This is a genomic window from Flavobacterium sp. GT3R68, assembly GCF_007109225.1.
Lineage (GTDB): Bacteria > Bacteroidota > Bacteroidia > Flavobacteriales > Flavobacteriaceae > Flavobacterium.
Genome location: NZ_VJZK01000003.1, coordinates 403700 through 461370 on the forward strand (window position 1 = coordinate 403700; position 57671 = coordinate 461370).

At 37.2% G+C, this 57671-nt stretch carries 58 protein-coding genes (2 of these 58 running past the window's edge); 22 read left to right on the forward strand and 36 right to left on the reverse strand.

What is annotated here, in order from left to right:
• Together FNW07_RS08275 and FNW07_RS08280 are read right to left on the reverse strand one after the other, a co-directional pair.
• On the reverse strand, nt 1-199 hold the start of the coding sequence (locus FNW07_RS08275; RefSeq protein WP_126743020.1) for a M1 family metallopeptidase. Its footprint begins 2072 nt before the window's first position; 199 of the gene's 2271 nt are visible here — the first part of the coding sequence; its start codon is at nt 197-199; its stop codon lies beyond the left edge, outside the window.
• Nucleotides 200-404: 205 nt separating this feature from the next.
• Nucleotides 405-686 (reverse strand): hypothetical protein, encoded by a 282-nt coding sequence (locus FNW07_RS08280; protein ID WP_126743021.1) that lies wholly within the window; start codon nt 684-686, stop codon nt 405-407.
• A gap of 348 nt (nt 687-1034) precedes the next feature.
• On the opposite strand from FNW07_RS08280, the gene FNW07_RS08285 reads away from it, so the two are divergent.
• The 4 genes from FNW07_RS08285 (at nt 1035) to FNW07_RS08300 (ending at nt 5358) form a co-directional block, all read left to right on the forward strand.
• The gene (locus FNW07_RS08285; protein WP_126743022.1) at nt 1035-1970 is read left to right on the forward strand and encodes an alpha/beta fold hydrolase; all 936 of its coding nucleotides are present in this window, start codon (nt 1035-1037) and stop codon (nt 1968-1970) included.
• A 2-nt stretch (nt 1971-1972) separates the two neighbouring features.
• Nucleotides 1973-2524, forward strand: coding sequence for a GNAT family N-acetyltransferase (locus FNW07_RS08290; RefSeq protein ID WP_126743023.1), 552 nt, complete (start codon nt 1973-1975; stop codon nt 2522-2524).
• A gap of 92 nt (nt 2525-2616) precedes the next feature.
• Complete coding sequence (locus FNW07_RS08295; RefSeq protein ID WP_126743024.1) at nt 2617-3126, forward strand: hypothetical protein; 510 nt, start codon at nt 2617-2619, stop codon at nt 3124-3126.
• A gap of 48 nt (nt 3127-3174) precedes the next feature.
• Complete coding sequence (locus tag FNW07_RS08300) at nt 3175-5358, forward strand: TonB-dependent siderophore receptor (protein ID WP_126743025.1); 2184 nt, start codon at nt 3175-3177, stop codon at nt 5356-5358.
• Nucleotides 5359-5410: 52 nt separating this feature from the next.
• On the opposite strand, the gene FNW07_RS08305 is transcribed toward FNW07_RS08300, so the two are convergent.
• On the reverse strand, nt 5411-5638 hold the full coding sequence (locus FNW07_RS08305) for a VF530 family DNA-binding protein (protein WP_126743026.1): 228 nt from the start codon (nt 5636-5638) through the stop codon (nt 5411-5413).
• Nucleotides 5639-5708: 70 nt separating this feature from the next.
• Here FNW07_RS08305 and smpB point away from each other — a divergent pair, with 70 nt between their 5' ends.
• Nucleotides 5709-6164: an SsrA-binding protein SmpB gene (smpB, locus tag FNW07_RS08310; protein WP_126743027.1), complete on the forward strand. Its 456-nt coding sequence runs from the start codon at nt 5709-5711 to the stop codon at nt 6162-6164.
• 25 nt (nt 6165-6189) lie between these two features.
• On the opposite strand, the gene FNW07_RS08315 is transcribed toward smpB, so the two are convergent.
• Nucleotides 6190-6831 carry a protein-L-isoaspartate(D-aspartate) O-methyltransferase gene (locus FNW07_RS08315; protein WP_126743028.1) on the reverse strand — a complete coding sequence of 214 codons (642 nt, stop codon included), beginning with the start codon at nt 6829-6831 and terminating at the stop codon, nt 6190-6192.
• Between the two features lie 187 nt (nt 6832-7018).
• Here FNW07_RS08315 and FNW07_RS08320 point away from each other — a divergent pair, with 187 nt between their 5' ends.
• From FNW07_RS08320 to FNW07_RS08355, 8 genes are all read left to right on the forward strand, one after another.
• Nucleotides 7019-7984 carry a Gfo/Idh/MocA family protein gene (locus FNW07_RS08320; protein ID WP_126743029.1) on the forward strand — a complete coding sequence of 322 codons (966 nt, stop codon included), beginning with the start codon at nt 7019-7021 and terminating at the stop codon, nt 7982-7984.
• A gap of 26 nt (nt 7985-8010) precedes the next feature.
• On the forward strand, nt 8011-8898 hold the full coding sequence (locus FNW07_RS08325) for a 3-hydroxyacyl-CoA dehydrogenase family protein (RefSeq protein WP_126743030.1): 888 nt from the start codon (nt 8011-8013) through the stop codon (nt 8896-8898).
• 15 nt (nt 8899-8913) lie between these two features.
• Nucleotides 8914-10134 (forward strand): DUF1015 domain-containing protein, encoded by a 1221-nt coding sequence (locus FNW07_RS08330; protein WP_126743031.1) that lies wholly within the window; start codon nt 8914-8916, stop codon nt 10132-10134.
• 26 nt (nt 10135-10160) lie between these two features.
• Nucleotides 10161-10811 (forward strand): YggS family pyridoxal phosphate-dependent enzyme, encoded by a 651-nt coding sequence (locus FNW07_RS08335; protein WP_126743032.1) that lies wholly within the window; start codon nt 10161-10163, stop codon nt 10809-10811.
• Nucleotides 10812-10854: 43 nt separating this feature from the next.
• Nucleotides 10855-12216, forward strand: coding sequence for an exonuclease domain-containing protein (locus FNW07_RS08340; RefSeq protein WP_126743033.1), 1362 nt, complete (start codon nt 10855-10857; stop codon nt 12214-12216).
• Between the two features lie 167 nt (nt 12217-12383).
• Nucleotides 12384-13286, forward strand: a complete 903-nt coding sequence (gene miaA / locus FNW07_RS08345) for a tRNA (adenosine(37)-N6)-dimethylallyltransferase MiaA (protein ID WP_126743034.1) — start codon at nt 12384-12386, stop codon at nt 13284-13286.
• Nucleotides 13287-13340: 54 nt separating this feature from the next.
• Nucleotides 13341-13889, forward strand: coding sequence for a hypothetical protein (locus FNW07_RS08350; RefSeq protein WP_126743035.1), 549 nt, complete (start codon nt 13341-13343; stop codon nt 13887-13889).
• A gap of 34 nt (nt 13890-13923) precedes the next feature.
• Entirely contained in the window at nt 13924-14664 is a 741-nt protein-coding gene (locus FNW07_RS08355) for an acyl-[acyl-carrier-protein] thioesterase (RefSeq protein ID WP_126743036.1), read from the forward strand.
• A gap of 124 nt (nt 14665-14788) precedes the next feature.
• Here FNW07_RS08355 and FNW07_RS08360 read toward each other — a convergent pair whose 3' ends face one another.
• From FNW07_RS08360 to FNW07_RS08440, 17 genes are all read right to left on the reverse strand, one after another.
• Complete coding sequence (locus tag FNW07_RS08360) at nt 14789-15505, reverse strand: response regulator transcription factor (RefSeq protein ID WP_126743037.1); 717 nt, start codon at nt 15503-15505, stop codon at nt 14789-14791.
• Between the two features lie 4 nt (nt 15506-15509).
• Complete coding sequence (locus tag FNW07_RS08365; protein WP_126743038.1) at nt 15510-17093, reverse strand: sensor histidine kinase KdpD; 1584 nt, start codon at nt 17091-17093, stop codon at nt 15510-15512.
• Nucleotides 17094-17152: 59 nt separating this feature from the next.
• The gene (gene coaE, locus FNW07_RS08370; RefSeq protein WP_126743039.1) at nt 17153-17749 is read right to left on the reverse strand and encodes a dephospho-CoA kinase; all 597 of its coding nucleotides are present in this window, start codon (nt 17747-17749) and stop codon (nt 17153-17155) included.
• On the reverse strand, nt 17746-18744 hold the full coding sequence (locus FNW07_RS08375) for a glycosyltransferase family 2 protein (RefSeq protein ID WP_126743040.1): 999 nt from the start codon (nt 18742-18744) through the stop codon (nt 17746-17748). Before FNW07_RS08375 ends, coaE begins: the two co-directional genes overlap by 4 nt.
• A gap of 313 nt (nt 18745-19057) precedes the next feature.
• Entirely contained in the window at nt 19058-21439 is a 2382-nt protein-coding gene (locus tag FNW07_RS08380; RefSeq protein ID WP_126743041.1) for a T9SS type A sorting domain-containing protein, read from the reverse strand.
• Between the two features lie 200 nt (nt 21440-21639).
• Nucleotides 21640-23790, reverse strand: a complete 2151-nt coding sequence (locus FNW07_RS08385; protein WP_126743042.1) for a T9SS type A sorting domain-containing protein — start codon at nt 23788-23790, stop codon at nt 21640-21642.
• Between the two features lie 188 nt (nt 23791-23978).
• Complete coding sequence (locus tag FNW07_RS08390) at nt 23979-25541, reverse strand: T9SS type A sorting domain-containing protein (RefSeq protein WP_126743043.1); 1563 nt, start codon at nt 25539-25541, stop codon at nt 23979-23981.
• A 129-nt stretch (nt 25542-25670) separates the two neighbouring features.
• On the reverse strand, nt 25671-27080 hold the full coding sequence (locus tag FNW07_RS08395; RefSeq protein ID WP_126743044.1) for a T9SS type A sorting domain-containing protein: 1410 nt from the start codon (nt 27078-27080) through the stop codon (nt 25671-25673).
• 60 nt (nt 27081-27140) lie between these two features.
• On the reverse strand, nt 27141-27950 hold the full coding sequence (locus FNW07_RS08400) for an enoyl-ACP reductase (RefSeq protein ID WP_126743045.1): 810 nt from the start codon (nt 27948-27950) through the stop codon (nt 27141-27143).
• 129 nt (nt 27951-28079) lie between these two features.
• The gene (fabV, locus tag FNW07_RS08405; protein ID WP_126743046.1) at nt 28080-29270 is read right to left on the reverse strand and encodes an enoyl-ACP reductase FabV; all 1191 of its coding nucleotides are present in this window, start codon (nt 29268-29270) and stop codon (nt 28080-28082) included.
• Nucleotides 29271-29344: 74 nt separating this feature from the next.
• Nucleotides 29345-30997, reverse strand: coding sequence for a DNA repair protein RecN (gene recN, locus FNW07_RS08410; RefSeq protein ID WP_126743047.1), 1653 nt, complete (start codon nt 30995-30997; stop codon nt 29345-29347).
• A 41-nt stretch (nt 30998-31038) separates the two neighbouring features.
• The gene (locus FNW07_RS08415) at nt 31039-31926 is read right to left on the reverse strand and encodes a DUF4835 family protein (RefSeq protein ID WP_126743048.1); all 888 of its coding nucleotides are present in this window, start codon (nt 31924-31926) and stop codon (nt 31039-31041) included.
• Nucleotides 31919-33127 (reverse strand): bifunctional phosphopantothenoylcysteine decarboxylase/phosphopantothenate--cysteine ligase CoaBC, encoded by a 1209-nt coding sequence (gene coaBC, locus FNW07_RS08420; protein ID WP_126743049.1) that lies wholly within the window; start codon nt 33125-33127, stop codon nt 31919-31921. The genes FNW07_RS08415 and coaBC overlap by 8 nt, the downstream gene beginning before the upstream one ends.
• 8 nt (nt 33128-33135) lie before the next feature.
• Nucleotides 33136-33453 (reverse strand): DNA-directed RNA polymerase subunit omega, encoded by a 318-nt coding sequence (locus FNW07_RS08425; protein ID WP_126743050.1) that lies wholly within the window; start codon nt 33451-33453, stop codon nt 33136-33138.
• Nucleotides 33454-33463: 10 nt separating this feature from the next.
• A complete protein-coding gene (locus tag FNW07_RS08430) occupies nt 33464-34258 on the reverse strand; it encodes an outer membrane protein assembly factor BamD (protein WP_126743051.1) in 795 nt (264 codons plus the stop codon).
• A gap of 127 nt (nt 34259-34385) precedes the next feature.
• Complete coding sequence (dapA, locus tag FNW07_RS08435; protein ID WP_126743052.1) at nt 34386-35267, reverse strand: 4-hydroxy-tetrahydrodipicolinate synthase; 882 nt, start codon at nt 35265-35267, stop codon at nt 34386-34388.
• A gap of 1 nt (nt 35268) precedes the next feature.
• Nucleotides 35269-35787 (reverse strand): hypothetical protein, encoded by a 519-nt coding sequence (locus FNW07_RS08440; RefSeq protein ID WP_126743053.1) that lies wholly within the window; start codon nt 35785-35787, stop codon nt 35269-35271.
• 49 nt (nt 35788-35836) lie between these two features.
• Here FNW07_RS08440 and FNW07_RS08445 point away from each other — a divergent pair, with 49 nt between their 5' ends.
• The gene (locus FNW07_RS08445; RefSeq protein ID WP_126743054.1) at nt 35837-36613 is read left to right on the forward strand and encodes a 5'-nucleotidase C-terminal domain-containing protein; all 777 of its coding nucleotides are present in this window, start codon (nt 35837-35839) and stop codon (nt 36611-36613) included.
• A 171-nt stretch (nt 36614-36784) separates the two neighbouring features.
• A complete protein-coding gene (locus FNW07_RS08450) occupies nt 36785-37696 on the forward strand; it encodes a bifunctional UDP-sugar hydrolase/5'-nucleotidase (RefSeq protein WP_126743055.1) in 912 nt (303 codons plus the stop codon).
• Here the strand turns inward: FNW07_RS08450 and FNW07_RS08455 are convergent.
• From FNW07_RS08455 to rpsF, 9 genes are all read right to left on the reverse strand, one after another.
• Entirely contained in the window at nt 37682-38098 is a 417-nt protein-coding gene (locus tag FNW07_RS08455; RefSeq protein ID WP_126743056.1) for a hypothetical protein, read from the reverse strand. The genes FNW07_RS08450 and FNW07_RS08455 overlap by 15 nt on opposite strands.
• A 300-nt stretch (nt 38099-38398) precedes the next feature.
• Nucleotides 38399-39109, reverse strand: a complete 711-nt coding sequence (locus FNW07_RS08460) for a hypothetical protein (RefSeq protein WP_126743057.1) — start codon at nt 39107-39109, stop codon at nt 38399-38401.
• 77 nt (nt 39110-39186) lie between these two features.
• Nucleotides 39187-39885, reverse strand: a complete 699-nt coding sequence (locus FNW07_RS08465) for a lysoplasmalogenase family protein (protein ID WP_126743058.1) — start codon at nt 39883-39885, stop codon at nt 39187-39189.
• Between the two features lie 10 nt (nt 39886-39895).
• Nucleotides 39896-40588, reverse strand: coding sequence for a hypothetical protein (locus FNW07_RS08470; protein WP_126743059.1), 693 nt, complete (start codon nt 40586-40588; stop codon nt 39896-39898).
• Nucleotides 40578-42581: an NAD-dependent DNA ligase LigA gene (ligA, locus tag FNW07_RS08475; protein ID WP_126743060.1), complete on the reverse strand. Its 2004-nt coding sequence runs from the start codon at nt 42579-42581 to the stop codon at nt 40578-40580. Before ligA ends, FNW07_RS08470 begins: the two co-directional genes overlap by 11 nt.
• Before the next feature lie 79 nt (nt 42582-42660).
• Nucleotides 42661-43134, reverse strand: coding sequence for a DUF6495 family protein (locus tag FNW07_RS08480; protein WP_126743061.1), 474 nt, complete (start codon nt 43132-43134; stop codon nt 42661-42663).
• A 146-nt stretch (nt 43135-43280) separates the two neighbouring features.
• Nucleotides 43281-43721 (reverse strand): 50S ribosomal protein L9, encoded by a 441-nt coding sequence (rplI, locus tag FNW07_RS08485; protein ID WP_126743062.1) that lies wholly within the window; start codon nt 43719-43721, stop codon nt 43281-43283.
• A gap of 62 nt (nt 43722-43783) precedes the next feature.
• Nucleotides 43784-44080 (reverse strand): 30S ribosomal protein S18, encoded by a 297-nt coding sequence (gene rpsR / locus FNW07_RS08490; RefSeq protein WP_126743063.1) that lies wholly within the window; start codon nt 44078-44080, stop codon nt 43784-43786.
• Between the two features lie 5 nt (nt 44081-44085).
• A complete protein-coding gene (gene rpsF, locus FNW07_RS08495; RefSeq protein WP_144265622.1) occupies nt 44086-44427 on the reverse strand; it encodes a 30S ribosomal protein S6 in 342 nt (113 codons plus the stop codon).
• Between the two features lie 169 nt (nt 44428-44596).
• Here rpsF and FNW07_RS08500 point away from each other — a divergent pair, with 169 nt between their 5' ends.
• Nucleotides 44597-45292 carry a LytTR family DNA-binding domain-containing protein gene (locus tag FNW07_RS08500; protein ID WP_126745264.1) on the forward strand — a complete coding sequence of 232 codons (696 nt, stop codon included), beginning with the start codon at nt 44597-44599 and terminating at the stop codon, nt 45290-45292.
• Here FNW07_RS08500 and priA read toward each other — a convergent pair.
• The 4 genes from priA to nadC all read right to left on the reverse strand — a co-directional run bounded on the left by priA (nt 45289) and on the right by nadC (nt 50060).
• The gene (gene priA / locus FNW07_RS08505; protein WP_126745265.1) at nt 45289-47739 is read right to left on the reverse strand and encodes a primosomal protein N'; all 2451 of its coding nucleotides are present in this window, start codon (nt 47737-47739) and stop codon (nt 45289-45291) included. The genes FNW07_RS08500 and priA overlap by 4 nt on opposite strands.
• Before the next feature lie 17 nt (nt 47740-47756).
• Nucleotides 47757-48188 carry a DUF2147 domain-containing protein gene (locus FNW07_RS08510; RefSeq protein ID WP_126745266.1) on the reverse strand — a complete coding sequence of 144 codons (432 nt, stop codon included), beginning with the start codon at nt 48186-48188 and terminating at the stop codon, nt 47757-47759.
• Between the two features lie 81 nt (nt 48189-48269).
• Entirely contained in the window at nt 48270-49199 is a 930-nt protein-coding gene (locus FNW07_RS08515) for a YihY/virulence factor BrkB family protein (RefSeq protein WP_126745267.1), read from the reverse strand.
• Between the two features lie 3 nt (nt 49200-49202).
• On the reverse strand, nt 49203-50060 hold the full coding sequence (gene nadC / locus FNW07_RS08520; RefSeq protein WP_126745268.1) for a carboxylating nicotinate-nucleotide diphosphorylase: 858 nt from the start codon (nt 50058-50060) through the stop codon (nt 49203-49205).
• 681 nt (nt 50061-50741) lie between these two features.
• Here nadC and FNW07_RS08525 point away from each other — a divergent pair.
• A complete protein-coding gene (locus FNW07_RS08525) occupies nt 50742-50954 on the forward strand; it encodes a hypothetical protein (protein WP_126745270.1) in 213 nt (70 codons plus the stop codon).
• A gap of 79 nt (nt 50955-51033) precedes the next feature.
• On the opposite strand, the gene FNW07_RS08530 is transcribed toward FNW07_RS08525, so the two are convergent.
• On the reverse strand, nt 51034-51456 hold the full coding sequence (locus FNW07_RS08530) for a VOC family protein (protein WP_126745271.1): 423 nt from the start codon (nt 51454-51456) through the stop codon (nt 51034-51036).
• 286 nt (nt 51457-51742) lie between these two features.
• Complete coding sequence (locus tag FNW07_RS08535) at nt 51743-52594, reverse strand: PAS domain-containing protein (RefSeq protein WP_126745272.1); 852 nt, start codon at nt 52592-52594, stop codon at nt 51743-51745.
• A gap of 187 nt (nt 52595-52781) precedes the next feature.
• Here FNW07_RS08535 and FNW07_RS08540 point away from each other — a divergent pair, with 187 nt between their 5' ends.
• The 5 genes from FNW07_RS08540 to FNW07_RS08560 all read left to right on the forward strand — a co-directional run.
• Nucleotides 52782-53159, forward strand: coding sequence for a hypothetical protein (locus FNW07_RS08540; RefSeq protein ID WP_126745273.1), 378 nt, complete (start codon nt 52782-52784; stop codon nt 53157-53159).
• A 223-nt stretch (nt 53160-53382) separates the two neighbouring features.
• Complete coding sequence (locus FNW07_RS08545; RefSeq protein ID WP_126745274.1) at nt 53383-53820, forward strand: VOC family protein; 438 nt, start codon at nt 53383-53385, stop codon at nt 53818-53820.
• Nucleotides 53821-54106: 286 nt separating this feature from the next.
• Complete coding sequence (locus FNW07_RS08550; protein WP_126745275.1) at nt 54107-55018, forward strand: DUF2268 domain-containing putative Zn-dependent protease; 912 nt, start codon at nt 54107-54109, stop codon at nt 55016-55018.
• Nucleotides 55019-55222: 204 nt separating this feature from the next.
• A complete protein-coding gene (locus FNW07_RS08555; protein WP_126745276.1) occupies nt 55223-56983 on the forward strand; it encodes a tyrosine-type recombinase/integrase in 1761 nt (586 codons plus the stop codon).
• 154 nt (nt 56984-57137) lie between these two features.
• Nucleotides 57138-57671 carry the 5' end (the start) of an N-6 DNA methylase gene (locus FNW07_RS08560; RefSeq protein WP_126745346.1) on the forward strand. The gene runs 930 nt beyond the window's last position, so 534 of the gene's 1464 nt are visible here — the first part of the coding sequence; its start codon is at nt 57138-57140; its stop codon lies off the right edge, out of view.

Here is a 57671-nt window from a genome sequence, read left to right on the forward strand (position 1 = left end):
TAGCGCCGGGCTGACCGCTTGCAGATCGGGTACTGGTCCCATTTTTTGAATAAAATAACGGTGCAAAAGCATCGTGATAATTATAATTTGAAACAGATGGATTTGCTGAAGCAGCAGTTGGCGTCTGTTGCGCCTGAAGCGATATCGCCCCAAAAAATAAAGCCAAAACCATATTTGCCTTAAAAAAATTCTTTCTCATAATTTTTGTTTCTGATTGATTATTTGATTGATTAACCAAAATTAGACGAACTTTTGATATTATTGTTACAAAAGAATCTTTTTTTATTGAAATAATTCACCTACAATTATTTCCTTTCCATTTTTAAATTTCATAATGTAAATGAAAAATTTTAACAAAAAAAAACACCAACCAAAAGTTGATGTTTTTTTAGAGTAGTTTTTTTTTATAATGATTTATATATTCGGTTAATTGGAATGCCTACACCTTGCTTCAGAATCACGCTATTATCGGTCACACCCCAAACCGTAGTTTCCACAACTTTTTTGGATTCATTATCTTCAAAAAAGATTTTGATTTTGGAATGTTCTAAATTACCTAAGGCAAGTGCGCGTTGTAGTTCTGAATTTCGCTGTTGGATTTCTACTGAATCTTCGAGAACATCAGTTTTGGGAAAGTGTAATTTTTCGATCACTTCTTTCTCAATGGTTTCGAAATTTGAATTCATAATGTTTTTCGTTAAATTGTTATAATAAATATGAGGTAATAATAAAATTAATAAAATATTATTATAAAACAAGAAAAAATGTTATAATTATCGTTTTCAATTTTAATCCAATCATACCACTGTGCGGAACAACCACAACATTTACTGTTAAACTGGGAACTCACGTATGTTTTTCAGCATTAAAGGATTAACTCCATTTTGGAAGGAAATTCCTCTTTATCGTATTGGATTTCTGCTAAAAAAATAAATATTTATGTAACAATAGTCACGCGTAGTTTTTTTATATTTGGAAAATCAACATGTTAAGTGGAATTCTTAAAAATTATTTTTCCATTAAAAAATGCCATTATGCGAAATTTAATTTATCTGTTACCTGGTATCCTTTTCCTAACGGGCTGCTCAAGTTTCAGACCCGGAAAAGATTATGTTTTTCCTTCCAAAAAAGAAAAAGAAAAATATATCTATTCCTATAATCAAACTCTAAGATTGTGGAGCGTCCCTTATAAAGAAACCGATGTTGCGACTAGTTTTGGCACCGCTCATGTTATTATCAGCGGGCCGGATGCAGGAGAACCATTAATTCTATTTCATGGAACAGACGCCAGCTCAACCATGTGGTTTCCAAACATCAAAGAACTAAGTAAAGAACATCGTGTATATGCCATCGATTTCCCATTGGAAGCTGGCAAATCAATGTCAAACCGCATTAAATTAAGCAATAAAGAAACGGCTGTTTTCTATAAGGAGGTTTTCGAACATTTCAAGATGAAAAACATCAACTTGCTGGGCGTTTCCCGAGGTGGCTGGATGGCCACTTATCTTGCCATACAATTGAAACCACATATAAAAAGAATTGTTTTACTCAGTCCTGCCAATACCTTTGGCGGCATCGATCAATTCTGGAAAGTCATGACAGCTATAAATCTTAAGATATTTCCAAATCCAAAAAGTCTTGGCAAATTTTTTAACTCTTTTTCATATCGTCCGGACAAGATTGATGCTATATTTAAAGAACAGCTTTACCTGGCCTATAAATATGGTAACAGTAAGCCGCGTTTATTAAATATGACCCAATTTTCAGACGCTAATTTGAAATCCCTGAATATCCCGGTCATGGTACTCATTGGAGATCATGATATTGTAAACAGCGAGAAGATTTTCAAAAAAGCCCATAAATTAATTCCAAATGTAGAGACCGAAGTCATAAAGGATGCTGGCCATTTTTTATCGATCGATCAATCTGATATAATTAATAAAAAGATACTGAATTTCTTAAAAAAATAAAAATGCTGGATATCAATTTTAATCCTTTTCCGAACCTTGAAACCGACCGCTTATTTTTGAGACGTGTTGACAAAAATGATGTAAACGAGGTATTCGCTTTACGGTCTGACGCAGAAACGATGAAATATGTGCCACGACCTTTAGTGACCAAAAATGAGGAAGCATTGGACCATATAGCGCTGATTGATTCCAAAATTGAAAGCAATGAAGGTATCAATTGGGCAATAACTATGAAAGGCTCCCCAAAATTACTCGGCATAATAGGTCATTACAGGATAAAACCTGAACATTATCGCTCAGAAATCGGCTATATGTTACTTCCGGAATTTCAAGGAAAAGGCATTATTAGCGAAGCCGTAAAAGCAGTCGTAGAATATGGTTTCAACACTATGCACCTGCACTCCATTGAAGCTATCATTGATCCGGATAATATTGCTTCGGCGGTGGTGTTAGAGAAAAATAATTTTATAAAGGAGGCACATTTTAAAGAAAACGAATATTATGAGGGTCGGTTTCTTGATAATATAATTTACTCCCTTTTGAATAAAAAATAAAGACCGGTTCTCTAAACTATGCTGTTCAATAGCATTTTAATAAGGAAGTAAGTAATGGTAAAAACGTTACATTTGCTTTTTTTAAAGAATAAATGTTGAACAAAACCAAGAACATAGCTATCATATCCATTACGGGATTTTACGTGATGCAATTGTGCTTTGTTTTTTTAGGCACGTTAATTGAAAACATCCAACAGGTCAGACACCAGAACCAGATTTCGAAAACATTCTTAGCACACCGAAGAGAGTTTACATTACTGGAATGGCAGAAATTTGACAATAAAAAAGAATTTGAACTTACCGATGTTTTTTATGATGTGGTTTCTTTTAAAATTGCTTCGGACAAAGTAATCGCCAACGTGATAGAAGATAATCTGGAAAGTCAAATACGGATTACCCTGCAAAGTCTTTTTAACAAAGAAAACAACCTGCAAAACGATAAAAAAAAATCTTTCAATTCCTATAATTACCTAAGCATTATCGAGAAGAATGAACCCGATTTTATCACTTTTGCGTGCGATAGTCTTTCAAAATCCACTTCATTATTTTTTACTGGAAAAGCCAATAAAATAATCCAGAATATTTACAGACCGCCATGTTAATTGATTGATTTACTATAAACTATTTTATACAAATTAATTGAAATAAACATGAAAAAAATATACTCATTTGTAGCATTTTTGGTTACTATGGCTGGATTTTCACAGATTGCTGTGGATACAACTAAATTAAAAGAGGTGGAACTGCGAACTCAGCGTTATTCTAAATCAAATAAAACAACTCAGAAAATTGAAAGTATTTCTCAAAAGGAAATTGAACTTCAGAATTTTCAAAATACTGCCGATATGTTGGCCAACAGCGGAACATTAGCAGTTCAAAAATCACAACAAGGTGGCGGAAGTCCGGTGATAAGAGGGATGGAAGCCAATCGTATCTTACTTTTGGTGGACGGAATCAGAATGAACAACCTGATTTTCAGAGCAGGGCATTTACAAAACGTCATCACTGTAGATGAAAATATGTTGGAAAGAGTGGATATCTTATTTGGATCCTCCTCGACACCTTTTGGTAGCGATGCTATGGGTGGCGCTATCAATTTGCTAACCAAAAAAGCAAAATTGTTATCAGATACCAATAGTAAGTTTCTTTCAGGAAATATCATTACACGATACAGCAGCTCGAATGAGGAAAAATCTGTTTTTGGAGATATTAATTTTGCCGGAAAAAAATGGGCCTCTTTAACAGCCTTTTCTTATAATGATTTTGGTGATTTACGAATGGGAAGCCATAAAAATGGAAAGAATGACTTTTTTGGAGAGCGTCCATATTATGTGGAAACAGTGGATAATGTTGACTATTTAGTCGCAAACCCTGACAAATTAATCCAGAAATTCAGTGGATACGAACAATACAATGCCATGCAAAAAGTGGTTTTTCAACAGAACAGCACTACACAGCACAACTTGAATTTACAATATTCTACTACTTCTGACGTACCAAGATATGACAGACTGACGGACCGTGCCGGAGCAGGCTTGAAATTTGCTAGATGGGATTATGGGCCTCAGAAAAGAATTCTGGCTGGCTATAATTTTTCTAAAGACAAAGCTTTTTTAAACAGTGATATGGACTTAGGTTTTAATTACCAAAATGTGAAAGAAAGCAGAATCTCGAGAAGATTCAATAACGACAAAACTAAAAGCCAGGTTGAAAAAGTCAATGTTTACTCTTTCAATGCTGATTTTAAAACAAAAATCGGTAAAGCGGATTTCCTTTACGGAGCAGAAGTTTTTTATGATGATTTGAATTCGAGCGCGACTAGTTCTAATAGAGCTACCGGTGTTGTAACTCCTACAGACACCAGATATCCCAATGGGGAAAATCATACGCTTAGAGGGGATGTTTTCGCCACATATAATACAAATATCTGTACCAACACCGCCTTTAATATTGGTGCAAGAGCAGGTTACGTTACTTTGAAAAGTACGATAGCTGATAATTCATTTTTCAACCTTCCATTCGATTCTATCGAACAAAGCAATTTTACCTATAGTGGTGCAATCGGAATTGTAAACCGTACAGAAACCACTAAAGTTGCTTTTAACGTCGCAACCGCTTTCCGTGTTCCGAACGTGGACGATTTAGGAAAATTATTCGAATCCGGTAATGGCGTTTTGATTGTTCCCAATCGGGACATTAAACCTGAAAAATCAGTTACTGCTGATGTAAGCGTAACTTTATGGGAGGGAAAAACAGTAGAATTCGAAAATACATTTTATTATACGCGTTTGTTTGATACAATGGTTACGGATCATTTCTTATTCAACGGACAAAGCACGGTAGATTATGATGGTGAGCCAAGTGAAGTTTTTGCCAACCAAAACATGGGTAAGGCACATATTGAAGGGATTTCATCAACATTGAAAATAAACATCACAAAACCTTTACAGTTTTATGGGACGTTTAATTTCACCCACGGTAGAGTTGATGATAAAACTGGTAATGCGCCATTGGATCATATCCCTCCTTTCTACGGCAAAACAGGTTTGAGATATGAAAACAAAATGCTGAATATGGATTTATACATGTTGTACAGCGGTAAAAAAGACATCAGCGATTATTCAACTAGTGGTGAAGACAACCCCCAATATGCTCCTGCTGACGGGATGCCTGGATGGCAAACCTACAACTTCAAAGGTTCCGTTCATGCATTTAAAATCATTACAATTTTTGCTGGTATCGAAAATATCCTGGATACGCAATACCGTACATTTGCTTCCGGAATCAATGCTTCGGGTAGAAATCTATACTTAGGTGGTAAATTTCACTTTTAGCGGGTAAAGACATTCACACAAACAGAAAGCCCGATAGTTCATCGGGCTTTTTTTATTCGAATTTTGGCAATGTCTTTATATATAGTTCCTCCACCTTTTTCCGGGCCCAATCCGTTTTTCTCAAAAAGGTCAAACTTGATTTAATAGTTGGTTTATCCGTGAAGCATTTGATTTTAATCAGTTCGCCCAATGTATCGAATCCATAATAACCAACCAATTGCTCCATAATTTTTTGAAGTGTAATTCCGTGTAGCGGATCTTTTGACTGTGATTTTTCCATATTGCAAATTTATGCCAATTTTATAAAAACTATTGTGCTTTCATCGATTTGTTCCTACATTTGCAATCCTATGCTAATAAAAACAGTCAACATCTTAAACAAACGAGCCAAGTTCGATTTCGAAATTATCGAAAAATATACGGCAGGCATTGTTTTGGCTGGGACCGAAATCAAATCCATCCGTTTAGGAAAAGCGAATATTACCGAAAGTTTCTGTGAATTCAGCAACAACGAGCTTTTCGCGGTCAATACTTATATTGAAGAATATATGTATGGAAACCAATTCAACCACAAAGCACGAAGCGAACGCAAACTGTTATTGAACAAGAAAGAACTGAAAGGATTGGCAAAAAGTGTTCAGGCAAAAGGACTGACCATTGTTCCGTTAAAATTGTTTACCAACGAAAAAGGGATGGCAAAACTCGAAATTGGACTCTGCAGAGGAAAAAAAACCTACGACAAACGGGAATCCTTGAAAGAACAGGACACTAAACGGGACTTGGACCGAATAAAAAAATCATTTTAAAACCCGTCATTTGATGGGTTTTGTTTTAATTTTTATCTTCCAATAAAGGTACAAAGCGAAACTCTCCTAATTCATGTTTCTCAAATTCCTTTTCACTTTTACGAATCACTAATGTCATAATCTGTATGGTTTCCCCAACCGGAATAACCAGCCTGCCTCCTATTTTCAATTGCGCCATAAGCGGTTTCGGAATAATCGGTGCACCGGCAGTTACGATGATACCATCAAAAGGAGCATAATTCGGCATCCCTTTATAACCATCTCCAAAAGTCAATAACTTAGGACGAATTCCCAATTTTGGTAGTAAAAGAGTAGTCTGCTTAAACAATTCATTTTGTCTTTCAATACTGTAAACCGAAGCTCCCATTGCACACAAAATGGCGGTCTGGTATCCGGATCCGGTACCAATTTCCAATACTTTATCGCCTTTTTTGACCTGCAATAATTCGGTTTGAAAGGCCACAGTATACGGTTGCGAAATTGTCTGACCCGCTGCAATCGGAAATGCCTTATCCTGATAGGCATAATCCGCAAGACCCGAATCAAAAAACAAGTGTCTCGGTACCTTTTTCAACGCATCCAATACAGCCTTATCAGTAATTCCTTTCTGTTCCACAATTTGAACTAACTGATTTCGAAGTCCCTGATGTTTGGCTGTATCTTTCAAAATTTAGGCTGATTTGTTTCCGTAAAATTAAGAAAAGAAATAGAATTTTTTGGAGCAATTTCCCGCTATTTGCTTAAATCTTTTTTTCGTTCCTCAAAAAAGGATATCGCTTTTATCGGGGCTAAAATATTATGGAATATCAATAGCAATTATCATTTTATTCCTATTTTTGTTGAAAATACTCAATATGTTAAAAGTAGGGGTTTTAGGTGCCGGGCATCTTGGAAAAATACATTTACGATTATTACAACAATCCGAAAAATACGAATTAGTAGGCTTTTACGATGAAAATCAGGAAAACGCCGAAAAAATTGCAAAGGAATTTGGTTATAAACATTTCGCCACCATCGCCACCCTGATTCACGCTGTGGATGTGATTGATATTGTTACTCCAACGCTTTCCCATTATAAATGTGCCCGAGTGGCCATCAAATCCGGGAAACACGTTTTTATAGAAAAACCCATTTCAAATACAGTCGAAGAAGCCGAAGAAATCATCGCTCTCGCCAAAGAATACAACGTCAAAGGTCAGGTAGGCCATGTCGAGCGGTTCAATCCTGCTTTTATAGCCACCAAAAACATGATTGAAAACCCGATGTTTATTGAAACCCATCGTCTTGCTGAATTCAATCCCCGCGGAACGGATGTCCCGGTAGTATTGGATTTGATGATTCACGACATAGACGCGATTTTAAGTGTCGTCAAATCGGATGTAAAATCCATCAATGCCAGCGGCGTCTCCGTAATCAGTGATACTCCGGATATTGCGAATGCCCGTATTGAATTTAAAAACGGTTGTGTTGCCAATTTAACCGCCAGCCGGATTTCGTTGAAAAATATGCGCAAATCACGTTTCTTCCAAAAAGATGCCTATATCTCCGTTGATTTCCTGGAGAAAAAATGTGAGGTCGTAAAAATGAAGGACGCGCCTGAAATTCCGGGTGATTTCGACATGATTCTGCAAAATGCGGAAGGTGTAAAAAAACAGATTTACTTTGCCAATCCGGAAGTGGAACACAACAATGCCATTTTGGACGAATTGGAATCTTTTGCAGATGCCATCAATAATGATACTACTCCCGTTGTCACTCTAGACCAGGGAACCAATGCCTTGCGTGTAGCTTATCAGATTATCGAGTGTTTCAAAAAATAAATAAATTTCAACCATAAAATATACAAATGAAGAATATTGCAGTAATCGGAGCAGGAACAATGGGTAACGGAATCGCGCATACTTTCGCGCAAAGCGGTTTTACCGTTAAACTGATTGATGTGTCCGAAAAATCACTGGATAAAGGAATGGCAACAATCGCAGCCAATTTGAACCGGATGGTCTCAAAAGGGACCATCACCGAAGACGATAAATTGAAAACTATCGGTAATATCATTACTTATACCGATATCAAAGATGGTGTGGTAGGTGTGGATTTAGTGGTTGAAGCGGCTACCGAAAATGTCGAATTGAAACTGAACATCTTTAAACAATTAAACGATGCGTGTTCTCACGATACTATTTTAGCAACGAATACTTCTTCGATATCAATCACGCAAATCGGTTCGGTTGTATCTCATCCGGAACGTGTTATCGGAATGCATTTCATGAATCCGGTCCCAATTATGAAATTGGTGGAAATTATCCGTGGGTACAACACTTCTGATGAAGTGACCAAAAGCATCATGGATTTATCTGAAAAGTTAGGTAAAACACCAGTAGAAGTAAATGATTATCCTGGTTTCGTAGCGAACAGAATTTTAATGCCGATGATCAACGAAGCCATCGAAACATTATACAACAAAGTGGCCGGAGTCTATGAAATTGACACCGTAATGAAATTGGGAATGGGCCATCCGATGGGACCATTGCAATTAGCGGATTTTATTGGTCTTGACGTTTGTCTGGCAATCCTGAACGTAATGCATGACGGTTTTAAAAATCCTAAATATGCACCATGCCCGTTATTGGTCAATATGGTTCGCGCCGGAAAACTGGGAGCAAAATCAGGAGAAGGTTTCTATGATTATTCTGCAAGCAAAAAAGCGGAAAAAACCGCAAAAATGTTCGCCTAAACTTTTCAATTCCTGATGGCAAAAATAACCCCATTCAAAGCCGTACGTCCAACGCGCGATAAAGTCAGCTTGGTCACTTCACGTTCCTATGAGGAATATTCCGCAGCGGAACTGGCTTCGCAATTGGATTTTAATCCATTGTCATTTTTGCACGTTTTGAATCCGGCTTATACCAACCAGCAAAAAAATACTTTTGAAAAGCGTTTTAAGCAGGTTAGCCAAAAATATCAGGAGTTTAAAGAAGAACATATTTTGGCTCAAGACCAAAAACCCTCGATTTATCTGCACAAGATAATTACCAAAACCCATAAATTCATTGGGATTATCGTAGGTACTTCGGTCGAAGATTATAAGAATAATATCATCAAAAAACACGAAGATACGATTGAATATAGGGTTGATCTGTTCAAAGACTACATCAAATATGCCGGATTCAATACGGAACCGGTTCTGATGACCTATCCTGACAATCTTGCCATAGAAAGGTGGATTCTTCAAAAGAAACAAGCGGTTCCTGATTTTGAATTTTCTGCTACCAATAAAGACATTCATTATTTGTGGAAAATTGATAATGAAACAGAAATACAGTGGTTACAGAAAACTTTTGAAGAAATTGGCGATTTGTATATTGCCGATGGCCATCATCGTTCGGCTTCAGCAGCATTGCTATACGAACAGGAAAAGCAATCCGGGAATGATAACCTGAAATTTTTCATGAGTTTCCTGATTGCTGAAAGCAATGTCAAAATCTACGAATATAACCGATTGATTAAAGACTTGAACGGTTTAATCAAAGTAGAATTTCTAAAAAAACTACAGGAGCATTTTTTTGTCGAAATAAAGCAGGAAAAATTGTTTCAACCCGCTGAAAAACATATATTTGGCATGTATCTCGATGGGGAGTTTTATTCTTTGTCGTTGAAAAGCGATAAAAAGCGTGCCACGACTGTATTAAATGATTTGGATGCACAAATTTTATACGATTACGTACTGCTTCCAATATTAGGAATCGAGGATTTACGAAATGATGAACGCATTGAATATATTCCGGGGAAACAGTCGGTTTTAGATGTAAAAGCGAAAGTGGACAGCGAAGAATTTGAAGTTGGTTTTATTCTTTTTCCATCTAATATCAACGAAATAAAGAAGGTAGCTGATGCAAATTTAATTATGCCGCCAAAAAGTACGTACATTGAGCCGAAATTCAGAAGTGGATTAGTAGTATATGAACTATAAAACCAAATAAGTTTAAAAATTGAACGATGGTGATAGCAGAAAACATACATTCGATTAAAAGTAGTTTGCCAGAGCACGTGACTTTGGTAGCCATTTCCAAAACAAAACCTCTTTTTGACTTAATGGAAGCTTACTATGCGGGACAGCGCACTTATGGTGAAAACAAAATTCTGGAAATGTTCGCGAAGTGGGAAAAAATGCCCAAAGACGTTCAATGGCATATGGTGGGTCACGTTCAGACCAACAAAGTAAAATTTATGGCACCGTTTGTAAAACTGATTCACGGTGTTGACAGCATAAAACTGCTTTTGGAAATTAATAAACAGGCAAAGAAATGCAATCGGATTATTGATTGTCTTCTTCAGGTTCATATTGCCGTAGAAGAAACTAAATTTGGTCTGGATGAAAAAGAAATCGGCTCACTCTTATCTTCAGAAGAGTTTAAGGAATTACAAAATATCCGGATCATTGGGCTCATGGGAATGGCCACCTTGACGGAAAATCAGGATCAGATTAAAAGTGAATTCATGCATCTGAAATCAATTTTTGATCACTTTGCAATACAAAACCCACAATTTACTACACTTTCAATGGGTATGTCAGGCGATTACCAGCTCGCTATTGATTGCGGAAGCACCATGGTTCGGATTGGAAGCAGTATCTTTGGCGGACGTTAATTAGAAATTTCACTATTTCAGGCTTTAAAACTTTAAAAATATTTTGTACGCGATACTCGACATAGAAACCACCGGTGGCCAATTCAATGAAGAAGGAATTACCGAAATTGCCATTTATAAATTTGATGGCCATGAAATCGTGGATCAATTTATAAGCCTGGTGAACCCTGAAATTCCGATACAGCCATTTGTTGTAAAACTTACCGGAATCAATAATGCGATGCTACGCAGTGCACCTAAATTTTTTGAAGTCGCCAAAAGGATTATTGAAATGACCAACGATTGCGTCCTTGTGGCACACAATGCTTCTTTTGATTACCGTATTTTGCGTACGGAATTCCGCCGTTTAGGATATGATTTTAACCAGCAGACACTTTGTACGGTAGAATTATCCAAAAAACTAATGCCTGAGCAAACTTCGCACAGCCTTGGGAAATTAGTCCGCGCTTTGGGAATCCCTATGGCAGACCGTCATCGGGCCAGTGGTGACGCCATGGCTACGGTGAAACTATTCAAAATGCTGTTGGACAAGGATCTTGAAAAAGTAATTGTAAAAGAACTCATCAAAACAGAAGTCGAAAAAGGAATGGCACCCAAATTAGTGGATATCGTTGCCGCCATTCCTTCGAAAACTGGAATATATTACATCCATCGCGAGGACGGAAGCCTACTTTTTATTGGCAAAAGCAAAAACATTAAAAAAAGGGTTAACCAGCACTTTACAGGGATCACTCGAAGCGCTAAAAAAATACAAAATGAAGTCTTTACCGTAACCTATGAGGAAACCGGAAGTGAACTGATTGCCCTATTGAAAGAAACGGAAGAAATTAAAGTTAACAGACCCATTTACAACAGAATGTCCCCTAAAAACAATTTTTCTTGGGCCATCTATTCCGAAAAAGATGAAAATGGCTATCTTAATTTGAAACTGCAGAAAGCCGATGGAAGAAAAAAAGAAATCACTTCTTTCACTACGGCTCAAGAGGCTACAAATGCATTAATCCGGGTTACTTCACATTATCAGCTATGCCAGAAACTAACCGGATTGTATGAAACCAAAACGCACTGCTTCCAGCATACCATCAATGAATGTGACGGAGCCTGTGTTGGAAAAATCACACCTGATGAATACAATGCCCGGGTTCAGACTTTTATCGACAAAAACCTGTTTGAAAATAAAACCATGGCCATCATCGACAAAGGCCGCACCATCAATGAACGCAGTGTCATTTTGGTTGAAAATGGCATCTTGAAAGGATATGCCTTTTATGATTTGAACTATCAGGTGCACAATATTGATATTTTGAAAAACATCATTATTCCGATGCAAAGCAACCGGGAAGTCAGAAACGGTATTCAAAATTACCTGCGAAAAAATAAAGTAATGAAGATTATCCATTTTTAATTTTAATCTTAATTGGAAGCTATTCCCGGCTGTACACTGCAACTCCTCGTTATTCCAGTTGTTTTCTGAAGCCATAAAAGGAGCTTCCGAAGTCGCTCTCTTATAGCTAAGAAAACTAACTTTCATACACTGCGGGGTTTCCGTTACCATCCGGGCTAAAAAACAATATGAAATACCTAATTACCATCGTCGGCCCAACAGCGATAGGAAAAACATCCTTAAGCATTGCTTTGGCACAATATTTTAACTGTGACATCATTTCTTGTGACAGCCGTCAGTTCTTTACCGAAATGAGCATCGGAACAGCGGCTCCATCCAAAGAAGAACTCGCTGCAGCCAATCATCATTTTATTCATAATAAATCTATTTTTGAAAACTATACGGTAGGCGATTTTGAAAAAGAAGCCATTGTTAAACTCGACGAATTGTATCGCACCAATGATTACGCGATATTAGTCGGCGGTTCCGGATTGTATGTCGATGCGATATTAAAAGGCTTTGATGATTTCCCTGAAATCGATAGTAATGTCCGCGAAGATATCACTGCAAACTATGAAAAGTTCGGAATTGAATACCTGCAAGAGGAACTCGAAAAACAAGATCCCGTATATTTTGATACAGTCGCTAAAGAGAATCCCCAAAGGCTAATGCGCGCCTTGGAGGTTTGTATCGGTTCCGGCAAACCGTATTCTTCTTTTTTGCACCAGGTAAAAAATGAGCGGAATTTCATCCCCATCAAAATTGGCCTGGAAACCGACCGCGAAATAATCTATGACCGAATCAACCGTCGGGTCGATATCATGATGAGCGAAGGCTTATTGGAAGAAGCAAAAAACCTTTATCCGCAAAAAGAACTCAATGCGTTACAAACCGTAGGTTACAGGGAACTATTCAGTTATTTTGACGGGGAATTCACTTTGGAATTTGCAATTTCCGAAATTAAAAAGAACAGCCGACGTTTTGCCAAAAGGCAACTGACCTGGTTCAAAAAAAATGAAGACACCAAATGGTTTGACTTTACAGCTACAAAGAATGAAATCATAGATTATATTAATTGCAGAAATAAATAAATTTTATCACGCAACCATTTTTAAAATTTATAATCTAATGAAAAAACAAGCTGTATGAAAAAATTAAAATTCCTTTTATTTATCCCGCTTTTATGTGCCATGCAATGCGAACCTGAAGGTCCCTGCGGAGACAACCCTACGAGCAATTATGTATTACATAACAATCTGATTTCGATAGAAACCAATGGCACCACTTACCATGTAGGAGATACGATCTGGATTAATGCTGTCGTAAATAAAAACCAGAGTGATGCCAATAGCTCCCAAAATATTAATTTGTTCAATTTTGACAACAAGCTTAATTTTAACGTCAATTTACTCAAAACTTCCAGCTATAATCAGAATTTCCCGATTTCACTAAACGAAAATCACGTTGTCAGTGATAAGGGCGAGGTCATGGCCAATTCTTTCATTATGGTAAAAGAAGGCGATAATTTTGTCAACAGAACGGGAATTAAATTATTGGAAACCGGTACATTTAAAATTAACTGTGCAGAAATTTCTTCGTATAGAGACTATTATGATTGCACTACAAGAACCTATATAGGGACAACTATTAGTAATGCCGATTCTGAAAATTATTATAACTTTATCGTCGAATAATTTTAAACTTTACACTTCTCTAATTCTAATTTACATGCCAATTTCATCCGACTTCAATTCGATTTTCAGCAAGGATTGGGAAATCAATTTTACCCAATGTACCCCTAACGGCTATTTAAAGTACAGTGATATGTGCAATATTCTGCAATTAACTGCGGCAGCACATTCGGAGGTCGGAGGCATTAGTTTTATGGACATGCAGGAATTTGACCAGGCATGGGTTTTGAGCCGAATGAGAATTGAAATTTCCGCATTACCCAAATGGAAAGACGTGGTGACGGTAAAGACCTGGATAAACAGTCTGGAAAATTCGCGTTCGGTGCGGGCCTTAGAGATTTATGTCAATGGTGTAAAAATAGCCGGATCTGAGACTTTTTGGGTTGTCTTTAATACCGAACAACGGCGTCCGCAGGCATTGGCCCTTCCCTACGATCATTTTGAAATCTATCCGGAGAAATTGGCCACTGGGAAAACGTTTTCGAAAATCAATCTTAATGATGAGAGAGAAATGGTTTTTGAGCGCAATATTGTTTTATCGGATCTGGACATTGTCAATCATGTGAATAATGTCAAATATTTGGAATGGTGTTTGGATCTTATTGATGCTGAGGCTATTTTAGAACAAAAAATTACCAGTTTTGAAATGAATTTCCTGAAGGAACTTTCGTTAAAGGACCACGTTATTATTCATGAAAGTGTGGGTGAAACGGCCACTATTTTCAACATTACTAAAGATGACAAAACCATTTTTGCATTACAGTTGAACTGGAAATAGAATTATTTTGCCTAGCCCTGGTTGGAACGGCATCCTTTTTATGGCTTCTTTAGCCAAAAAAGATAGAGTGTAAAACAGGAAATAGCTCCAAAAAAAAAGCTCCGGTTTCCCGAAGCTTTATATATTATTCCATTACTTTATTTTTTACTACCAAACGGAATCCTTCTCCGTGAATATTGAGGATCTCTACATCTTCGTCCGGTTTCAGGTATTTTCTTAACTTGGCGATATACACGTCCATACTTCTTGAGGTAAAGTAGTTGTCATCTCTCCAGATTTTGGTCAATGCTAATTCTCTTGGCATCAAATCATTTTCGTGAAGAATCAGCATTTTAAGCAATTCGTTTTCTTTTGGAGACAATTTGATTGGTTCCTCGTTTTCGTAGGTCAGGAAACGAAGTTTTGAATTTAGGTGGAATTTACCGATTTGGAATTCAAACTTAGTTACATCCGTTTTAACGTCCGTTGACTTTCTTTGGATGATCGCTTTGATTTTCATCAGTAAAACTTCTGAATCAAAAGGTTTGTTCAAATAATCATCTGCCCCTACTTTATATCCTTTAAGTACATCTTCTTTCATGGATTTGGCTGTCAGGAAGATAATCGGTACGTCTTTATTTTTCTCTCTGATTTCTTTGGCCAGCGTATAACCATCTTTATAAGGCATCATGACATCAAGAATACACAGATCGAAAGTGTCTTTTTTGAATTTTTCAAAACCTTCCATTCCGTTTTTTGCTAGTGTGACGTCAAAATCATTTAGCATTAAATAGTCTTTTAGGATAGCTCCGAAATTCTGATCGTCCTCAACTAAAAGTATTTTTTTATTTTCTGTTTCCATAACCTTAATTAATTAGTGGTATTTTTATTATGAAGGTGCTACCCTTGCCTTTTTCGCTTTCTACAAATATTTCTCCGTTGTGATCTTCAACGATTCTTTTGACATAGGCTAGACCTAAACCATGACCTTTTACATTATGTAAATCTCCGGTATGTTCCCGGTAAAATTTCTCGAAAATTCTTTTTTGGGCTACTTTACTCATTCCGCCTCCGTGATCTTTTATTTTGATGATGACAAAGTCTTTTACATTTTCTGTAAATACATCAATTTTAGGATTCTCCGGCGAGTATTTTATAGCATTATCCAATATATTCACAATCACATTGGTAAAATGAACATCATTTAATAAAACGGTCGTTCTGTTTGCCATGAAATGCGTCGTAATCGTTCCTTGCCTGTCTTCAATAATCAAATTAATATGCTCAATGGCTTCTTCTATTATTTCATGAACATTGTTGGACTCTTTAGTGATATCGAGCTCTCTCCTTTCTAATTTTGAAATTCGGAGGACGTTCTCCACCTGCGCGTGCATTCTTTTATTTTCATCCCTGATCATTTGGAGATACCTTCGTACCTTTTCCTGATCTTCAATGATTTTTGGATTTTTAATCGCATCCAAAGCTAAATTTATCGTCGCAATCGGTGTTTTAAATTCATGCGTCATATTGTTAATGAAATCGGTTTTGATTTCAGAAATCTGACGTTGCCTGATTAATTGATTCAAGGCACTGGAATATGCAATTACAATAATTAATGTAAAAACGATTGATAGTATGGTAATTCCCACCAGCTCCGAAAACAAAAATTTCTTTTTATATGGAAAACTGACCAACAACTGGTATTTGCTGCCTCCTTCATTATCAATAAAAATCGGGATGGAATAAGTTGCAAATTTGTCATATTTGAATTTATCCGATTTGATTTTAGTTGCTAATCCGTTGTTGTAAATGCCATATTCGAATGGTGTTTTCACCCCAAATTCATTCAACTCATTAGCCAATAACTTCTGTAACATTTCCTTCGAAACCCTTTCCTGTATTGCCATTGTCGAAGCAATGTCTTTGTAGAAGATTTCGAACTGGGCATTGTCCAACACATTTAACGAACCTGATTTCTGAATTTTGACATCGGGTATTAAATTATTCTGAATGCTGGAATTATCCACATTGTTATTGTTGTAAACCTCTGTAACCCTCTTGGAAGAGAAGTTCTTCATTTTTACACTGTCTTTTTTCTTATCAAAGAACGATGAGGAAATATCATAATCTTCGGAAATAATACTGTTGGAATAAATTATGGTTTCGTTAGTCCGGGGATTTTTCTGAACATAATAAAACTCCAGTAAATCATTCTTTTGGGGTACTTTTCCGGTACTGTCCTTATAATGATTGTATTTATCATAAAAATTATACGCTTCCTGTTTTTGTAATTTTTCTGCAACGTTACCGATAACCTGCTGAACATGAAACCTAAACTGTTCGTCATTATTCTGAAATGATGAATTAAACCAATACACTTGTACCAATATGATCCCAATAAGGGACAAGCTCATAAGTACAATCAGTAGCCGGAAAAATAGTTTGTTCATCACTACAAATTTAACATTTTAACACTTGTGCCATAAATATATTAACCAAACATTAACACCTATGTTAATTTTTGTTGATTATTCAATTTTTTAAGAATTTCATCAATTTGATGCTTGGCAACTTTAACATTCTTATTTTCAACAATATAGTCGCTTTTGTCAGTCCGCATTTCATCGGTCCATTGGTTTTTGATCCTGTCCATGACATTTTCGACAGCTGTATTGTCCCTATTGATTATTCTTTGGATTCGATCCTCCAGAGGTGCCGTAACAGTAATAATCACGTCACAATCCTTATCACTTCCACTTTCAAATAATATTGCCGCCTCTTTTACAACCCACGGAAAATGGCTGTGTTGCTCTAACCAGGCATCAAAATCACTTCGTACGGCTGGGTGAACGATATCGTTTAATCTTTTTAACTTATTTGAATCGCTAAAAACAATTTCGGCGAGTTTGTGTCTATTTAATTTCCCGTTTTCAAAAATTTCCTCTCCATAATGTGAAGCAATTTCGCTTTTTATTTGTGGGAGTTCCAAAATTTTTTTGGCAATATCATCAGCTATATAAACAGGTATTCCCTGCGATTCTATATATTTTGCAATCGTGGTTTTTCCGCTTCCGATTCCGCCCGTTAAACCAATAATCTTTGTCATATCTTAAAGAATAAATCCGGAAATGATTTCTGAGGATTTTGTTTTAACAGAATAACTTTAACAAATGATTCTATAAAACCCAAACCATAACCCACAAACTGTTTCCAAACTGCTTTAATCGATAAAAATCCTACCATAATACTTTTATTCTGATATGATGATGTCAGAAACAGCACCAAAAAATAACCAAAATACAGCTTCAAGAGCCAATCCTGAGCAAAAACTAATAACACCAGCGCTATCACAAATCCCATTAAAAATAGGGATGGAAAAAAATAGGTCACCTTATTATATTGTGGATACTTGCTGTTTAATATTGGCCTCGCCTTCCCAAACTTAGTAACCTGCGCTGAAAATTTATCCCAGTCAATTCTTCGTTTATGAAATACATATGCGTTTGGAAAAAGCCTGGTTTGAAAACCTAAATCCCACAATCGCATCGTTAACTCCGGATCTTCCCCCGGATGCATGTTTCCAAATCCACCGGTTGCCTCGAAAGCTTTGCGGGACAATCCCATATTAAAGCTTCGCGGTTGAAATTTGTCTATTTTCTCAGAACCGCCTCGAATACCACCAGTAGTTAATACCGAGGTCATCGCAAAATTTATTGCCTTCTGAATATCGGTAAATGAGTCCAATGCTCTGTCAGGGCCACCAAAACAATCTGAATAATTTTGTTCCAATGCATTTGAAACTTCAACTAAATACTGTTTCGGGATGATGCAATCTGAATCAAAAATCAAAAAGTAATCTCCCTTGGCAAGGTTCATCCCAAAATTTCGTGAATCACCCGGTCCGGAATTGTATTTCAGATAATACGAAATGTTTAATTTCGTATTATAGTCATCCACAATATTTTCACACGGCAAAGTCGAACCATCTTCGACAATAACAATCTCAAATTCTTGCTTATAATCAGTTTGAGATAAACTTTCCAGAAGTTCCTTCACTTCATCAGGCCTATTGAAAACTGGGATAATTATAGAGAAAAGCATTGGTGTATGGTATTTTAAAACTTGTTAATTTTATTTAATAATAATTTTAACAAAGATAAACTTAAAAATAAAAATAAACGATTACTCCTTTAGTTTTCTAACTTCTGTCCTAATTTTCAAACATGCCGTGGCGAAAGTAATTATTTTTTTACCTATTATCTTACAAAAGAAAAGTCTTTAACATTTTCCATTTTTTATGTTATATTTCTCTGTATTATGCAATTTTTGAGGCTATTTTTTTGTAGGAATTTTGATTAAAGCAAAATACCACCAACTTTCGTTGATGGTATTTTATGTTTTTCAGTAATGAAAGTTATTCCTTAATTACTTTAATCATTTTGACCTGATCATCGGCAGTAACCTGAACCACATAAGTCCCGGTAGATAAATGCGACATATCAATTTGTGACTGACTTGCATTGATTGCCTTGGTCATTACTTCCTGACCCAATAAATTAAATACACTAACTGTAGATATTTGTGTGGTATATGATAGATTCAGAACATCCTTTACAGGGTTTGGATAGTATGAGAAATTAGTATTATCAAAAGAAGTGGTTTCTAATGATGCATCATAAGCCGAAAGTCTGAAAGTATCATTTGTCACAGTCCCATATTTCCAAACACCAATATACAGAGTAGATCCCGGCGTCTGACTGGTTAAATTTACCAATGAAAAATTACCCGTTCCTAAATCATCATCACACCCTACTTCTGTTAAAGACCCACATGCTCCTGCAAAAACACTGACAACTGTATCAGTCAATAGTGAAGCACCATTCGCTTGTGTCTCGATCGTTAAAGTCCCTGAAGCAGGCACAACAACACTATACCATACATCAGCGAAACGGTTAGTCTGACAAGCATATGTCAATCCAGTTGCAGTGGTAGCACCTACTACTGTTCCCGTAACAGCATTCGTAGCAAAATCGCCTCCTGGAGTTACTATTATCGCACTAGCACAAGTATCATTTGATGGCGGTGTAGCAGGCGTTGTAAAGGACACAGTAGACCAAGCAGAGAATATTGCACCACAATTATTTCTTACATGGAAATAGTAAGTCGTTAAAGGTGATAGCAAAGTTGCATTGTAAGTGGTAGCCATTATAGATGTACCAGAACCTGCAGGATTTGCAGCTACAGTATCCAGAACATATTCATAATTTACAGAACCAGTGACCGGGCTCCAGGAAACATCAGCGGAAGCACTAGTTACGTTAGCTGTCACTAATCCGATTGGATTAGAGCAGGCCGGTGTTAATCTCAACTCAAAATTATCTATTGAAAAATCAATATCCGCGGCTCCATTTGTTGCACCTTCAATGGCTCTGAAAGCAAACCTAACATTTTGACCGGAATACGCATCTAAATCAATTATATTGGTACTTCCTGCATTTGATGGAACATTTGTATCATTATAAGTATACAGTACCGTCCAATTCGAGGTCCCGTTAGATACTAATACTTCTATACTGTCATCACTCTCCCAAGGTGTAGTTGGGGAATTAGCAGTTGCATATTGGGTTGCGGCAGCATCAAATTTTAATTCGTAACCAGTGGCGGGAATACTGATCACGGGCGACATAATCCAGTCATTTGCACCAGTAGTGTAGACATTATATCTGACAGCACCAGTAGTTCCCGCATTGGCAAAACCATCAACAATCCATGTGCTCGAACCGAAAGTAGCCGGACCAGCAAGAGCATCACCATTATCAGCCTCCTGCCAGCATGCCGGCACGTAAGTAGTAAAATCTTGTGCAAAAGGTACAGTATATACATCACAAAGACTGGTGAAATTGATGGTTTTCCAAACGGAATTATCACCAGGTCCACAATTTGCTCTAACATAAGCCGTATAACTTGTAGCTGGCGAAACCGCAGCACCGACCACAGAATTAGTCCCGATTGCAGTTCCAGAAGTAGGAGCTGGGTTAGCTGAGGGCAATATAGCATATTCCCACATAGTCTCGCTACCTCCGACATTCCAGTTCAAATTAACATTAAAGGCAGTGAGGCTATTTGTCGAAAAACCTGTTGGTGCAGGACAGCTTACTAAAAAATCAAATCCTATCTGAGGCCTACGGTAATTTGAAGAAGCTAATGAAGCTGCCGGAGTACCTGTTGTATTATTACTATACTTTGTAGTATTATTATTGGTCGTAGAAATACATGTATTTCCATACTCATAATCCCAAGTCACTGCTGTAGTCAATGCTGTAGTATTGGAATATTCCATTAAAACTTCTAAATTTTGTGTGCCGGTATATAAAAAATTTGTCGAGAATGAAAAACTTTTCCATCCCGCAGATGAACCCACACTAGCTGTAGGATCAGAATTATAAACCAATGTAGCGGTAGCAATTTCGGTTGCCCAATCCAAAGCTGCTAGTCCAAAATCTGAAGAACCCGTTTCCTTAAGATATACTTTAAAAGTAGGCGTTCCAGCTAATGCGCCGGTTGCCGCGATTCGATTAAAATAAGCAGCTGTTAATGTTTGTCCTGCTAAACCCACAAGTTGAGAAGATGGATATATCACGGCAGTTCTACTGGTAGCGTTAGCTGTGGCAATACTGTTCATCGGCCCATAAGCATTAGTTGCTATTCCTCCACTACATGTTGTCACTTGAAATAATTGGGCATTTATTTGCATACTTAAAAAGAAAGCAAATAAAATAAGAGTAATTTTTTTCATAAAAATGTATTTAATTGTAATGCGAATGTAAAAGAATTTTCAAAGACCCTTTCCCAAAAAAAATACTTGTAACATTATAACTTCTGAATGTTACATTTTTATCGTATTTACCTAATAAACAAGAGGTTTTGCGAGATTTGTAATACAAAGGAAAAAGCCATCAATAAAAAATTGATGGCTTTTATAATAGAGTTGAAAATTTACTCTTTGATAACCTTAATCATTTTCACTTGATCGTCAGCTATAACTTGTACAATATAGGTTCCTGAAGCTAAAACGGTCATGTCAATTTGTGATTGATTGGCATTGACAGTCTTTCTCATTACTTCCTGACCCAATAGATTAAATACAGCTACATTAGAAATACTCTCTGAGTAAGACAGGTTCAACATATTTTTAACGGGATTCGGATAATAAGAGAAATTAGCATTATCGAATGAATTTGATCCTAGAGAAGCATCATAAGCAGAAAGTTTAAAAGTTCCTATTTCATCATTATCATATGAAAAAATTCTCAAATAAAGAGTTTGTCCCGGAGTCAAACCAGTTAAAGGCAACATTGAAAAGAATCCTGTACCTGAATCATCATCACAATCATTTGAAGCCAAAGCAGCGCAGTTTCCTGTAAATACCTCAAGTCCGGTATCAGTTATAGTACCATCATTTGAACTGGTTTCAATAGTAATTGTTCCTGAAGCCGGAACTACAACACTAAACCAAACATCACCACCTAAATAGCTAGAACAGGATGGATTTGCCAGACCTGCAGTATCTGTAGCCCCAACATTTGTTACAATGACATCATTATCGTCAAATACTCCTCCTGCAGTTAAACTGATTGCTGTTCCACAATCATCATTTGCGGGTGGATTTGCCGGAGTAACGAATGAAATGGTAGTCCAGGTACTAAATAAACCTCCACAATCAGTTCTAACGTGAAAGTAGTAAGATGTAGATGGCGAAAGCAATGTAGCGTTGTAAGTGGTTGCAGTAGTTGCAGTACCCACGCCTGCTGGATTTCCAATATTTGTATCCAACACATATTGGTAATTTCCTGAAGTAGATGTCCAAGAAAGATTAGCAGTGGAAGAAGTCAAGTTTGTTGTTGGCAATGCAGTTGGTTCAGCACAAGAGGGAGTCAGTCTCAATTGAAAATTATCAATTGAAAAATCTATATCGGCTGTTCCATTAGTGGCACCTTCAATTGCTCTGAAAGCAAACCGCACATTTTGTCCGGAATAAGCATCAAGGTCAATAATGTTTGTTGTACCTGTTACTGCCGGTACATTTGTGTCTGTATAAGTATATAAAACAGTCCAGTTGGATGTTCCGGTTGATATTAAAACTTGAATTGAATCGTCAGATTCCCATGGTGCAGTCGGAGCTGTCGTGTTATTCCACTGCACTGCTGCAGCATCGAATTTAAGTTCGTATCCTGTTGCTGGAATTGCATATAATGGAGAAACAACCCAGTCATTAGCTGTTGCAGCGTATACATTATATTTAAATGCTCCGGTAGAACCATTATTTGCAAAGCCATCTGCCGCCCAACTGCTAGATCCAAAAGTAGCCGGACCTGCGATTAAATTCCCGTTATCAGCTTCTTGCCAACAACCAGGCAGATAAGTTGTAAAATTTTCCAAAGCGGGAATAACATTAATACCACAAGTTGTAAATGAAGATTCAGTGCAACCAGTCGAATTTCCAATGGCATTATAAGGAACAACTGTAACATAGTAAGTAGTACCCGCGGTTAAAGTCCCCAAATCATAAGTCAAAACGTTCCCAACATCAAATAAATTTAAAACGTTAGTTCCGCCGGGAGTAGTTCCCACTTTTAATTTATAACCTGTTGCTCCACCTGTAGCTGCTGGCCAGGAAATTACACCTGAAAGAACATTATTTGCTGCATTAGCTGGAGTTGACAAAGCAGTACAGTTAGGTGCTGTAAGCGGTGTAAAGGTAACTTCAACAGTAATGGTCATTGTTACAGAATCGGACCAGTTATCCGCAGGTTGATCATAAGAAACAATATTCAGCGTATTGAACCCGGTAATATTGTAATTGTTAAAAGCTGCTCCACAGCCATCAAGCGGCGTACCACCATCTACAGTAAGGATAAATCCATACCATGTAGAACAAAAGCTTGACGCTAAGCTTCCCGCAGGATTAATCAATTTAATGCTTGTGGGAACAACAGCTCCATAACAGTTAAGGTCGGTCGCATTTATAGTTAATGTTGTTGGTCCGTCATCCTGACCCGAAACAGTGAACGTTTGGGTGCACGTGGATTGTGCATTGACCTGCCAGCCAGTAAAGATTAATAAAAGTAGTAAAGTAATTTTTTTCATAGCATTAGTAGTTATTTTGTTATACGCGCTAAAGTATAAAAAAAATTAATGAAATAAATGAGATGAATAAAATAAAAATAGCATTCGGAAGTATTCACAAATTGTAAGAATTATATCATAAGTTATTTCTTACAACGCAAAAAAAACCATCTATTGGAATGATGGTTTTTAATTTAATTTTAGGAGTATCATTCCTTAATTACACGGATTGTTTTTACCTGATTATCCGAAGTTATTTTGACCACGTACGTGCTGCGTAAAAATTCCGTCATGTCAATTTGGGAACGATTGGCATTAATGGTTTTCATCATAACTTCCTGGCCCAAAAGGTTATAAATTCTGACATCTGAGATATTTTGGGAATATGATAAATTAAGTACATTTTTAACCGGATTAGGATAATAGGCGAAACTATCATTATTGAAAGAATCGGTAGCTAGGTTTACATCATATGCAGCAATTTGAAATTGATCATTTGTCGAAGTACCTGTACCAAATTTCCAAACAGCAATATAAAGAGTGGATCCGGGGACCCGCCCTGCTATAGATAATAATGACATATTTCCAGTACCCGAATCATCATCGCAACCTACTTGCGTTAGACCAGAACATGTACCTGAATATGCTGCAATAACAGAATCAGTCATCCCATTAGTAGCACCGCTTTGGATTTCAATTGTCATGGAGCCAGTGGTAGGCACTATAACGGAGTACCAGACATCATCCCCTACACTGCTTTGACATGATGGTGTCAGTCCGGACGTGGTAGTTGCGCCTAAAATTGTTCCTGCTTTGGCCCCGTTTGCAAATGAGTTCGATACTGTTAATGATGTGGCGGATGAACAGGTATCATTCACTGGCGGAGAAGTCGGGGTTGTGAAACTTATAGTTGACCACGTGCTAAAACCGGAAGCCCCACAATTATTTCTGAGATGGAAATAATAAACGGTCGATTGTGTCAAAGAAGTTGCCGAGAAATTGGTTCCGGTAATTGTAGTACCTGCGCCTCCCGGATTCGCTGCCGTCGTATTGAGTACATATTGATAATTTACAGAACCACTAACCGCATTCCAAGTTAAATTCGCCGAACTAGAAGTCACGCTATTTGCTACTAAACCAGTAGGTGCCACACAAGCCGGAGGTGAACCGTCTGTATAATTAAACTTGATGTTTGGTTTAATTCCATTAATTGTTGCGGTCGGAACATCACAGGCAGTTCCTCCATCCTGACGATATCGTCTGGAACCATTAGCAATGGTCGTGCCCCTCACGCCTCCATAAGGACTTACAAAAGGATTGGGACCGTCTGAGCAAATGTCAATTATAATATTATCAGTTCCATTCCAGATAAAAGGAGTATCGAATGTAATCATATCAAAGGAACCGGCAGCTGTGACGGTAGGATTGTATGCAAAAGGATTTTTAACTATTGTAGTGGCATTTATATTGTGGATAGCAGAATTGACCTCTGTAGTGTGGCCCATTTTAATAGTGTAGCCTATTAAATTTCCACCGCCGTAATCCTCATCGACAGAGAATCCTAATGCGGTAATCTGATCATATGGTGTCAATGAAGTTTTTAATTCGGCAGCAGTATAAACCACCTGATATCTAAACGCTTCAAAATATCCATCTACAGGATCACTTGCGCTACCAGCTGTGGAGGCGGTACCTGTTCCAATAACAATTGATTGTGCATTCAGTTGCATAAAAGCGAACAATGCAAATAACAGAAAAGTATCTTTTTTCATAACTATGTGATTTATAGTTAATTATACTATAAAGATATTGAATAAAAAAAAAACTCACAACGCAATTGTGAGTTTTTTATCGGAAATGACATATTAAAAGATTTTAATTCTATTACAGAATAAAAATCTTTAGTTTTTAAGCACTTTAACGGTTTGGACCTCATTCTCAGTGCTAATTTTTACCATATATGTTCCTTTTGGTAAATGTGACATATCTACTTGCGATTGATTTGCATTTACTGCTTTTGTCAGGGATTGTTGACCCAATAAATTATAGATTACCACATTCGAAATACTTTGAGTATTGGACAAATTCAACATGTCTTTTACCGGATTTGGATAGTAAGAAAGATTTGTTATCTCAGATTCATGAGCAGTTAAAGAAACCGTACCTGTTATATCAATTGTAAATGCCCCTTCTAAACCATTGGCTAAATCATTTTTATTTCCAACGTTTACCCAATACTGACCTGAAGTTAAAGCAGGTAAATTTAAAGTCTCATCATCTCCCACTAAACCGGCATCTACGGAACCAACACAAGTAAAACTGCCACAGCTTCCGGAATACACGGCTATTTCTGGGTCCCAATCATTTACTCCTGTAAGCGCTACATTGATGTTACCTGGAGTGCCCACAGCAAAAGTGTACCACACACCATCATTCATTCCTGTACCACAAGTAGATATAACTCCCGCATTGTTAGTAGCCCCTAATGCATACTGAGACAAATTGTACGGAAGTGCCGATATATTTTTTGCACTTGCACAATCATCATTTTGAGGGGGAGTGGTAAATGTTGTTGTTGCCCAGCTACTGAACTCTGAACCACAATTAGTTCGAACATGGAAATAATAGTTTGTTTCCGGAGTTAAAAGTGAAGCTGAATAATTCGTCGCGGTTGTATATGTTCCTGCACCAACGGGAATAACCGGATCATTATCCAAAACATATTCATAGTTTACAGAACCCGAAACCGTATTCCATACAAAATTCGCGGAATTGGAAGTAATCATATTACTAAATACAAATGACGGAGGCAAACAAGTTGGCGTAGGTACAAAAGTTAAGGAAGCACTGTTGAGCGTTCCAATATCATTGAGACCCGTATCACAAATACGCAGTAACCATGTACCGTCGGCATTAATTCCGTTTAGATTACTAAGATTTCCTTCCGGCAAATAGATTCCGGTAAATGGCGCCACACCATCTTCAATGGAGACTGGTGCATTCGCTCTGAAGACAGTATTAGTGAAATTATCCCCAGTTCCACCCTGGCCAATAGCCAATGCGACAACGGTGCCATTGGGCGCCACTAAAGAGATATCTAAATCTCCGTCGTAGGTCATAGTAACGTCAATTACGATTTGATCAAAGATGTTCGTAGTACCTAACACACCAACCCCCGAAACTGTAAATGGAAATTCATGAGCAGAAGTGCAGCTATTATCTGGAATTACACCTGTAGTACTATTAAAAGTTTGCGAATAAGTTCCTACAGATCCCAAACATACCAAAAATAATAAAGTAATTCTTTTCATATTTATATAGTTTAAAGTAGTGAACCTTAAAGTTATATATTTATAAGTTATTAATTACATTTATTCGACAAATGACTCTATAACTCCTTGACTTACACCTATGTTCGAAAAACCGCCATCATTATAGAGATTTTGAAGCGTTATTCTTTTCGTCAAATCAGAAAACATAGCTACGGTATAATTAGCGCAATCCATTGCAGATGCATTTCCCAGCGGAGACATTTTCTCGGCAAAAGCTATAAATTCATTAAATCCTTTCACGCCATGTCCAGCTTTGGTAGGTGTTGGTGATTGGGAAATCGTATTGACCCTCACTTTTTTGTCTTTCCCAAAGAAATAACCAAAACTACGGGCAACAGATTCCAGATATGCTTTATTATCGGCCATATCATTATAATCCGGAAAAACACGCTGAGCTGCAATATATGTCAATGCTACAATACTTCCCCACTCGTTCATCGCATCCTTTTTATACAGAACCTGCATTACTTTATGAAAAGAAACTGCCGAGACATTCCATCCTTTTTCAGTGAATTCATAATTTTGGTTAGTATAATGATTTCCTTTTCTGACATTGACCGACATGCCGATAGAATGTAAAACAAAATCAATTTTGCCTCCTAAAATTGCTACCGCCTGATCTGTCAAATATTCCAAATCTTCGACCGATGTTGCATCTGCAGGAATAATCTGAGCGCCTGTTTTATCTGCCAATTCATTAATAGAACCCAATCGTATAGAAGCAGGAGCGTTAGTCAAAACAAAAACACCACCTTCTTCGTGGACACGTTCGGCTGTTTTCCAGGCAATAGAATTTTCATCCAAAGCACCGAAGATGATTCCTCTTTTTCCTTTCAGTAAATTATACATACAAATAATTATTTTTTAAAATTGGAACATGTTATAAATAAAAAAGCACTTTAATTTCTCCATTTTATAAAATTATAAAACAATAAGAAATTAAAGTACTTTCAGAAATTTACGATTTAAATACCGAATTTATTTAATACTTGGAACATCAACCAATTCATTGGTATCAGCTTTATAATCTACTCCGTCAAAACCAAAACCGAACAGGTGATGGAAATCACTTCTATACCCTTCTAAATCTCCAATTTCAGACAAATTTTCAGTAGTTGCTTCCAACCATAATTTGGCCACTTTTGCCTGAACATCTTCACGCATTTCTAAATCGTCAATTCGGATCCGGCCTTTTTCGTCTGTTGGAACCGCATCGTTAGTATATAATCTTTGCTGATACAATCTTTGAATCTGTTCAATACAACCTTCATGAATTCCTTCTTCCTTCATTATTTTATACAACAATGAAATGTATAATGGAATTACCGGTATAGCAGAACTTGCTTGTGTAACCAAAGCCTTATTCACAGAAACATAAGCTTTTCCCTTAATTGATGCCAGTCTGTCCGAGATTGCAAACGCGGTAGCCTCCAAATCATCTTTGGCGCGACCAATAGTTCCTTTTCTGTAAACCGCTTCGGTTAATGATGGTCCGATATAAGAATAGGCTACTGTTGTCGCTCCTTCTACCAATAGATTTGCATCTTTTAAAGCATCAATCCACATCGCCCAATCTTCCCCACCCATTACTGCAATGGTATTTTCGATATCATCGCCGCTACAAGGTTCGATCGTAATTTCCGAAACTTTACCGGAGTGAAAATCAACTGTCTTGTTTGTAAACGCATTCCCGATTGGTTTCAATACCGAACGGTGCAATACGCCGGTGACCGGATGCTGACGAACCGGAGAAGCTAAACTGTATATAATTAAATCCACCTGACCTAAATCCGCTTTTATCAAATCTATCGTTTGTTGCTTCACTTCATTTGAAAAGGCATCTCCATTGATACTTTTTGCATACAATCCAGCATTATTTGCTTCTTTTTCAAACGCAGCGGAATTATACCATCCTGGGGATGCTGTTTTACCATCAACGGGAGGTTTTTCGAAAAACACACCAATGGTAGCAGCATCAGAACCAAAAGCACTTGTAATTCTGGAAGCCAGACCAAATCCAGTTGAAGCTCCAATAACCAATACTTTTTTAGCGCCTTCAATAGGGCCTTTTGATTTTATATATTCAATTTGATTTTTTACATTCTGCTCGCATCCTGTTGGGTGTGATGTCAAACAAATAAATCCTCTCATTCTAGGCTCTATGATCATAATTTTGGAATTTCTTATTTAAAAATAAACGGTTTATTTAATAGGAATTTGATGGACAAATATAATTCAATTCTTTAGTTTAACAAGGCTTTTGCATGATTTAAAGCCGAATCTGAAACGACGGTTCCCGATAGCATTTGCGCAATTTCGCCAATCCGTTCTTCAGTGTTCAACAATTTCAATTCGGATACCGTCTGCTCCCCTACTATCGATTTGAAAACTTTAAAATGGGCATTTCCTTTGGCCGCGATTTGTGGCAAATGTGTGATGGCAAAAACCTGCATGGTCTCACTCATTCCTTTCATTATATCGCCCATTTTATTGGCAATTTCGCCGGAGACCCCGGTATCAATTTCATCAAATATTATCGTTGGTAATTTAGAGTACTGGGCCAAAATAGCTTTGGTTGCCAACATAATTCGGGACATTTCACCGCCGGAAGCGACCTTCTTCAATAAACCAAAATCAGATCCTTTATTCGCTGAAAATAAAAATTGTAATTCATCTTTACCGTTCTGCAGATAATTCGGTGTTTCGGTGAGTTCCATATTAAAACGAACATTTGGCATTCCCAACTGTTCTAAAATTACAACCAGTTTACCCGACAAAACAGGAACTGCATTGACCCGGTTTTCACGGATAGAATTTGCAAAACTGTCCAATTCGGTAACTGTCTGACTGATTTTATGTTCCAAAGCCTGGATCTCACTTTCCAAATCTCCTACCAACACCACTTTATTATCCAGATCTAATTGAATCGTCAATAATTCATCAATGGTATTTACCTGATGTTTCTTTTGGAGGTTGTAGATGGTTTGCAGTTTTTGATTGGTCAACTCCAGCTTTTCAGGATCATTCACCAAGTTTTCAGTCAGTTGTTCCAATTCGTTTAAAACGTCATCAAACTCAATTGAAACACTATTGATTCTTTCGGTGAGCGTTTGATAATCCGGTGAGAAATTAGCAGTCTTTTGCAAAGTAGATTTTAATTCTTTCAGGTTTTGAAGAATTCCGTATTGCTCTTCATTGGCCAAAGCTAAAGATTTATCTAAACTTTCCTTAATGTATTCGACGTTATTCAATTGCTCATAAACATTCTCCAACTCTTCCTGTTCGCCAGAATGCAATTGGGCTGAGAGTAATTCTTCCAACAGGAAAGTGTTGTAATCCTGCTCTTTCAGTAAAGCATGAAGGTTTGTATTTAATTGCGAGAGTTGAGCCTTGTCTTTTTTAAACGTTTTTAAAACACTAGCATATTGGGAGATAAAATCCTGGTTTCCTGCAATGGAATCGATGATTTGAAACTGGAAATTTTCTTCTGATAATTCCTGCGTCTGATGTTGGGAATGAATATCAATCAAAAAAACGCTTAATTCCTGGAGTTCCTGAAGATTTACCGGACTGTCGTTTATAAAAGCACGTGACTTTCCCGAAGGCAGAATTTCCCTGCGGATAATGGTTTCGTGTTCATAATCCAAATCATTGGCTTCAAAAAAGGATTGGAGATGGTACCTTGAAATTTCAAAATGAGCTTCAATAATACATTTTTCCTCTTTTATTTTTAAGGAAGTCAGGTCGGCTCTTTTTCCTAAAACTAATCCCAATGCTCCCAATAATATAGATTTTCCTGCACCGGTTTCGCCGGTAATGATTGAAAATCCATCAGAAAAATCAATGGCTAATTTTTCTATTAAAGCAAAATTATTAATCGAAAGTGAAGTAAGCATTTTGGATTGTTGGTATTATTATTGAAATGTTACGTCCTAAATTAAAACTTGATTCCTGCCCATTTACTGGAATTAAGAGGAGACACTTTATTAAGATTATCCACTAAATCGGCAATTGCGATACTGGGTCCACCAGAAAATATAGATACAATTTCATCCGATTTAGCATCGAAAAAGACTCTTGTTATGAAAGCATTCGGTCGGACCTGATAGATTTTGCCAACCGTTGCCAAAGAAGATTTTATATTTTCTTTAGCCTGTTTGATGTCACTGTTCATCAGATCAAGACCCACATAATGATACTCATACATTGCTTCCCTAAATGGACTGTACGTATTTGCTAGCATATCATTGATAAGGAAATAACGATTTTGGTTTCCGTCAGCCTGGCTCCAGCCTTTGTATCCGCCTTGTAATGCTACATTGGAAACATCCTGAGCCAATTCCAGATATTTGCTTCCGCCTAAAGGGGCAAAAGTATCACCGTCCATCCCGATAATCATATAACTGTAAAAAGCCAATCCTGAAACCAGATTGGAATCAAAACTGGTTGGGTTATAAGTCAGGCTTTCAAATTCGACATATCTGAAATTAAAGTCTTTATCATTATAATTCAGTACCGGAGAGGCATAGGTTGAATTATAAACAGGTCTCGAAGACTGCACCTGAATCGTAGCGGTAAACTGATCTGCACTGTATCCCGTTACCGTGATGTACATAGAACAGTTGATTTTCTCATTTTGTTTATACTGCTGTCCGGTCCAGTCGGTTTTATTGACAAACTCACTAACGGATTTCTCCAGAGTTTTAAAAACCTGATTGTTGGTACTTCCAATTTTATCGGCATTGACCGTAACGGTGCAGTTTAATTCCTGAGCTTGAGTAAAACCCGCAATCAGAACTAAAAATAAACTAAAAATATTACGCATAATGTGCTATTACTTTATTTAAGATATCGTCCGCAACGGCTTCTTTCGATTTTAATTCCATCGGTTCCACCACAAAATCCTTATCGATAAAGGTAATTTTGTTAGTTGGTTTCCCAAAACCTGCCCCTGCATCCTGAAGAGAATTCAGGACTATCAAATCTAAGTTTTTTTTCTGGATTTTCAGCTTTGCATTTTCAATTTCGTTTTCAGTTTCCAAAGCAAAACCAATCAAAAACTGATTTTTCTTAATGGCTCCCATTGATGCTAAAATATCTTTGGTTTTCTCCAACTCAATAAAGAAATTATCTTCTGATTTTTTTATCTTTTGATCGGCAACGATTTTTGGTCTGTAATCTGCTACCGCAGCTGCGGCAATAGCTACATCAGTATCTTCAAAATATTGATGACAGGCATCATACATATCCTGCGCTGAAACAACGCGAACTACGTTCACCAAATTGTGATTTATTGTAAAATGTGAAGGCCCGGAAATTAAGGTAACCGAAGCGCCTAAATTTGCCGCACTTTGAGCAATATCAAATCCCATTTTGCCTGAAGAATGATTCCCAATAAAACGTACCGGATCAATTGCTTCGTAAGTTGGTCCTGCGGTAATTAATATTTTTTTTCCTTTTAAGGGTAATTTACTCTCCAGATCAGCTTCCAGAAAAGCCACAATATTTTCAGGCTCTGCCATTCTTCCCTGACCGGAAAGCCCACTGGCCAACTCACCATTTTCAGCTGGAATTATTATGTTGCCAAACTGTGTTAAAGCTGCAAAACTCGCAAGAGTGGATGGATGGATGTACATATCCAAATCCATTGCCGGTGCAAAATAAACAGGACATTTGGCGGAAAGATAGGTTGCAATCAAAAGATTGTCGCAGGTTCCGTTGGCCATTTTGGACAACGTGTTTGCGGTAGCCGGAGCAATAATCATCAGATCGGCCCAAAGACCTAACTCAACGTGATTGTTCCATTGGGCATCTGCATCCTCTTCGTTGTAGAACGTAGAATAAACCGGATTTTTTGAGAGCGTGGATAATGTAAGTGGTGTTACAAAATCCTTAGAAGCAGGTGTCATTATCACTTGGACATGCGCACCTGCTTTTATGAAGAGTCTTACTAATGTAGCTGTTTTGTACGCGGCAATTCCACCAGAAATGCCCAGTACTATTTTTTTACCGCTTAAAACAGACATGCTAATAATTATTTATTACCGTCTCTATAGTAGATTTTGTCATCCAACCATTCCTGAACTGCAAGAGCGTGTGGTTTTGGCAATTTTTCGTAGAATTTAGAAACTTCGATTTGTTCTTTGTTTTCAAAAACTTCTTCTAAACTGTCATTATATGTTGCAAACTCTTCTAATTTCTCAGTCAGTTCTTTTTTAATTTCAGAGTTAATCTGGTTTGCTCTTTTAGCCATAATGGTTATCGCCTCGTATACATTACCAGTCGGTTCTTCAATGATACTTTTGTTGTAAGTAATTGTATTTACCGGAGCATTCGTCTTTTTTAAATCCATGACTTTCTATTTATTTGGAAAATTGTTGTAAATCTTTATCAATTCGAGCTAACATTTCGTCGGCCTTTTGTTTGTATTCCGTGTTTGGATTGAACTTTATTAAACTGGAGTGAGCCGTTTTAGCCGTGTTCAAACGGTCTGCTTTTTTTGAAGGCACACTATTGATTGCCAATTGGTATGTGGAATCAAATTTATAAAATAATGCTTTTTCTTTGAAAGGCGTACCTGGATAATCAGAAATGAAATTATCAAGAGCTACAATTGCAGACTGATAATCTGATATTTTATTGTATTCCTTGGCATTTTCAAAGGCTTTTTTCTCTAATTTTTCTCTTAGTCCTTTTACCGTAATGTTTGCTTCACCTAAATATTCCGAATTAGGATAAGTATCAATAAAGGCCTGCAATTTATCAATTGCTTTGTTAGTATCGGTCTGGTCCAAACTGTAGACCGGAGAAAGCATAGAATAGCTTTTTGCTCCCAAATATGAAGCCTCCTGTACTTTTTCGCTCTTTGGATAACCTGATGCAAAACTTTCGAATTGGTAACCCGCTAAATAATACTGTTTGGTTTTATAATAAGACTGTGCAAACATATAAAACATTTTTTCAGCCTGAGGTTTTCCCCTATAAGTTGGTGCTATTTGTTCAAAAAGACGGATTGCTTTTGAATAGTTACCTTTCTCATATTGCTTGGTAGCCATATCAAATTTTACAGCAACATCTTCGCTTTTTATTGCTTTTTGATATTCACTGCAGGAGGAAAGAACAATAGCAATCAGTAATGTAAATAAAAATTTCTTCATTTATTTTGTTTGGTTCCGTTGATTTTTAGGCATTTCACACCTTCAAAAACCAACTGCAAATTTAGTTATTAATTTAGCTACTTCAAAATCTTTTTTTTGATAAAAAAATCGACGTTGTTTTATCGGACTATTTCTTGATTTTCTTTACGAACTGATTGATTCTGCCAGCCAAATCTTCGTTGACATTTACCAACGGCAATCGCATCGTATTCTCTGAAATTCCCAATGATTTAAAGACTTCTTTGATTCCTCCGGGATTTCCCTGTTCAAAAATCATATCAATGCTTTCCGCTAAAAGGTAATGCAGTTTATACGCTTCATCTACTTTTCGTTCCAATCCTAAACGCACCATCTCTGAAAATTCTTTAGGAAAACCTTCACCAATTACAGAAATGACTCCGCTTCCGCCGGCCAAAACCATCGGTAAAGTTACCATATCATCTCCTGATATCACTAAAAATCCTTCCGGTTTGTTCTCAATTAATTTCATTGCCTGCACGATATCACCGGCAGCTTCTTTAATCGCTACTATATTCTTGAAATCATTCGCCAAACGAATTACCGTTGAAGGAAGCATGTTGCTTCCGGTCCTACCCGGTACGTTATAAACTATTACCGGAATCGGTGAAGCTTCGGCAATAGCCTTAAAATGTTGATAAATACCTTCTTGTGTTGGTTTGTTATAATACGGTGAAACGGAAAGAATGGCGACAAATTTGGAGAAATCCCGCGTTTGCAATTCTTCAATTACCTGTTGGGTGTTATTGCTTCCGACTCCAAGAACCAAAGGCAGTCTTCCATTATTGGCCTCTATAACAGTTTGGATGACCAATTCCTTTTCGTCCTGCGTCAGTGTCGCGGTTTCGGCAGTAGTACCAAGGATAACAAGGTAATTGATTCCGTTATCTATCTGAAAGTTTACGATTCTTTTTAAAGCATCAACATCTACAGAAAAATCTTTTTTGAAAGGCGTCACAAGGGCAACTCCAGTTCCTACTAATGATTGCATATTATATTTTGTTTAATATTTTTAGGTATTTAAATAATTCATCAAGGAAAACCTTGTAGTTTTCGGCACTGGTGTCAATCATGAAGTGATTCAGTCTTTTATCAATTGATGAAAAACCGACTTTAAAACTGGCTTTAGATTGATGGGAAACTAATAAAAGCGGCATTTTTTCAATGTCATAATAATTAATCAGCAGATCAAAGGGCTGCGCGGTAAATACTTTTACTTCGGCTTTGTCAATGCTGGCTACCCAATTCATATCCTTAAGGCTGAATGTGGGATAATCAAAAACTTCACTCTTTTTTATCTTGTCTCTGAAAACCAGAATTTTAATGTCATTTTGCTGAATTCCGTTAGCTATCAAATCCTGCACAAAAGCTTCTCTTTCATTAAAATAACTTTCGTCAAAAACGATTCCGACGGTTTTAATTATTGTGTTGGATGCGACTGGCTTAACATTTGATAAACTATTTTTAACTATTTTTTTCGTTGAAAAATTCTTCAGATACTTTAAAAACATAGTACTTTTACTTGGAATACAAATTTAAATTAAATAAGTCGCATATCAGATGGTAAATCTAAAAAAGTATAACGGTGTTCTAAAACATTTTGTTTTATTCTTAACATTTATTTTGTCAGTTTCCTGCGGCACTCAAAAGTACCAGGTAACCAAAATTGAAGGTAAGGAAATACCCATTACAGATAAAAATAAAGAAGTGCCCGAAATTGAGGCGTTTATAAAACCATACCGCGAGCATATCGACAAAGATCTGAGCACCGTTTTGGCTAACGCACCGGAAACACTGGATAAATCCGGCCAATGGCAAACAACCATCGGAAACCTGATGGCCGATGTGACTTTTCAGCGCAGTAATATGGTTTTCAACAAACGGGAGAAAAAGCAAATCGATATCTGTCTGTTGAATCATGGCGGTATCCGTTCGATAATTCCCAAAGGAAATGTAACTGCGAGAACCGCTTATGAAATCATGCCTTTCGAAAACAGTGCCATCGTAATAGCGTTAAAAGGAGAACACATCATGGAAATGCTGAATTATATCATTTCCGAAAAAAAACCGCATCCGCTTTCGGGAATGACTTTCACTATTGATAAAAACAATGCCCCGAAAAACATTTTGATTCAGGGGAAACCTTTGGACAGTGGAAAAATCTATTATGTAGTCACCTCGGATTATTTATCCAATGGCGGGGACAAAATGGATTTCTTCAAAAAAGGCGTTGCTTCCTATGATTTGGAATACAAATTGAGAAACATCCTGATTGATTATTTCAAGGAAGTGGACACGATTCCTGTGATTAATGATGTTAGAATTAGAGTTGAATAATTATAAAAAGAATAATCAATTACTACTTCCCTAGCCCTGATTACCTCACTTAACTTTTATTGTTATATGAGTTCAGTGAACTTTGTTTGCAGTGAAAATCCTTTTTTGTTTTTAAAATAAAAAAAAAAAGATTGCAACGAATAGCGGGAAATAGCTCCTAAAAAAATTAAAATGAAAAGAAGAGATTTTATACAAAAGACCGCAGCAGGATCAGCATTTGTGGGTTTAGGACTGTCGTTAACCAGCTTTGAATCGGAAGACGTAAAGCACCTGACCATATTGCATACTAATGACGTCCATAGTTATATTGACCCGTTCCCTCCTACCCATCCAAAGAATCCGAATATGGGTGGCGTAGCAAGGAGAGCTGCATTGATTGAAAGCATCCGCAAGGAAAATCCAAACGTATTGCTGCTTGATGCCGGAGATATTTTCCAGGGCACACCGTATTTCAATTACTACGGTGGCGAGCTGGAATTTAAATTGATGAGTATGATGCAGTATGATGCCTCCACTATCGGGAATCATGATTTTGATAACGGAGTTGAAGGTTTATATGCCCAATTGCCTCATGCTAAATTTGATTTTATCTCGGCAAATTATGATTTTAAAAACACAGTGATGGACGGACATGTGAAACCTTATAAAATTTTCCATAAAAATGGAATTAAAGTTGGGGTTTTCGGGCTTGGCGTTGAATTGGCAGGTTTGGTAGACAAAAAAAACTACAAAGAAACCATTTATAATAATCCGGTTGAAGCTTCCCAGGATATGGTCCGTATTTTGAAACAGGAACAAAAATGTGATTTGGTAATATGCTTATCCCATATGGGGTACCAATACAAAGACGATGCAAATAAAATTTCTGATATAAAATTGGCAGCTTTAACTAAAGACATCGATTTAATTATCGGGGGCCACACGCATACTTTTTTGGATAAGCCAACGGTTATGAAAAATAGTGAAGGAAAAGATGTACTCGTGAATCAAGTGGGATGTTATGGCATCAATCTGGGCAGAATAGACTTTTATTTGGATAAAAGCAATGGACAGTCATCTGCTGGAAAGTCAATTGTCGTCTAGTTTTTTTTCTTCTTCCGACGTTTCCATGTCGATTACCAATTTGTAAAACATGAAATATGCAGCGATGTACAAAACCGTTTCTGATATTCTAAAAACAGAAAGCGCCACACCGTAGAGATAGTATTTTTCAATGAATTTGAGAAAATACAGTGTGACGAACAAAAGCCCAAACAATAAAATCCATGTACTTCTATAATAATTATTAAGTGCAAAATTTGAAAAAGTAATGGCACCAATAATTGATGTAAGAATATTTTGTACGATCAACAAACCATAATTGTTCTCCGGAATACCATTTGCCTCGGAAAAAAGATAAAAGAAAATAAAAAGAAAAGGTATCAACGCTATTAGACACGGAACAAAATCCTTAAGTTTTAACAGCCTGATTATATATGCTATCATTAAAATTTCATAAATAAAAATAGTGATAATGGCGTAGATGATCAGTTTTTCCTGCTTCAGAGCAAATAAGATATTTGATAGCAGGAGAAAAAAGAGAATCGCAAAGAAAACGGCATTTTGCTTTATTGATGTCTTCCAATATAGCACCATTAAAGATAGAGATAAAAATGGCTTAAAATTATAAAAGACGGATCCGGAATAATACAAATCGAAAATTAATCCTATAATAGCGATGGCAAAGTATACGCCTGTAAATAGTCTAGAGTTATTTTCATTTTTGAATATCATTTCCAAGTCACTTTAATTTAAGGATACCGACTTTCCTGACATTTTGGGTTTTTCCGCTTCAATGACGAACTTGTAAAAGGTGTAATAAACGGCTGTATTTAAAATCATTGCTAAAGGCCTGAAAACAGTTGGCGCTATATCTGAAAGGTACCATTTTTCGATAAAAACGATAAAAGACAGTGCTACCGACAAAAGGGCGTAAATCAAAAGCCATGTATTTCTCTTATTATCATTCATGGCATAGTCGGCCAAGCCAATTCCACCTAGAATGGAAACCAATATAATTTGAACAATCAGAACATAGTAGCTGCTTCTGGGTATTTCGTTTGAAATCGCAAATAAATAAAAGAATACAAATAGAAAGGGTATGACCGAAATTATTAAGGGGAAGTAATCCTTGACCTTCGTAAGCTTAATGATATAAAATAGGGTAAGAATCCGATGCAGAGAAAAAATAATGATCCCAATCAATAACATTTTTTCAGTATTGGGAATGAAAAACATATTAGTCAGCAAGGACAGTGAAAGTACCGTAATAAACATACCATTTTTTTGATTTGACGTTTTCCAATACAGCAACATCAATAACAGCGAAATTAATGGCTTAAAGATAAATAGTAATGGTTTATAGGAAAATAGTTCAGCAGTAATTTCAATTCCAGCTACTATAAAATACAAACAAATAATTAATTTCTTCAGGCTTCTATCTTTCTTTAAAATCATTGCGGTAGTGTTGAATTAAAAAAAAGAACATTTAAATTCCACTGTATCTAATTAAGAACAATATAGCGTAAATTTCATTAGGTTGTATCAATTTTTTCAGCAAGATGTTTTTGCTTCTCGTCCATTATTAAAAACTTGTAGAAAGTATAATGGGATATCGCATATATTGCAGAGGCAATAGGCTGAAAAACCTCATTCCACAAATAAAACTTCTGAATTCCAAAAAGAAAATACTGGACAACAAACAACAAGGAACTTATAATGAGCCACGAATTTTTTTTATTGTCATCAAAAATGTAACTTGATAATGAAAATCCTCCCAAAATTGAGGTCAGTACTCCTATAATAATTGAGGGATAAAGGCTTTCGCCTAAAGCTTCCTGAGTGAGATTAATCAGGTACAATACCAGGCACAAGAAAGGAAGTGTTGCAATCGTGAGATGCATTAATTGTTTTGATTTGATAGCCCGATAAACTAAAACAATGGTTGCCAAACGATAGATAAGATAGGCTACCAATCCATAAACCAGGGGTTGATGCACCATTTCTAAAAAGAAAATATTTGCGATAAAAGAACAACATAATGCCAAAAAATAAATTAAATTCCTTTTAACAGAAGATAAATAATAGAGCAACATCAGTATAATTAACAGAACAGGTCCTAATAAATACAGTAACAGATGAATTTGAAAAATTTCATTCATTAAAAAAATAAAAGCGACAGCAAAAAAAATAGTCCGCACGAATTTTACCGTTTTAATATCTGGTGCATTCATAATGTAAATATTAAGTAACTACTAAAACACTTTGCCGGTTTTCTCTTAGAACAAAATATTTCACCATAAAAAAGTACGAAACCAACTGGATAGCAAACTCAAAATAATAAAATCCAGGAAAGTGGAAAATAAGCGTAAACAAGACATAAAATATATCTGACAGACTACCTGACAATGCTGTCAATAAAAGAAAGAGCATGGTCATAGTGCTATCTGAATAATAGCCGTATGATGCCATACAAAGATATCCCGCCAGTATAAATCCATATACGATAACCGGTACGACCAATTCTTCACTAGTGTCCATAAACAACTGTATCAGAACATATAACAGATACATTAAAAAACCAAAAATAACTCCTCCAACAATGAATCCTTTCCTATTGAACCTTATTTTAAGCATATCTGATATAGCAAATTTAATCATTAAAAGATAAGAAAGGAAGTAAGGAACCATTATAATCAAGGTCGAATTTTCTAAGTCCAATAATATTATGGTATCCCCAATAAAATTCAATAGTAAAACGCTTACAAAAAAAGGATTGGCCTTACTGTTCTTAATGGATAGGTAATAAAACAATATAGAAGGCACCACTATAGGACGGGTGATTAATATAAGTAACTCATATTCAAACATGGTTGCGATAACGGCCAGTAAACTCGCTGTCAGGTATAAAAATAATGCTGCTTTTTCAGTTTTCATTGATTAATTGGATAAAATCAGTTTCCGAAATAATAGGAATATTCAATTTGACTGCTTTTTCAAGCTTTGCCGGACCCATATTTATTCCGGCCAGTACATAATCCGTTTTAGCAGAAATTGAATTTCCCACCTTACCTCCATTTTCCTCAATTTTCATTTTCAGGTCGTCCCTGGAAAATTGTTCGAATACCCCGGAAACAACAAAAGTTTTTCCAATAAGGATGTTGGTGGCATTTGGATTAATGTTTTCAACTGTTTCAAATTGAATTCCGTACTCTTTTAATCTTTCAATAATAATTCTATTTTCCTGATTTTCAAAAAATTCTATTACACTTTTCGCAATTCTCTCCCCAATTTCGTCAACCAGAACCAATTCTGTAAAGGAAGCCTGACATAAAACATCAATGTTTTTGTAATGCTTTGCCAGTTTCTTCGCTATGGTTTCCCCGACAAACCGGATTCCAAGAGCATACAATACTCTCTCAAAGGGTATGTTTTTGGAATTGGCTACGCCTTTAACCAAATTGTCCGCCGACTTCTGTGCCATCCGCTCCAAATGACGAATCTGCTCCACTTTCAATTCGTATAAATCTGCATAATTATGGACGAGGCCATTATTGAACAATAACGCGACGGTTTCGCCACCCAATCCTTCAATGTCCATCGCTTTTCTGGAAATATAATGTTGAATTCTTCCGATGATTTGGGGTGGACAACCATAAAAATTCGGACAGTAATGATTCGCCTCGCCTTCATTCCGGACCAATACTGTCTGGCATTCGGGGCAATGCGTAATGTATGTTGTCGGAATGGAATGTTCTGGACGTTTGGTTAAATCGACTGCTATGATTTTGGGGATAATTTCGCCGCCTTTTTCTACAAATACCGTATCACCTACACAGATTCCCAATTTCTCAATTTGATCCGCATTATGCAATGAGGCCCGTTTAACAATTGTTCCGGCCAATTGCACCGGTTCCAGATTGGCAACCGGCGTAATCGCTCCTGTTCTGCCCACCTGGTAAGAAATCGAATTTAACCGGGTAGAAACCTGTTCTGATTTGAATTTGTACGCAATAGCCCAGCGTGGTGATTTGGCTGTAAAACCCAGTTCCTGCTGATGATGAAAATTATTTACTTTTATTACTACTCCATCCGTTTCGTATGGCAATTGATGCCTGTGTACATCCCAATAATCTATAAAATCATAAACTTCCTCCAGATTGCGGACCAATTTTGCCTGGGTTGGCGCCTTAAATCCCCAATTTCTGGCCGTTTCCAATCCTTGCTGCTGGGAATCAAAGGGTAAATTGTTGCCAATGATAAAATAGAGTAAACAATCCAAAGGCCTTTTGGCAACCTCACTGCTGTCCTGCAGTTTTAAACTTCCAGATGCGGTATTTCTTGGGTTGGAATAGGGCGTTTCCCCAATTTCGATTAATTCCTGATTCATTTTTTCGAACCCGGCAAAGGGCAAAATGATTTCGCCACGGACATCAAATTTATCAGGATAATTGCCTTTTAGCTGTAATGGAATTGATTTTATGGTTTTGATGTTATTGGTTACATCATCACCCTGGAATCCGTCACCACGGGTAACGGCACGTTTCAACTTTCCGTTTTCATAGGTAATGCTGATAGAGGCGCCATCATATTTCAGTTCACAAAAATATTCCAATGGGACATCTCCCAAATTTTTCTGGACACGCTTTTCCCAATCAGCCAGTTCTTCTTTAGAATAGGAATTATCCAGCGAATACATCCGGTATTCGTGAGGAACCGTTTCAAAGTTTTTGGTAATGGCTCCCCCTACTCTTTGCGTAGGTGAATTTTCGTCAAAATATTCAGGATTATTATTTTCAAGTTCCTGAAGCTGTTTTAGTTTTAAATCAAAATCAAAATCAGAAATCATTGGATTGTCTAACACATAATAATTATAATTGTGCTGGTTTAGCTCGTCCCGTAAAGTTTGAATCGTATTTTGGATGTCCATAGAAAATAAAAAATTGGCTATTTTAGTATCATGAAATATAATACTAAAATAGCCAATTCAAAATAAATAACGCTATAATTTAAGATTCAATAATCGAATTTATTTGCTTGTATAATTGACCGTCGCTCAAAAAGGCACCTTGCTGAATCAGAGCAAAAAGGGATACATTCCGCTCCTCAGTATATTCTTTTTTTCCTAACTGCATTTCAACGTTTTCGGTAAACATATTATCACTGAGCCATTGCAGCCCTTCTTTGGAAAGAAAATCAGTTTCTGGTACTGCCGATTTCAGAACGATGGATTTGATTTCGCTTTCAAAACACTGGAACAGGAAAATATGGTTTTTAGAAAAATGTTCCAGATATTCCGCTCGGGAGAGAACCCCTTCCCAGATTAAATCTGAAAACACATCAAGTTCCTGCTCTGCAACTTCAGGTTTTTCGGCTTTGATGGCATCCCATTCGGCCTTGTCAATTGTCTGGGTTGCTAAAAAAGTACTGAATTCTGGAGTCAGTTCATCAAACTGCTCTTTGGTTAGTCTTGCATATTTCATGTCATTACGAGGAACGAAGTTATCTGTTCCTGATTTTAATTAATGTTAAAGTAAATTTTTTTGAGGAGATTGCTTCGTTCCTCGCAATGACTTCAAAAAAAAGTCCCGATTTTCATCGGGACTCTATTTTTCAGTTATTGAAAATATTATTTTTCAGCAACGATTTCATAAGGTAATTCAACGATTACATCTCTGTGTAATCTAACGCTTGCGCTATATTTACCAGTACGTTTAACGATACCGCTAGTGATGAATTTTCTATCAATTTCCTGACCACCTTTTGCTAAAGCTTCAGCGATATCAATATTCGTGATTGAACCGAATAATTTTTCACCACCTGCTTTTGCAGAAATTTTAATTTCGATAGCTTTTAAAGCTTCAGCCAATGCTTTCGCATCGTTTACCACTTTAGCTTCTTTATGCGCTCTTTGTTTTAGGTTTTCAGCTAATACTTTTCTTGCAGAAGAAGTTGCCAATTGTGCAAATCCTTGTGGAATCAAAAAGTTACGACCGTAACCGTTTTTCACAGTAACTACGTCATCTTTAAATCCTAAATTCTGAACGTCTTTTTTTAAGATAAGTTCCATGTTGTTGTCCTTATTATAGAAGTTAGGTTCCGCTTACCGGGAAACCAACAACTGAGTTTATATTATTTTAATAAATCGGCCACGTATGGCATTAAAGCTAAATGACGTGCTCTTTTAACAGCAACAGACACTTTTCTTTGGTATTTTAATGAAGTTCCTGTTAAACGACGAGGAAGAATTTTTCCTTGCTCATTCACGAATTTCAATAAGAAATCTGCATCTTTATAATCGATATATTTGATACCAGATTTTTTGAAACGACAATATTTCTTTGCCTTGTTTGTTTCTATGTTCAAAGGCGTAAGATATCTGATATCCCCGTCTTTTTTTCCTGAAGCTGATTGTTGTAATGTTGACATAATGATTACGCTTTAGATGCTTTTAATTTTGTTCTTCTTCTCTCAGCCCAAGAAATTGCGTGTTTATCTAAACTTACAGTTAAGAAACGCATTATTCTTTCGTCACGTCTAAATTCAGTTTCAAATGCAATAAGAACTTCTCCTGCTACTTTGAATTCGAATAAATGATAAAAGCCACTTTTTTTGTGTTGGATTTCGTAAGCCATTTTTTTCAGGCCCCAATCCTCTTTTGATACCATTTCTGCTCCTCTACTAGTAAGAAAATCTTCAAATTTGCTTACTGTTTCCTTTACCTGAACTTCAGATAAAACGGGATTTAAAATGAAAACAGTTTCATAATGATTCATAAAAAATTATTTTAAATGTTAATTTGGCTGCAAAAGTAATCAATTTATTTAATCCCACAAGCGTTAACGAACTTTATTCGATGTACTGCAAATAAATTTAATCTTTCTTTAGGATTATTAAAAAAAAACAAATACTTTTATAAGGTCCGAATCTAAAATAGGTGAAATTATGAAACTAAATTGTGTCGTTGTAGATGATAGTTCCATTCAAAGAATGATTATCGCGAAGTTAGTAAATAATCATCCAAACCTACATTTAATTGGTGATTATTCTAATGCAATTGAAGCTAAAAATTGCATGGCTGTACATGATGTTGACCTGATGTTTCTAGATATAGAAATGCCGGTCATCAGTGGGTTTGATTTCTTGGATGTTCTAAAAGTCAAACCGCAGATTATTTTCATTACCTCAAAGGCGGAATATGCCATGAAGGCTTTTGATTATGATGCTACGGACTACCTTCAAAAACCTATTGCCCTGGATCGGTTCAACGCTGCGGTAAAACGTGCGATGGATTTACACATGCTCAGAAAAGAAAACCACGAAGAAGAAGGTGAGCATATCTTCATTAAAAGCAATCTGAAAAAATTGAAAATTTTCACTGCTAAAATTAAGTGGATTGAAGCTTTTGGCGATTATGTAAAAGTAGTTACGGAAGACGACAGCAATTTAGTGCTCTCTACCATGAAATCGTTTGAAAAAGATTTATCGAAAGATAAATTCATTCGGGTTCATAAATCCTATATCATTAATATTGATAAGGTCGAGCGCTTTAACAGCAAGTTTGCCGAAATCGGAATTACAAAAATTCCCCTTAGCAGAAACAAGAAAGAAGATCTCGTTAAAGCACTGGCTATTGGTTAGAAATCTACATTTACAGTAATTTTTATCGACCGGTATTGCGGTACAGCTTCAAAACTATTCAACATTTTCTGGATAGTTTTTTTTGTGCTTCCTATTGACCCATTCAACGGGATTTTAACCATGATGGTCCGGATGTATTCATTCCTGATTCTGCTGATTGGCGGTTCTTCAGGACCCAGTACCGGCATGTTTAGATTTTGTTGCATGACCTGATACAGCCACATGGCACCTTCCTTCAGCTTATCAAAATCACGATGCTTTAAGGTCAGTTTTATTAATTTGAAGTAAGGAGCATATTTGTAGATATGCCGCTCATAAATCTGCTCCGAATACATTCCGGCATAGTCATTATTGGTGACCTGCTGGATCGTATTATGATTCGGATTGTACGTTTGAATAATTACTTTTCCGCGTTTTTCGGAACGACCCGACCGACCGGAAACCTGTGTCATCATTTGGAAACTTCGTTCGAAAGCCCTAAAATCCGGATGATACAGCATGTTATCTGCATTCATGATTCCGACCAAGGTGACATTGTCGAAATCCAGGCCTTTGGCGAGCATTTGTGTACCAACGAGAACATCCACTTCCCTATTCTTGAAACTGTCGATGATTTTTTCAAAACCAAATTTCCCCCGCGTCGTGTCCTGATCCATTCTTCCGATTTTATGACTTGGAAAAAGAGTGGTCAATTCCTGTTGGATCTGTTCGGTACCGAAACCTTTGGTCGTTAAATCTACGCTTGAACAAGCCGGGCAATTAGTAGGTTTTGCAATTGAATAACCGCAATAATGACAACGCAATTGATTTTTGTGTTTGTGATAGGTCAGACTTACGTCACATTGCTGGCATTGCGGTACATGACCACACGTCATACACTCCAGTAAAGGCGAATAGCCCCTCCTGTTTTGAAACAAAATCACTTGCTCACCCAAAGACAACGTAGTTGTAATTTCTTCTATTAACGTGTCGCTAAAATGACCTGACATTTTTTTCCGCAAGTATTTGTCTTTTAAATCCACCAATTCGATATCTGGCATCATGACATTGCCGTATCTTTCGGAAATTTCGACCAGTCCGTACTTACCGGATTGTGCATTGAAATAGGTTTCAATACTTGGCGTTGCCGAACCCAAAAGCACTTTTGCCTTATAAAAATTAGCCAGCACGATGGAAGCGTCCCTCGCATGATACCGCGGCGCGGGATCGATTTGTTTAAAGGTCTGTTCGTGTTCCTCGTCAACAATTACCAATCCTAAATCATAAAAAGGTAAAAACAACGCCGATCTGGCTCCTATTATAATTTGTGCTTTTTCGGATTGCTCCAGAACCTGGTTCCAAACCTCAACACGTTCATTGTTGTTGTATTTGGAATGGAATACGGCCACTTTATTTCCGAAGTGAGCGCGAAGTCGTCCTACTAATTGGGTAGTCAGTGCAATTTCGGGCAGCAGGTACAAGGCTTGTTTTCCGGTCGCAATGTATTCTTCGATGAGTTTAATGTAGATTTGGGTTTTCCCGCTTGAGGTAACTCCGTGCAGCAAACAAACTTCTTTTTGGGTGAAATTATCCTTAATCTCATCAAAAGCAAGTTGCTGGGCGGCGCTCAGAAGCATTTCATTTTCATTTGCCTTGCCGGAAAAATTTACCCGGTCTTCCTGCAAAAAATATTCTTCAAAGATTTCTTTTTCAATTAATACTTTTACGATGGCTGAAGAAGAATCGGCCGCTTCGGTCAGTTTTTTAACTGTGATGGGGCTCTTATCGGAAGCAGTGATCTGGAAATAACTGAGTACAATTTCCTTTTGCTTGTTGGCGCTCTTGAGCGTTTCCAGTAATTCGCCCAAACCTTCATTCGTTTCGTATTTGCTGTTCAGGCGAACGTAACGTACCAATTTGGGCTTGTAGCTTTCCTGAACTTCTTCGTTGAGCACCAGTATATTTTTATCCACCAGTTTCTGGATCACCGGGAAGATGTTTTTCTTGTTTAAAATGGACATGATATCCTGTACTTTCAGCGAACTCTGTCGCTTTAGGGCTTCAAAAATCAAATACTCGTCATCGGAAAGCTGGGTTTCATCTACCGTAACATCGGGTTTTGGAGAGATGACCGTTTCGCTTTCCAACAGTAAGGCGCTCGGCATTGCTCCCCGATAAACATCTCCGATGGCACACATATAATACGAAGCAAGCCATTGCCAGTGTGCAATCTGGATTTCGGTGACTATGGGTTTTTCATCCAGGATCTGATGGATTTCCTTGGCGTCGTATAAAGTCGGTTGGTTTTGATGGGTTTCGATAACCAACGCGGTGTAAATTTTACTTTTGCCAAAAGGAACAGCCAGTCTCATTCCTTTTTTGATGTACTGATACTCGGCTTCCGAAACGCTGTACGTAAACGTTTTGGCAAGGGAAAGCGGTAAAATTACTTCGACGAAGAACTGCATTTAAGTGACTGTTTATATTATTTTTTGAGTCGGTACCAATATTGGGTACGTCCTAAAAGGGATATTCCGATGTAGCCTCTGACTTTAAGTTTGTCTTTGCTTTCGAGAGCGACGATGGCCTTGTATAGTTTCCCGTTTTTGGGATCGAGAATCTTTCCGTTGCGGTATTCGTTGCCCTGTTTGGAAAGTCCTTTAATGACCACCATTCCCAGGATGGGTTTGTTTTTATCGTCTCCCGAACAGTTGCTGCATACCTTTTTTTTATGCTCTGCCTCCAGAATATCGATTACCTTGCCGTAGATTTTACCTGATTTCTCGTAGATTTCGACAATAGATTTAGGCTTTCCGGTTTCATCATCGATGGTTTTCCATTTTCCGACTACGGTTTGTGCCTGGGTGGAAATGCTTAACAGGAACAATACTGCAATGGTAAAGATTTCTTTTCTCATGGTATGGTTTTTTTTAGCCCTGATGGAAGCGGCATCCTGCGCTTTTTTTGCGCAGATACAGCGGACAGCAGGAAATAGCTCCTAATTATCAGGCTCTTTCTTTATTTTTAATCTGTTGATGGTATGGTTCAGTTCGAAACCCAGCAGCAATATCGCGCAGTTGACCCAAATGTAAAACATCATAATCAGCAGCGTACCGATGGAACCGTACAGTTCGTTGTATTTTGAAAAGCGCAGTACCCAAACCCCGAAGACATACGAATCCAAAATAATCAATACCGTTGTAAATACCGAGCCGACTGAAATGAATGAGTGTTTCTTTTCCCGGATGGTACCGAATTTAAACAGTATCGAAATCGTTGCCTGAATCATCAGGATAACGAATATATACCGTCCCAGGATAATGAATGATACGTATTCACCTAGGACATCGTGGAAAACGGTTTTCTGGATAAACACCTCAAAGACCACAATTGCGGCAATAGTCACAATCAGCAGAAAGGATAATGCCAGCGATATGCCGAGCGCTACGAAATACTGATGAAAGAACCCCCGTTTGATGAGCACGTGGCGGGACGATTCGAATCCGCCTAGAATTCCGTTGAGACCGTTTGCCATCAGGAAAATAGACAGGAAAAAACCGGTGGACAGTAATCCGGAGTGACTGTTGTGAAGGATATCATTGAGAATGGACGCGATGGCATCATAGGTATTTGGCGGAACCCCTTCCTCGACGAATTTCAGGAAATCTTCCTGGAACCCTTCAATAGGAATGTACGGGATTAAATTCAGCATGAACAGCGCAAAAGGAAACAGTGCCATAAAAAAACTGAAGGCAATCGAACTCGCATGATAGGAGAAGCCGCTTTCTACGATTCCGATGATGTATAATTCAATCAAATCATAAAGTGACATGCCTTCGAGCCACGCCAGTTTTTTCCGTTTCATTGAACGGACCAGATTCCGCACTATGGGGATTTTCTCGAATTTTTCTTCAAATTCCTGTGACATGATTTAAAATGCTTTTAGGCTCAGGTCCATATTGTAAACGGAGTGTGTCAATGCTCCGGATGAAATGTAATCGACACCACATTCGGCATAAAGACGAACGGTATTCTCATTGATATTCCCGGAGGATTCGGTGAGACACGTATTTCCTATTAAAGTTACGGCTTTTCTGGTGGTTTCGTAATCGAGGTTGTCCAATAAGATTCGGTAGACGCCTTGAGATGCGAGTATTTCTTTTACTTCTTGGAGGTTCCGTGCTTCGACTATGATTTTCAGGTCGAGGTTGTTTTCTTTCAGGTAGGCTTTTGTTTTGGCTATAGCCAAAGTGATTCCGCCTGCAAAATCATTGTGATTGTCTTTGAGCATCACCATGTCGTAGAGAGCAAAGCGGTGATTTTCGCCGCCACCAATCTTCACCGCCCACTTTTCGGCGGCACGGAAGCCCGGAGTGGTTTTGCGGGTGTCGAGGATTTTGGTATTGGTTCCTTCCAACAGCACAACATATTTATTTGTTTTTGTGGCGATGGCCGACATGCGTTGCATGGAGTTGAGTACTAAACGTTCGGCTTTGAGGATAGACTGGGAGCTTCCGGAAACGTAAAAGACGATGTCGCCATGTTTGACCGGAGTTCCATCTGTGATTACTGTTTCCACTTCCAGAGCCGGGTCGACGTAATTGAATATCATTTTGGCGAATTCGACTCCGGCAATGATGCCTTGGTCTTTGACGAGCAGTTTGGCTTTTCCCTTGGCATCGGCGGGAATACAGGCTAAGGAACTGTGATCGCCCTCCCCTACATCTTCGCGGATGGCATTGGAAATTATTAATTGCAGTTCATTTTGGAAGTCGGCTTCGCTAATCATTCTATAAACTTTTTAGAGGAGGCTAAAGTAGGATATTATTTGGTGATTTGAAAGTCTGGTTTTTGGATATTTTTAGATGCGGATGAGATTTTTTTTACCGCGGATTGGCAGATTTACTGTTGGCTGGAGATAAATGTACTTGCGGATGGAATTTTTTTAACCGCAAATTCACGAATTTACTTTGGAATAATTATATATCAACTTGCGGATTAGATTTTTTTCACCGCAAATTCGCAGATTTACTATTGGATAGCTAATTATACAAACCGGGGTCGCATATCTCTAAGTTGGGGAGCAATAACTGCAAATCGGGGAAGCATAATTGTAAAACGGGGAGTAATAATTGCAAATAGGGGAAGCATAATTGTAAAACGGGGAGCAATAACTGTAAATCGGGGCGCAATAATTGTAAATCGGGGAGCCATAATTGTAAATCGGGGGGCAATAATTGTAAAACGGGGAGGCATAATTGCAATACGGGGAGCAATAATTGTAAAACGTGGAGGGATAATTGTAAATGCAGGAGGCATGTATCTCAGTAATAGAGGCATTGTTTTTAGTTACGGGGCATAAATCTTATGATCCTATCTTTAAAACAGAACACAGATGATACAGATGTCACGGATTTAGGGATTTAATGATGTTGTTAGAAAGGAGGCAATTGAGAAGCCATATAACTATTTGCGAAAGCGATATTGCAGAAGAAGTACCGCTACAATTTCATCATCTATTATACATTCAGGCGCGGATGGTATTAACCACAATATTACTTCAGAGGTTAATGGCTCCACTTTCTCTACTGAGACTTACACGTATAATGCGGCGGGTTATCCTATAACCAGCAGTGACGATTTTAATGGCGACATCACCACTACGGAATATTTCTATGAATAATGTAAGTCGGTAAAAAACTTGCATGAATTTTCAGGACCCAAATAAACCTTTTAAAAGAGGTGTATTAGGGTTTTCTGTTTTATTGACGCGTTGGTTGTTGTGTTGGAATTTTTGACATGTCCATATAGAAAGGCTCCCAAGTGTGTCCGTCAAAATCTTCGATAGTCCGCTGTTGCATAAAACCATAATCCCGCATTTCGTTAGGTTCCGTTCCACCCGCTTTCAGTCCATTGTCCATCATTGTATTTACTTCGTCAACACTGTCAACCGATAATGAAAAAAGTCCCGCTACATTTGATTTTGTGTCTGCAATGGGTTTTGTTGCAAAGGATGCAAACTTTTCGTGTGTCAGAATCATTACGAAGATGTTGTCACTCCAGACCATGCACTTTCCAGTATCGTCCGAAAATTGAGGATTGATTGTGAAGCCTAATGCCGTATAAAAATTCACAGATTTTTGCAGGTCTTTCACTGCTAAATTGATAAAAATTTGTTTTGCCATTTTTTTATATTTAAGTTGTTAAAGGTTAACAGAATTTGGTTTTTTTTTCTTACCGCAAATTCGCAAATTTTATTTTTTATAGGGATTAAATAATGTTTGAATTGGGATCTTTCTTACCGCAAATTCGCAAATTTTATTTTTTATAGGGATTAAATAATGTTTGAATTGGAATCTTTCTTACCGCAAATTCGCAGATTTTAAATACTGTTTGAATTGGGATCTTTCTTACCGCAAATTCGCAGATTTTATTTTTGATAGGGATTAAATACTGTTGTTATTAATGTATTTAGTGTTCTCTCCAATGTTTCTTTCCGTTTTTTGCCTTTTCGAATTCGTCCTTGCTCAGGATATTCTCATCCAGAGCCATTTCGGTGGCACAATAATTTTTAAAGAACTCGTGCAATCGGTCTTTAGTCTTCAGGACACCCTCATTAATATAGTTGATGTCGATATTGATGCAGATCGCTCCTATTAAACCGTAATTTTCCCTATAGATTGGAATGGTAGTACATTTGAATCTTCTTGACCCTATATTTAATTCATAATTTAACTTGTCTTCTTTCAGTTCCTTTCTTTTTTTCAGATCCAGTACGAGTGTTGTCGTACCCATTCCGATTTTCCTTCCGGTCACTTCCCCATTTTCTATTTCCATGATGGAGCGGGCAGGATTCATCAGGTTGTGCAAGAGGATTTCGATCCCCATATTTTTGAATGTCAGTCCGAGCAGATGGACAATACGTTTGTAGTTTTCGAGAAATTCATTATTATCATATTCGATTTTAGATCCGTGGTACGTGTGATATAATTTTTCGTACTGTTTTAGTTCAGCTGATTCCAAATGATTTCTTACATGATTTTGTTCACCGATGAAGATGAGTTGGCGGGCGGCTGTGTAATCTTTGTTTTTAAGGAAATAATGCACGGCGAGCCGAAAATCCTTGATACTGAATTGAGGGAAATTATTGTTATCGACTTCAAAAGGGTAGAAATCGTATTCGTCGAGGTTTTTTCCTTTTTCTTTCTGTCGTTCGCGATACTTACCATAAAAATATCCTCCGAGTACCAGTAATAAAGAAACCATTACCTCTGTAATAACGGGTACCAAAATGGAATGTTCGATATTGAATTCCAGATACATAATAAAAATTTAGACTAATAAAATTACGAAAAATTACGGAGATAATGGGATAGCTTTCAAGTAGCTATAACTTACCTTTTATTAATCTTTTTTGGGAAACTTAAAGTTAAAAAAAGATGTATACATTTGGCGTCTATACTAATTATGGGCTATTTTCCGGAACAGAATTATAAACAAATGAAAACTTATGAAAAGAATAATTCTAATTAGCGTCATCACCTTGATTGGAGGTTTTTTTATATTAGTGGCGTCTCTTTTAATAACTGAATATAAAAGTTATGAAATTTCAGAAAGGGATTGTAAAAAAACGGAAGGGGTTGTAACCCAAATTGGGGAAAGTGGAATAAAAGACATCTCATTTAATTTAGCAGAAAATGACACCAGCTTCTATATAAACAGAGGTTTGGAAAATCGATTCGATCTGGAAGACTTACGAAATGAAATGTTAGGCAAAAAGGTAACTATTTTTTACAGCGACCATACTACTATTTTAAGCAGACAAAATTTAAGCAGGCATATTCGGAAACTCGATATTGGAAATAAAACTTTTTATAGTGAATTTTAAAGCAGGTCATAATAGTATCTCGGGCGTTTTTTCCCATTGAATCTGGGACTTCCTGTTTGAAATCGCCATTCCGGGTTAGATTTGCAAAACATGTGATTGAAGAGTACTACCCTTTCTTATTACTAATCCTATGGCTCAGGGGTTTCTTGAACGCAATAATTCCTTATCTTAGTTCCCGCTTTTGTTTTCCAGAACACATTCAACCATTTAAAAAATTAAAATTATGGCACTTATCAATCCTCACATTAACTTCAACGGGAATGGCGAAGAAGCTTTTAATTTTTACAAATCCGTATTTGGAGGAGAGTTCGCAAGGATTATGCGTTTCAAGGATTTATCCAGTCCTGAAAATCCGATAGCAGAAAAGGAAGCCAATAAAATAATGCATATTGCTTTGCCTATCGGTAAAAATATCCTGAGGGGTAATGATGTTCCGGAAAGCATGGGCCGGGTCAATGAAAATGAAAACAGATCCAAAATATCAATCAGCGCTGAAAGCCGTGAAGAAGCCGACAAGTTATTCAGCGGACTTTCGGCAGGCGGAAGTATAGAAGTGCCTATTGACAACAGTTCGTTGGGTTCTTGTTTTGGGATGTTTCGGGACAAATACGGAATTGAATGGATGGTTGATTTTGATGCCAACTCTGAAGGAGAAGTATAAATAAACCGTACAATAGAAATGAAATTATAAAAAATTGGGCGGAAAATTAAGAAACGTTTTATAACAGGGGTTTCCCTCACCCGAGCCCGGAGGGCGAACGGAGCGAAGCTAGTGGCTTAACTCGGTGTTTCTTTAGAAAATACGCTGATAACTTAAAGTTTGGTTTGTATTTGTGGGGGTTTGGGGAGGCCGCGGCAAGTCGGCGAATGTTAACGGTAATTTTAGTACACCACACTTTGTAACATTTTAACAAGTTAAACGTCAATAAACAAAACGAAAATTAGCAATGAGAAAAATTATTAAAACCACTTTCTTGACAGTTATATTATTAGCAAACTTGGTACCGACATTTGGACAAACGACTTCAGACAAAATTATTTTCTTAACTGACTTTTATACAACCTTCTTAAACAAAGCAAAGGCGGACAATAAAAGTGCAGACAGCATTTATAAAGAAACCATACATACCTCAATCTATGACAAATACTTTAAAAAAAGTGAATATGGATACATTGTAAAGGATTTTCTTGCAACGCCAATAAAAAACACTTCTGAATTAAAAAAATCAATTGACAGAATTTCCCTAAATCAAGAAACTATAAAGGCTAAAATAGCTGGAGCACTAAAAAAGAGTCGACAAAATATTGACAATGACAGTTTGACCATTTACATAATTCCTGTAAACCCTGATAGTAGGCAGCTTATAGAAGGAATGACTGGAATAATGGGCTTGACTGCAGGTTCAAAACAAATCATTTTGACAATTGAACCCGATGTAGCGGGTTGGGAAAATATGCTTGAGTATGCTGTCGCTCACGAATTTAATCACGCCTATTGGACAAATATGAACTTCGGAAAATCAACCAAATGGACACTTCTTGACTACTTGGTATTTGAAGGAAGAGGCGATTATTTCGCCCACATGCTTTACCCAAATGTAATAGCTCCCTGGACAATCTCTTTGACTGAAAATCAAAAATCGGACTTATGGAATAAAATTAAGCCGAACTTGCAAAGTGAAGACATCAGCTATCAAATGGAGGTAATGTTTGGTTCAAGAAATTATCCTGTTTGGGGTGGCTATTCGGTAGGTTACGATCTTGTGCTAACAGCATTGACAAATAACAAAAAAATCAAAGCAATCAATTGGACAAATCTTGAGGCGGTCAAAATTTTAGAACTGAGTAAATACAAATAAAAACTGTGGGTTCGCAGCGCTCCGGTGTATCATAGCTTGATTGGGTGTTCTTAGAAAATAGGGTGATTACCAAGTTTGGTCACCTATTATTCTACTATCGAAATCTTTTATGATTTCCCGAATTTATTTCATCTATTCTATAGCTCTGTGGTTTTCGTATACCACAATAATTGCTTATCTTAGTACCTTCCTTTATACGCCTATATGTCTATTACACTCAAGAAAATCTGGCATCGTGATGCTTTTTGGATTGGAATTTATTTCCCTTATGATTCGGGAGTCATTTCAAAATTAAAATCACTGGATGCCCGTTACAGCAAAACACATACCTGTTGGTATATTGATTACAATTCGGTTTCTTATGCGAAACTAAAAGATCACTTTGCCGATCTTATTATTGAATTACCCAGTTCTTCAGAAATTAAAACATCGTATCCGGTGGCCGGCAATTTAGAAAGCCGTGACCTTCCACCCATAGCTAAAAGCGAACATCAGTCAGGTTTTGAAATCAGTCAAAACAACCCTGGACATAAAACGGATCCTTATTCGTTTGCAACCAAGATGCGATTACAATTGTTGGAGAATATTGGTAAGTATTGGGTTTTTAGAATGCATTACCATCAAACGGTCAGTAAGGAACTACTGGGTTTGAAAGGCGTATTTTGGAATTCAAATTATAAGGTGTATATGGTATTGCGGCATCCGAAGCTGAAACAGGAAGTGGAGGTTATTTTGGGAACCGTTCCGTTTTTCCCTGAGGATTATTATAGCAAGGAAGTCACCTTTAAAGGGGAACGTATTGTCATTTCCCCGCATCCCGAAGATTTGGCGTGGATGGAAGTTTATGTTCCGGCGCTGGTTGTTCTGAAGGAAAAGATCAAACGTTTTTCGATGGTGCGGTACAGTACAACGAAGAACTGTTATTTACTGCCGGCGGCGCCTACGGTTTATGAAGGATTGTTGTTGCATTTTGAACCCAGTTTAGTGCTGATTGACAGTCGGCTTCCGAAAGGATACTTGAAGAAACAGCATTTGCCCAACCGGAAACAGTTGGATTTACGGAATACCAAAGCGCGGATTTTTGATCAGGTTCCGGAAGGCGCCCAAGCGTATGTGTCGGATATGGTTGATACGGTGTTAGCGCTGAATTATAGCAGTTCGACCTTAAAGACCTATTGTAGTTCCTTTATTCAGTTTCTGCGGCAGCATGATTTCAGAAACCCTTCGGATATCAGTCAGCCCGAAATTAAAAGATATCTGGGTTCGTTGATGGAGCGCGGACTTTCGGCTTCCTCGGGACACAGTATGGTGAATGCGTTGCTGTTTTATTACCAAAGAGTATTGTGCGTTCCGGCTTTTGAACTCAAGTTGCCCCGACCGAAGAAAGAGCGGAAATTACCCACGGTTTTAACGATGGACGAATGTCTGCGTATTTTTCAGGTGGTGGACAATCCGAAGCATAAATTGTTATTGCTGATCGGCTATGGCGCCGGACTTCGGGTGAGTGAAATTGTGGGATTGCAATGGAGGGACATTTTGTTTGACGAGCATAAAATTCACATTAAAAACGCCAAAGGAAAGAAAGACCGGATGGTGATGCTGCCCTACTCAATCGTTGGTTCGCTTGAATACTACCGGCAGTTGTATGGTGTGAGGCAGTATGTTTTTGAGGGGCAATTTGCGGGAGAACCGTATTCGGCCGGAAGTGTTCAGCAGGTGATGCGCGATGCGTTGAAGAAGGCGAAGTTAGAAAAGAAAGCTACTGTACATACGCTTCGTCATAGTTTTGCGACGCACTTGTTGGAGAACGGCACGGATATCCGGTATATCCAACAATTTTTGGGTCACTCGAGCATCAAGACGACGACGATTTATACGCATTTAACGAAGACAGCGTTTGATAAAATTGTAAGTCCGCTGGATAGAATGGTTGATGACAACAATAAGAAAAAGATTAGAGAGTAATTAAAAGTTGTAAAAAGATGTATACATTTGACGATATATACTAGTTGTAGGAAACCCTTAAGCTACACAGAACGTTGAAAAGAAACCTAAAATTTAATACTTGCTATTTTAAAAATAAACACTTAAATTTGCATACTATAATTAGCGAAACAAAATGGGTAGATTTGAGAAAATACTAATAAATTCTAACGGAATAGACAAAAGAGATTCTGGGTATTACTCTACGCCTAATTTTATATCCGAATATTTAAGCTCCCAATTATTACGATTGAACCCATTTGGAAGAAAAGTTCTTGACCCTGCTGTTGGCGATGAAGAATTACTTAAAACTTTTTTCATTCACGGTAAATATATTGATAGTTTTGACATTATAGAACACGGTAATATTCAATATTCAAATTTTAAAAAACAAGATTTTATAGAGTTTTATAAAGAGCAAAAAAAGTCATTGTTTTTTGAAAGCAATATAGATTTAGAATACGACTATTATATTGCAAATCCCCCATATAATTGTCACGAAATAGACTATATAAAAAACAATAAAAATGAACTAAAAAACATTTTTCTAAAAGTTGGTGTACATAATATGTATTCTATGTTTTTATCTGCAATTATAGATTGTGCAAAGGAAGGTGCTTTAATTGGAGTAATTATTTCAGATTCGTTTTTAACTTCTACTATGCACTCT

Excerpts from the sequence above, each read along its gene's own strand:
- FNW07_RS08415 (WP_126743048.1), bottom strand. The coding sequence starts at position 31,926 with ATGCGTAATATTTTTAGTTTATTTTTAGTTCTGATTGCGGGTTTTACT.
- rplI (WP_126743062.1), bottom strand. The coding sequence starts at position 43,721 with ATGGAACTTATCTTAAAAAAAGACGTTCAGAATTTAGGATTTAAAGAT.
- FNW07_RS08460 (WP_126743057.1), bottom strand. The coding sequence starts at position 39,109 with ATGATTTTAAAGAAAGATAGAAGCCTGAAGAAATTAATTATTTGTTTG.
- coaE (WP_126743039.1), bottom strand. The coding sequence starts at position 17,749 with ATGACAAAGATTATTGGTTTAACGGGCGGAATCGGAAGCGGAAAAACC.
- FNW07_RS08540 (WP_126745273.1), top strand. The coding sequence starts at position 52,782 with ATGAAAAGAATAATTCTAATTAGCGTCATCACCTTGATTGGAGGTTTT.
- coaBC (WP_126743049.1), bottom strand. The coding sequence starts at position 33,127 with ATGTCTGTTTTAAGCGGTAAAAAAATAGTACTGGGCATTTCTGGTGGA.
- FNW07_RS08395 (WP_126743044.1), bottom strand. The coding sequence starts at position 27,080 with ATGAAAAGAATTACTTTATTATTTTTGGTATGTTTGGGATCTGTAGGA.
- rpsF (WP_144265622.1), bottom strand. The coding sequence starts at position 44,427 with ATGAATCATTATGAAACTGTTTTCATTTTAAATCCCGTTTTATCTGAA.
- FNW07_RS08355 (WP_126743036.1), top strand. The coding sequence starts at position 13,924 with ATGCCAATTTCATCCGACTTCAATTCGATTTTCAGCAAGGATTGGGAA.
- FNW07_RS08515 (WP_126745267.1), bottom strand. The coding sequence starts at position 49,199 with ATGTCACAGGAATTTGAAGAAAAATTCGAGAAAATCCCCATAGTGCGG.
- FNW07_RS08470 (WP_126743059.1), bottom strand. The coding sequence starts at position 40,588 with ATGAAAACTGAAAAAGCAGCATTATTTTTATACCTGACAGCGAGTTTA.
- recN (WP_126743047.1), bottom strand. The coding sequence starts at position 30,997 with ATGCTTACTTCACTTTCGATTAATAATTTTGCTTTAATAGAAAAATTA.
- FNW07_RS08285 (WP_126743022.1), top strand. The coding sequence starts at position 1,035 with ATGCGAAATTTAATTTATCTGTTACCTGGTATCCTTTTCCTAACGGGC.
- miaA (WP_126743034.1), top strand. The coding sequence starts at position 12,384 with ATGAAATACCTAATTACCATCGTCGGCCCAACAGCGATAGGAAAAACA.
- nadC (WP_126745268.1), bottom strand. The coding sequence starts at position 50,060 with ATGATTAGCGAAGCCGACTTCCAAAATGAACTGCAATTAATAATTTCC.
- FNW07_RS08530 (WP_126745271.1), bottom strand. The coding sequence starts at position 51,456 with ATGGCAAAACAAATTTTTATCAATTTAGCAGTGAAAGACCTGCAAAAA.
- dapA (WP_126743052.1), bottom strand. The coding sequence starts at position 35,267 with ATGCAATCATTAGTAGGAACTGGAGTTGCCCTTGTGACGCCTTTCAAA.
- FNW07_RS08535 (WP_126745272.1), bottom strand. The coding sequence starts at position 52,594 with ATGTATCTGGAATTCAATATCGAACATTCCATTTTGGTACCCGTTATT.
- FNW07_RS08335 (WP_126743032.1), top strand. The coding sequence starts at position 10,161 with ATGGTGATAGCAGAAAACATACATTCGATTAAAAGTAGTTTGCCAGAG.
- FNW07_RS08300 (WP_126743025.1), top strand. The coding sequence starts at position 3,175 with ATGAAAAAAATATACTCATTTGTAGCATTTTTGGTTACTATGGCTGGA.
- priA (WP_126745265.1), bottom strand. The coding sequence starts at position 47,739 with ATGCAGTTCTTCGTCGAAGTAATTTTACCGCTTTCCCTTGCCAAAACG.
- FNW07_RS08465 (WP_126743058.1), bottom strand. The coding sequence starts at position 39,885 with ATGAATGCACCAGATATTAAAACGGTAAAATTCGTGCGGACTATTTTT.
- FNW07_RS08480 (WP_126743061.1), bottom strand. The coding sequence starts at position 43,134 with ATGAAATATGCAAGACTAACCAAAGAGCAGTTTGATGAACTGACTCCA.
- FNW07_RS08450 (WP_126743055.1), top strand. The coding sequence starts at position 36,785 with ATGAAAAGAAGAGATTTTATACAAAAGACCGCAGCAGGATCAGCATTT.
- FNW07_RS08400 (WP_126743045.1), bottom strand. The coding sequence starts at position 27,950 with ATGTATAATTTACTGAAAGGAAAAAGAGGAATCATCTTCGGTGCTTTG.
- FNW07_RS08555 (WP_126745276.1), top strand. The coding sequence starts at position 55,223 with ATGTCTATTACACTCAAGAAAATCTGGCATCGTGATGCTTTTTGGATT.
- rpsR (WP_126743063.1), bottom strand. The coding sequence starts at position 44,080 with ATGTCAACATTACAACAATCAGCTTCAGGAAAAAAAGACGGGGATATC.
- FNW07_RS08305 (WP_126743026.1), bottom strand. The coding sequence starts at position 5,638 with ATGGAAAAATCACAGTCAAAAGATCCGCTACACGGAATTACACTTCAA.
- FNW07_RS08445 (WP_126743054.1), top strand. The coding sequence starts at position 35,837 with ATGGTAAATCTAAAAAAGTATAACGGTGTTCTAAAACATTTTGTTTTA.
- FNW07_RS08365 (WP_126743038.1), bottom strand. The coding sequence starts at position 17,093 with ATGAACAAACTATTTTTCCGGCTACTGATTGTACTTATGAGCTTGTCC.
- FNW07_RS08430 (WP_126743051.1), bottom strand. The coding sequence starts at position 34,258 with ATGAAGAAATTTTTATTTACATTACTGATTGCTATTGTTCTTTCCTCC.
- FNW07_RS08440 (WP_126743053.1), bottom strand. The coding sequence starts at position 35,787 with ATGTTTTTAAAGTATCTGAAGAATTTTTCAACGAAAAAAATAGTTAAA.
- fabV (WP_126743046.1), bottom strand. The coding sequence starts at position 29,270 with ATGATCATAGAGCCTAGAATGAGAGGATTTATTTGTTTGACATCACAC.
- FNW07_RS08510 (WP_126745266.1), bottom strand. The coding sequence starts at position 48,188 with ATGAGAAAAGAAATCTTTACCATTGCAGTATTGTTCCTGTTAAGCATT.
- FNW07_RS08375 (WP_126743040.1), bottom strand. The coding sequence starts at position 18,744 with ATGCTTTTCTCTATAATTATCCCAGTTTTCAATAGGCCTGATGAAGTG.
- FNW07_RS08385 (WP_126743042.1), bottom strand. The coding sequence starts at position 23,790 with ATGAAAAAAATTACTTTACTACTTTTATTAATCTTTACTGGCTGGCAG.
- FNW07_RS08320 (WP_126743029.1), top strand. The coding sequence starts at position 7,019 with ATGTTAAAAGTAGGGGTTTTAGGTGCCGGGCATCTTGGAAAAATACAT.
- FNW07_RS08330 (WP_126743031.1), top strand. The coding sequence starts at position 8,914 with ATGGCAAAAATAACCCCATTCAAAGCCGTACGTCCAACGCGCGATAAA.
- FNW07_RS08325 (WP_126743030.1), top strand. The coding sequence starts at position 8,011 with ATGAAGAATATTGCAGTAATCGGAGCAGGAACAATGGGTAACGGAATC.
- FNW07_RS08425 (WP_126743050.1), bottom strand. The coding sequence starts at position 33,453 with ATGGATTTAAAAAAGACGAATGCTCCGGTAAATACAATTACTTACAAC.
- FNW07_RS08360 (WP_126743037.1), bottom strand. The coding sequence starts at position 15,505 with ATGGAAACAGAAAATAAAAAAATACTTTTAGTTGAGGACGATCAGAAT.
- FNW07_RS08290 (WP_126743023.1), top strand. The coding sequence starts at position 1,973 with ATGCTGGATATCAATTTTAATCCTTTTCCGAACCTTGAAACCGACCGC.
- ligA (WP_126743060.1), bottom strand. The coding sequence starts at position 42,581 with ATGGACATCCAAAATACGATTCAAACTTTACGGGACGAGCTAAACCAG.
- smpB (WP_126743027.1), top strand. The coding sequence starts at position 5,709 with ATGCTAATAAAAACAGTCAACATCTTAAACAAACGAGCCAAGTTCGAT.
- FNW07_RS08550 (WP_126745275.1), top strand. The coding sequence starts at position 54,107 with ATGAGAAAAATTATTAAAACCACTTTCTTGACAGTTATATTATTAGCA.
- FNW07_RS08380 (WP_126743041.1), bottom strand. The coding sequence starts at position 21,439 with ATGAAAAAAATTACTCTTATTTTATTTGCTTTCTTTTTAAGTATGCAA.
- FNW07_RS08455 (WP_126743056.1), bottom strand. The coding sequence starts at position 38,098 with ATGATAGCATATATAATCAGGCTGTTAAAACTTAAGGATTTTGTTCCG.
- FNW07_RS08295 (WP_126743024.1), top strand. The coding sequence starts at position 2,617 with ATGTTGAACAAAACCAAGAACATAGCTATCATATCCATTACGGGATTT.
- FNW07_RS08280 (WP_126743021.1), bottom strand. The coding sequence starts at position 686 with ATGAATTCAAATTTCGAAACCATTGAGAAAGAAGTGATCGAAAAATTA.
- FNW07_RS08500 (WP_126745264.1), top strand. The coding sequence starts at position 44,597 with ATGAAACTAAATTGTGTCGTTGTAGATGATAGTTCCATTCAAAGAATG.
- FNW07_RS08390 (WP_126743043.1), bottom strand. The coding sequence starts at position 25,541 with ATGAAAAAAGATACTTTTCTGTTATTTGCATTGTTCGCTTTTATGCAA.
- FNW07_RS08545 (WP_126745274.1), top strand. The coding sequence starts at position 53,383 with ATGGCACTTATCAATCCTCACATTAACTTCAACGGGAATGGCGAAGAA.
- FNW07_RS08350 (WP_126743035.1), top strand. The coding sequence starts at position 13,341 with ATGAAAAAATTAAAATTCCTTTTATTTATCCCGCTTTTATGTGCCATG.